The sequence below is a fragment of the Herbidospora galbida genome (genome assembly GCF_005233835.1).
Taxonomy (GTDB): Bacteria; Actinomycetota; Actinomycetes; order Streptosporangiales; family Streptosporangiaceae; genus Herbidospora; species Herbidospora galbida.
The window spans coordinates 1-56257 of the sequence record NZ_SZQA01000004.1; the positions used below are offsets into that span (position 1 = coordinate 1).

A 56257-nucleotide genomic window follows, 5' to 3' on the forward strand; every position below is an offset into this window, starting at 1 on the left:
CCCGCGCGCCAGCACGACCTCTCCCCCGTGTTCGACCACGCCGTCGGCCAGCGGCCGGCGTCCGCGCGGCGCCGGCCCGGACAGCAGCCGGTCGACGGTACGCCACGTCGCGTCGAAGGAGTGGGCGATCGTGCGCCCGGCCTCGGCCAGGCGGCGCATCAGCGCCTCGGCGTCGAGCAGCCCGAGCGTGCCCGCCACGGCGTCCTGCTCCTGGAGCACCAGGCGGTCGGTGCCGCGCGCGGTCACCAGGTGCAGCCCGTGGCGGATGTCGAGCAGCAGTTCGTGGGCCTCCCGGACGCGGGGGCCGGGCGCGGAGGCGACCCAGGCGGCGGCCACGGCCTGCATCGCCTGGACGTCGCGGATCCCGCCGCGGGCGTCCTTGAGGTCGGGTTCGAGCAGGAAGGCCAGCTCGCCGGAGGAGTCGGCGCGCTTGTCGGCCGCCTCCCGCAGCTCGCCCAGCCGGCGCCGGGAGTCGGACCGCCATTCGGCCAGCACCGCCTCGCGCGCGGCGCGTGTCAGCTCGGGGTCGCCCGCGACGTGGCGGGCCTGGATCAGGCCGAGCACGGCCTTGAGGTCCTCGCGCGAGACCTTCACGGCCTCGTCGACGGTCCGGACCGAGTGGTCGAGGCCGACCCCGGAGTCCCAGATGGGATACCAGATCCGGTCGGCGATCTGGGCGACGTCGTCGCGCCCGTTGTGCAGCAGAACCAGGTCGAGATCGCTGCCGGGCGCCAGCTCCCCGCGCCCCAGGCTCCCGACCGCGACGAGCGCGACCCCGGTGAGGGGGCCGCGCTCTGCACCCCGCGCATCGGGGCCGCGTGTCTCAGGGTCGAGGAGCCCGCCCTTTCCGTTCCGCTGACTGACGGCGGTCCGGAGCAGGTCCGTGAGCCACCGGTCGATGTCCGCCGCCCGCTCTTTGCGGGCGGCGGCGAACGAGCGAGCTTCCCCTCTCATCATCCGGTTACAGCGCCTCCGGGCCGCGTTCCCCGGTACGGACTCTGACGACCGTGTCCACGGGGACCGACCAGACCTTGCCGTCGCCGATCTTGCCGGTCTGGGCGGCCTTGACGATGACGTCGATGACGTCTTCGGCGTCGTCCTCCTCGGTCAGCACCTCGACGCGCACCTTGGGTACCAGGTCGACCTGGTATTCGGCGCCGCGGTAGACCTCGGTGTGGCCCTTCTGGCGGCCGTAGCCGCTGGCCTCACTGATCGTGATGCCCTTGACGCCGAACTGCTCCAGCGCCGCCTTGACGTCGTCGAGCTTGAACGGCTTGATGATGGCCGTGATCAGCTTCATGCGTCCACCTTCTTAGCCTCGGCCGGAACGGCCGGCCCGTTGAGCGAGGACACGCCCGAGGAGTGGATGGTGCCGAGGTCGTAACCGGTCTCGGCGTGAGTGGTGATGTCGATGCCGGTGACCTCGTCTTCCTGAGCGATCCGGAAGCCCATGGTCTTGTCGATGATCTTACCGATGACGTACGTCACGATGAAGGAGTAACCACCGACCGCGACCGGGCCGAGCACCTGGAGGCCCAGCTGCGACCAGCCGCCGCCGTAGAACAGACCGACCTTCTGGCCGTCGAGGAAGGGGTAGGCGGCGACGAAGCCCAGCGCCACCGCGCCGATGACACCGCCGACCAGGTGCACGCCGACCACGTCGAGGGAGTCGTCGAAGCCGAGCTTGTACTTGAGACCGACGGCGTAGGCGCAGATCGCACCGGCCAGCAGACCGATGAGGGCGGCGGCCCAGACGTCGACGAAACCACACGCGGGGGTGATCGCGACGAGACCGGCCACGGCGCCGGAGGCGACACCGAGGGTGGTCGCGTGACCGTCGCGGAGCTTCTCCACCACGAGCCAGGCGCCGGCCGCGATGGCCGTGGCGACCTGGGTGTTCATGAAGGCGAGACCGGCGGTGGCGTCGGCGGCGAGCTCGGAGCCCGCGTTGAAGCCGAACCAGCCGAACCACAGGAGACCGGTGCCGAGGAGGACGAGCGTCAGGTTGTGCGGACGCATCGGCTCCTTACGCCAGCCGGAGCGCTTGCCGAGGACCAGCGCCAGGGCCAGGGCGGCCGCACCGGCGTTGATGTGGACGACCGTGCCGCCCGCGAAGTCCTCGATGCCGAGCTCGGTCAGCCAGCCGCCACCCCACACCCAGTGGGCCACGGGGAAGTAGACGATGGTGGCCCAGACCACGGTGAAGACCACCCACGCGCCGAACTTGGCGCGGTCGGCGATCGCACCGCTGATCAGGGCGACCGTGATGATCGCGAAGGTCAGCTGGAAGGCGGAGAACACCATCATGGGGAAGGTGTCGTTGTAGGCAGCCTCGTTGACGCCCATCAGCCCGATGTTGTCGAGCCCGCCGACGAACTTGTTCAAGAAGCCATCAGTAGGGTCGAACGCGAGGGAGTAGCCGTAGGCCACCCACGCGATCGTCACCGTGATGATGGCCACGAACGACATCATCATCATGTTCAGGACGCTCTTGGCCCTGGTCATGCCCCCGTAGAAGAACGCGAGTCCCGGAGTCATGAGCAGCACGAGCGCCGTGCTCACGAGCATCCAGGCAGTGGAGCCGCTATCGATCTTCATTCGATGCGACCCTCCTTCCAATTGGCGTGTGGCCGGTTATCACTTGCGCAGTGGGCTTCACCAAGGGCGTCATCGACCGGCTCGCGCACTGACACGTAGTCGTAGGGGGAGAGGTGAGCTTCCTCTCCCGTGCACGCCAGGGTGTTCTTCCGCCGTTTCAGGTCGCGACCCTGCATGTTTCACATCTGTGAAACTCGCCACAAGCGTGTTTCGGGCGTGTTTCGGATGCTACGTACACGAAAAAAGCGCCCGCCGGTAAACCGGCAGGCGCTTCATGAGCTGGTAAAACTATGCGGCCACGTGGGCCATCTTGCGCAGGCGGGCCAGCGCGTCGCGTTCCAGGCGGCGGGCCCGGTCGCGGCCGATGCCGTATCTTTCGCCCACTTCCGTCAGCGTGTGTTCACGTCCGTCGACCAGGCCGTAACGCCAGCGCAGCATCTCGCTGGCCTGGCCCTCCAGGCCGGTCAGCCAGTGCTCCAGGCGTTCGCGGTCGAGGGTGGCCAGGGCCTGCTCCTCGGGGTTGGCCCACGACTCGTCGGCGATCATGTCGCCCAGCTCGGTCTCGTCTTCGTCGCCCACGCCCAGCTGCAGCGAGACCGGGTCGGAGGCCCAGCGGCGCAGCTCGCGCACCCGCTCGATCGGCAGGTCGAGCACGTTCGCGAGGTCGTCGTCGGTCGGCTCGGCGTCGAATTCGGCCAGCATGTCGCGGCGCACCCGCATCAGGCGGGTCATCTGCTCGCCGGCGTGGGTGGGCAGGCGCACCGGGCGGGCCTGCTCGTGGATGGCCCGGCCCACGGACTGGCGAATCCACCAGGTCGCATAGGTCGAAAACTTGTAACCCCGGCGGTAATCGAATTTCTCGACCGCCCTCACCAGGCCCAGGTTCCCCTCTTGCACCAAATCGATGAGCGGCATTCCGCGCCCGGAGTATTTCCGGGCCACCGCCACCACCAGGCGCAGGTTCGCCTGGATGAACTCGTCTTTGGCGCGGCGCCCCGAGACCGCGATCCGTTCGAGTTCCTCGTCGAGCGCGTCGGAGACCTTCGGCTCCGGGTCGCCCGTGTCGAGCAGCTGCTCGGCGAACAGCCCCGCCTCGATCCGCTTGGCGAGCTCGACCTCTTGCTCTGCGCTCAGGAGCGGAACGCGCCCGATCTCCGCCAGGTAGGTTCCCAGCAGATCACGATCCGCGACTTCCTGCGTCCTGTTCCCCGTCGCCATTCAAGGCACCTCGTTCCGCAGCGCGAACACCCTCGTCCTGAACGTGCCAACGGCTGGATCAGGGCAAAGATTCCCTCAAGAGATACGCCAGCAGAATGGTTTTCGATTCCTCCTATAGGAGGATGCGCATCTCTTTATCGCGAAATCTCACACTACCCGCCGCCCGGACTGCCACACCTGTGTGACCAACGGGACACCGGGGCGGTAGGCCAGGTGCACATAAGAGGCCGCTTCGAGGATGACCAGATCGGCCCGCGCGCCCGGCCTGATCACCCCTACGTCGGCGCGGCGCAGCGCCGCCGCCCCGCCCGCCGTCGCGGCCCTGACCGCCTCGGCCGGGGTCATGCCCATCTCGCGTACGGCCAGCGCCACGCAGAACGGCATCGACGAGGTGAACGAGGAGCCGGGGTTGCAGTCGGTCGCCAGCGCCACCGTCACCCCGGCGTCGAGCAGCCGCCGGGCCTCGGGATAGGGCGAGCGGGTGGAGAACTCGGCCCCGGGGAGAAGGGTGGCCACCACCCCGGCGTCGGCCAGCATGCCGACGTCCTCGCGGGTGAGATGGGTGCAGTGGTCGGCCGAGGCCGCGCCGAGCTCGCAGGCCAGCCGGACGCCGGGGCCCTCGCCGAGCTGGTTGGCGTGCACCCGGACGCCCAGCCCGGCCGCCTTCCCGGCGCTCAGGATCTCGCGGCTCTGGGCCTCGTCGAAGGCCCCGCGCTCGCAGAAGACGTCGATCCACTTGGCGTAGGGGGCGCAGGCGGCGAGCATCGGCCCGGCGACCAGGCGGGTGTACTCGTCGGCGTCGGTCCCGGGCGGCACGACGTGGGCGCCCAGGAAGGTCGACTCCTCGGTGAACGCCCGCGCCACCTCCAGGGAGCGCTTCTCGTCGCCGGTCGTCAGGCCGTAGCCGCTCTTGATCTCGACGGTGGTGGTGCCCTGGCCGGTCATCTCGTGAACCAGCCCGGCGGTCCGGGCGGCCAGCTCCGGGGTGGTCGCCGCCCTCGTCGCGGCGACCGTGGTCCGGATGCCCCCGGCGGTGTAGCGCTCCCCGGCCATCCGGGCGGCGAACTCGGCCGTCCGGTCGCCCGCGAAGACCAGGTGGGCGTGGCTGTCGACGAAGCCGGGGATCACGGCCCGGCCCCGGGCGTCGATGCGGTGGTCGGCGGCCGGGGCGCGGGCGGCCTCGCCCACCCAGGCGATCTCGGCGCCCTCGACCACCACCGCCGCCTTGGCGATCTCCTCACGGTCCCGGTCGGACGTGAAGAGCAGCCCGATGTCATAGAAGAGCGTCGCGCTCATTCAGCACTCGCAATCACGTCAGCCGCGGACCGCGCCGATGGCGTCCCGCAGCAGGTGGCCCACCTCACCGATCACGTGGCGTCCGGAGCCGACGATCCGCCGTCCACCCGACACGACGGACACGACGTCGGCACCCGTCGCCGCGAACACCACCGATTCCACTGCCGAACGCGCCGTCGCGCCAGCCGTACGGACGGAGTCGAGCCTTACTGTGACCAGATCGGTCCAGGCTCCCGGGCAGAGCTGCCCGCCGTCGGGGAAGCCGAGGGAGGTGTGACCGGCCACGGTGGCGGCGGTGAGCAGTTCGTCGGCCCGCCAGTGGCCGCGTTCGCCGGTGACGACGCGCTCGCCGAGTTCGACGGCGCGGGCCTCCTCGAAGAGGTCGATCACGGCGTGGCTGTCGGAGCCGAGCGTGATGGGGCTCCCGGCGGCGTGGAGGCGGCGGGTGGCGCAGATGCCGTCGGCCAGGTCGCGTTCGGTGGTCGGGCAGACGCAGACATGGGTGCCGGAGCCGCCCAGCAGGGCGACGTCCTCGTCGGAGACGTGGGTGGCGTGCACCGCCGTCGACCTCGGGCCGAGCGCGCCGGCCTCATGCAGGACGCGGACCGGGGAGGCGGCGTAGGCGGCCACGCACTGCTCGTTCTCGGCGGGCTGCTCGGAGACGTGGGCGTGCAGCGGCCCGGCGTGGCGGTGGGTGAACTCGACCACGGTCGGCATCTGCTCGGGCCGCATGGCCCGCACCGAGTGGATGGCGGCGCCGATCTCGACGTCGTCGGCCCCGGCGTACGCCCCGGCGAGCCGGTCGGCGCGGTCGGCCCACTCGTGGACGTCGCCGTCGCCGAACCTAGTCTGCACCCCTTCCAGCGGGGCGCCGAAGCCGCCGCTCAGATAGCAGGTGTCGAGCAGGGACAGCCGCACCCCGGCGTCGCGGGCGGCCCGGACCAGGGCGTGGCCCATCTCGTTGGGGTCGCCGTAGGGGACGCCGCCGGGGCCGTGGTGGAGGTAGTGGAACTCACCGACCGCCGTGATCCCGGTCAGGGCCATCTCGGCGTAGACGGCGAGGGCCAGGCGGTAATAGGTGTCGGGGTCGAGGCGGCCGGCGACGGCGTACATCTGCTCGCGCCAGGTCCAGAAGCTGCCCTTGCCGACCTGGGTGTGGCCGCGCAGGGCGCGGTGGAAGGCGTGGGAGTGGGCGTTGGCCAGGCCGGGGATGGTCAGGCCGGCGAGGATCTCGCCGGTCGGCGGGACGCCCTGCCGCACCTCGGAGATCCGGCGGCCCTCGACGTCGATCCGCACCCCTTCGGCGACCGCGCCGCCGACCAGGGCCAGCTCGCACCAGTACGTCTCGGTCACGCCCCGCCCCCGGACAGGTCGGCCAGCACGGCGGCCAGCGCGATCACCCCGGCGACGCAGTCGCGCGGCTCGGCGAACTCGCCGGGCGAGTGGGAGACCCCGGTGGGGTTGCGGACGAACAGCATCGCGGTCGGCACCCCGGCGGAGGCCAGGATCCCGGCGTCGTGCCCGGCGGCGGTCGGCAGGATCGGCGCGGGATGGCCGCCGATCCCGGCCGCGCAGGCGACGCGCAGGCGCAGCACCTCGTCGAAGGTGACCTCGGGCGTCCACGACTCCTCGGTGACCTCGGCGCCGGCGGCGAGCCGGGCGACCAGGCTCCGGACCGCGTCGGTCTCCGGGCCCCGGGCGTCGAGCCAGGCGGTGACCAGCGACGGGATCGCGTTGGCGTTGTTGGGCTCGACCCGGACCTTGCCGAAGGTGGCGCGTACGCCGTGGGCCTCGGCCTGGGTGCGGGCGGCGAGCACGGCGTTGGCGTAGGCGAGCATCGGGTCGTCGCGGTCTTCGAAGGCGGTGGTGCCGGCGTGATCGGCCGTGCCGCGGAAGTCGAAGCGCCAGCGCCCGTGGGGCCAGATGGCGCTGGCCACCCCGACCGGGACCTCCAGGGCGCGGCCCTGCTCGACGTGGAGCTCCACGAAGACCCCGACGTGGGCGAGAGTCTCGTCGTCGCGGCCGAGGCGGCCCGGCTCGCGGCCCCGGGCAGTGAGCACCTCGTCGAGGCTGTGGCCCTGGTCGTCGCGCAGGCCCCGGGCCCGGTCGGGGTCGAGGACGCCGGTCAGCAGCCGCGACCCGATGCAGGGCACCCCGAACCGGGCGCCCTCCTCGTCGGTGAAGCAGGCGACCCCGATGGGACGGTCGGGCTGGAACCCGTCACCCCGGAGCAGATCGATCGCCTCGAACGCGGACGCCACGCCGAGCGGCCCGTCGAACGCGCCGCCTTCGCGGACCGAGTCGAGATGACTCCCCGTGACCAGCCCCGGCCCCTGCCTGGACGGGTCGCCCCACCAGGCCCACAGGTTGCCGTTGCGGTCTTCGTGGCTGGTCAGGCCCCGTTTCACGGCTTGGTGGGTGAACCACTCGCGCAACTCCATGTCGGCGGACGACCAGGCGTCACGCCGATAGCCCCCGGTGCGCGGGTTTCTGCCGATCTGCTCGATGTCCGCCAGCATCCCTCCACCCTACTGAATGGCTCCATTCAGTCCAGGGAGGGCTACCCTGACCCGGTGAGTTTCGATGTCAGCGTGGTCGTTCGTTACCGCAAGGCGGTCACCTACGGCATGCACGCCCTGCTGGCGGCACTGGAAGCCGCGCCTCCGGCGGTGAACTTCGAGGTCCGCTACGCCACCAGCGCCGAAGAGACGGCGATCCAGATCGGCCAGGCCGACGCCGACCGGATTCTGGTGCTCTGGTCCTTCTACTCGCCCGATTTCCCGTTAATGACGGCCGAACTGGCCGAAGTCAGGGCGCTCAGCCACCGAGACGACGTCGTCCACGTCGCGGGCGGCGTACACGCCACCGCGGAACCCCAGCAGGTGATCGACGCCGGCTGGGACGTCGCCGCGATCGGCGAGGGCGAGACCACGATCATCTCCCTGGTCGCCGAACCCGACCTGCGCAAGGTGCCGGGCCTGGCGATCCGCGACCACGACGGGATCGCGCTCCGCACTCCGGGCGCCCCGCAGCTGCCGCTCGACGCCTTCCCCTCGTTCCCGGCCGGCCGGGCCGGGCCCGTCGAGATCACCCGCGGCTGCCGCTACACCTGCAAGTTCTGCCAGACCCCGTTCATGTTCGGGGCCCAGTTCCGGCACCGCTCGGTCGAGAGCGTGCGCGACCACGTGCGGCGGATGGCCGCCAGGGGCCTGCGCGACGTCCGGTTCATCACCCCGACCTCGCTCAGCTACGGCAGCCAGACCGCCGATCCCGACCTCGACAAGGTCGAGGAGCTGCTGGTGGCCTGCAAGGAAGAGGCGCCGGCGAACGGCCGGGTGTTCTTCGGCAGCTTCCCGTCGGAGATCCGCCCCGAGCACGTGACGCCCGAGGCGATGCGCATGCTCCGCGGATACGTCGCCAACGACAACATCATCATCGGCGCCCAGTCGGGCTCCGACCGCATCCTGACCGCCTCGGGCCGGGGCCACGGCGCCGCGCCGGTCCTCGACGCGGCCAGGATCGCGATCGACTTCGGGTTCCGCCCCAACGTCGACTTCATCTTCGGCATGCCGGGCGAGACCGAAGACGACCAGAAGGCGTCCCTGAAACTGGCCTCCGACCTGGCCGACCTCGGCGCCCGCATCCACACCCACACGTTCATGCCGCTGCCCGGCACCCCGTGGCGCGACGCCGAACCGGCGCTGATCCCGCTGACCACCTCGACCGAGCTCGACCGGCTGGCCCAGCGCGGCGACGCCTACGGCCACTGGCGCAAGCAGGCCGAACACGCCCAGGTGCTGGCCGAGACCGCCAAGCAGTATCCGCGCCGGACCCCGCGCCGCCGCGTCTAGCGCGGCCTGACGACGACCTCGGTCAGATGGGCGTCGGCGGGCGCGGTCACCGCCGCGACCACGGCCCCGGCGACCGACTCGGCCGTCAGATAGCGGTGCGGCTCGTACTCGCCGCCCTCCTGCCGCCGGACACCGCGCTGCATGTCGGTGTCGATGCGTCCCGGATAGACGGTGGTGACCCGCAGCTCCGGCTCCTCCTGACGCAGCACGTCGGCGTAGGCGCGCAGCGCCCACTTGCTGGCGGCGTAGGAGCCCCAGTCGGGATGGGCGTTGCGCCCGGCGCCCGAGTTGACCAGCACGACCTGCCCCTTCGCCGCGCGGAGCGAGGGCAGCAGCAGCCGGGTCAGCTCGGCGACGGCGAAGACGTTGACCTCGAAGGTCTCCCGCCAGACGCGGATCGGCGTCTCCCCCACCGGCCCCAGCGTGACGACCCCGGCGCTGTGCACGAGCAGGTCGATCCGCCCGAGCCCCTCGACGTCGCGCGCGGTGATCTCGGTGAGCTCGACCGGGAAGGGCCGGGCGTCGAGCTCCTTGCAGATCTCGTCGAGCTTCCCACCGCCCCGGCCACCGAGGATCAGGCCGTAGGTGGGCGAGAGGGCACGCGCGACGGCGGCACCGAGGCCGCGAGAACCGCCCGTGATCAGGGCGACAGGTCGATCACTCATGCCGATCACCTTAGTTCGCCGCGAATTGTCGTTGCGGCCGATACTCAAACTTGTATATAAATTTGAGCATGTCCTCCACACGGGTTCTCATCCTGGGCACTCTGCTCGACGGGCCGCTGCACGGCTATGAGGTGCGGCGGCGCCTGGAACTGTGGGGGGCCGCCCATTGGGCCAACGTGGCCTACGGGTCGATCTACCACGGGCTGGCCAAGATGGCCGACGAGGGGCTGCTGGCCGTGGTCGAGCACGGCAAGGGCGGCAAGACCGTCTACGAGGTCACCGACGAGGGGCGCGAGGAGTTCCGGCGGCAGCTGCTCACCTACTGGTGGGAGATCAAGCCGATCGTCGACCCGTTCCAGGTCGCCCTCACGTTCATGGACCGGCTGGGTCCGGCCGACCTGGTCAACGTCATGGAGGCCCGCCTGGCGCAGCTCCGGGCGGCGGTCTCCTCCACCGAGCGGGCGCTGCAGGCCAAGCTGGCCTTCGACGCGCCCCGGCACGTCGACGAGTGCATCCGGCTCGCCAACGCCCAGCTCCGGTCGCAGCTCGACTGGATCGAGGGCGCGATCGGTCGGGTCGAGAGCGGCGAGCTGCCGTAAATCGGTTGACCCTGACCCGGCGTCATCCCCGAGGCTGGGTCCTTCCCCCTGAGCGAGAAACGGGTTTCCGAATGATCATTGAAGCGCACGGGTTGCGCAAGACCTTCCACGCCAAACGTGGCCGAGGGAAGACCGAGGAGGTCGAGGCCGTACGGGGCATCGACCTGGAGGTCCAGAAGGGTGAGATCTTCGCGGCGCTCGGCCCCAACGGCGCCGGCAAGACCACCACCGTACGCATGCTCGCCACCTTCATCGCCCCCACCGCCGGCACCGCCCGGGTCGCCGGGTTCGACGTGGTGAAGGAGGCCGCCAAGGTCCGCGAGAACATCGGCTACGTCAGCCAGGCCGGCGGCGTCGACGAGAACAACCCCGGCATCGACCAGCTCCTGCTCGCCGGCCGGATCGCCGGGCTGTCGAAGAAGGCGGCCCAGGCCCGCGCCGACGAGCTGCTGGCCGCGTTCAGCCTGACCGAGATCGCCCGTCGGCCCGCGCGCACCCTGTCGGGCGGCCAGAAGCGCCGGTTCTCGATCGCGCTCGGGCTCGTCACGGCTCCCCCGCTGGTGTTCCTCGACGAGCCGACGACCGGGCTCGACCCGCAGAACCGGGCCAACCTGTGGGACGAGGTGCGGGGCCTGCGCGACCGCGGCACCAGCGTCCTGCTGACCACCCACTACCTCGACGAGGCCGACGCGCTCTGCGACCGGCTCGTCATCATCGACAACGGGACCGTCGTCGCCGAGGGCACCCCCGCCTCGCTGAAGAAGGAGGTCGCGGGCGACGTCGTCACGCTGCGGCTGAAGGGCGTCGACGACGCGGCCGAGGTGCTGCGCGCGCAGTCCTACGTCAAGGAGGTGCGCACCGAGGAGGGCCTGCTGCGGGCCTACCTCGACGACGGCGAGCACGGGCTGCCCCACCTGCTGCGCGTGCTCGAAGAGCGCGACCTCACCCTCGAGTCGATCTCGCTCGACCGGGCCACCCTCGACGACGTCTTCCTCCGCCACACGGGCCGATCCCTGAGAGATGCCGCATGATCCGCCAGACCTCCCTCTTCCTCGGCTACGAGCTCCGCTTCCTGCTGCGCAACCCGGTGTGGCCACTGTTCGGCATCATGCAGCCGGTCCTCTACCTCGTCTTCTTCGCGCCGCTGCTCGGCAAGACCACCTCCAGCGGCTCGATGCCCGAGGTGCTGGCCATGTTCACGCCCGGTTCGATGATGATGATCGCGCTGTTCGGCTCGTTGTTCGCCGGCTTCGGCATGATCAACGAGACCCGGAACGGGGTGCTCGAACGCCTGGCCGTCTCCCCCGCCTGGCCGCCCGCGATCATCCTGGGCCGGGTCGCCAAAGACATGCTGGTCCTGGTCGTCCAGGCGATCCTGGTGATGGGCGTGGCCATCCTGATGGGCCTGCGCATCGGCCTGCCGGAGTTCCTCATCATGCTGCTGCTGATGGCGGTGACCGGCCTGTTCGCGGCCAGCCTCTCCTACGGCCTCGCCCTGGCCATCAAGGACGAGAACGGCGTCTCGCAGCTCGTGCAGTTCTTCGCGATGCCGCTGACCCTGATCGCGGGCCTGTTCCTGCCGGTCTCGCTCGGCCCCGACTGGCTGCAGACCCTCGCCCGGTTCAACCCGCTCTACTACGGCGTGGAGGCCGGCCGCTCGCTGTTCCGCGGCGACCTCGGCGACTCGACCATCCCGATCGCGTTCGCCCTGCTCATCGGCCTGGCGCTGATCACGCTGGTCTGGTCGATGCGCTCCCTGCGCCGGCTCGCCGCCTAGAGGAAGACGCCGCCGCGTTCGGTCATGCGTTCGTGGTCGTCGAGGCGGGCTCTGGTTCGCAGGGGCGCCGCGTCGGCCATGGCCTCCACCAGGAGCATCGCCAGGGCCAGCGGCGCCACGTGGGAGTCGAACACCAGCCGTTCCCCGACCGGCGCGTCCAAGACGACGTCGGCGGGGAAGGGCACGTCGGGGCGGTCGGTGAGCACGGCGATCGACAGGCCCAGCTCTCGGGCCTCGGTCAGGGCCGCCGCCGCCTCGGCCGGGTAGCGCGGGAGCACCACCGCCAGCAGCCAGCCCGCCCCGGCCCGGCGGGCGGCGTGGAGGCCGTCGGCCAGCTCCGAGCCGCCGTGGGTGAACAGCCGCACGTCGGGATGGATGCGGCGGGCGAAGTAGGCGAAGGTCGTGGCCAGGCCGCTGGAGACGCGCAGGCCCAGGATGGGCAGCGGCTCGCTGGCGGCCAGGGCCGCGCCGACCTCGCCGACCGTCGTCGTCAGCGGGCCGATGCGGTCGCGCAGGGAGCGCAGGTTGCCGATCTCGGCGTCGAGCGCGTCGGGGCCCGCCTCCACCCTGGGCGGCGGGCCGCCCAGGACGAGCGGGCGCAGCGCGTGGCGCAGCTCCGGATATCCGGCGAAGCCGAGCGCCGCGGCGAAACGGGTCACCGACGGCTGGCTCACCCCGGCCCGGTCGGCCAGCTCCACGCTCGACAGGAAGATCGCTTCGTGGAGGTGTTCGCTTAGGTAGTGGGCGATGCGGCGCTGCGCCGGGGAGAGCCGGCGACCGTCGAGGAGGCGTTCGAGACCGTCGACCACGCGTCAATTCTCCCGCATCGGCACCCGGACCCCCGTGTCGGCCGCCACTTCGGCCGCCTCGGCGTAGCCGGCGTCGACATGGCGGATGACGCCCATGCCGGGGTCGTTGGTGAGCACCCGGTTCAGTTTCTCGGCCGCCAGCGGGGTGCCGTCGGCGACGGTGACCTGCCCGGCGTGGATGGAACGGCCGATGCCGACGCCGCCGCCGTGGTGGATCGACACCCACGACGCGCCGGAGGCGACGTTCACCATGGCGTTGAGCAGGGGCCAGTCGGCGATGGCGTCCGAGCCGTCGAGCATGCCCTCGGTCTCGCGGTAGGGGGAGGCCACGCTCCCGCAGTCGAGGTGGTCGCGGCCGATGACGACCGGGGCCTGGAGCACGCCGTCGGCGACCATCTGGTTGAAGCGCTCGCCGGCCTTGTCGCGCTCGCCGTAGCCGAGCCAGCAGATGCGCGCCGGCAGGCCCTGGAAGTGGACCTTCTCCCCGGCCAGCCGGATCCACCGGGCCAGCGGCTCGTTGTCGGGGAACAGGTCGAGGATCGCCTTGTCGGTGGCGGCGATGTCGCGGGGGTCGCCGCTGAGCGCGGCCCACCGGAACGGGCCCTTGCCCTCGCAGAACAGGGGGCGGATGTACGCCGGCACGAAGCCCGGGAAGGCGAACGCGCGGTCGTACCCGGCCAGCTGGGCCTCGCCGCGGATCGAGTTGCCGTAGTCGAAGACCTCGGCGCCGCCGTCGAGGAAGCCGACCATGGCCTCGACGTGGCGGGCCATCGACTCGCGGGCCCTGACGGTGAAGCCCGCCGGGTCCTTCTCGCGCTCGGCGGCCATGTCGGCGAAGGCGACGCCGCGCGGCAGGTACATGAGCGGGTCGTGGGCGGAGGTCTGGTCGGTGACGACGTCGATCTCGGCGCCCATGGCCAGCAGTTCGGGCAGGGCGTCGGCGGCGTTCGCCTCGACCCCGATGCTCAGCGGGCGGCGCTGGTCGCGGGCCTCGTAGGCCATCCGCAGCGCGTCGGCCAGCGAGTCGGCCCGGACGTCGAGGTAGCGGTGTTCGATGCGGCGCTCGATCGAGCGGGGGTCGCAGTCGACGCAGATGGCCACGCCGCCGTTCATCGTGACGGCCAGCGGCTGGGCGCCGCCCATGCCGCCGAGCCCGGCGGTCAGGGTGACGGTCCCGGCCAGCGTGCCGCCGAACCGCTTGGCGGCGACGGCGGCGAAGGTCTCGTAGGTGCCCTGGAGGATGCCCTGCGTGCCGATGTAGATCCAGGAGCCGGCGGTCATCTGGCCGTACATGGTGAGGCCGGCGGCCTCCAGGCGGCGGAACTCCTCCCAGTTCGCCCAGTCGGGCACCAGGTTGGAGTTGGCGATGAGGACGCGGGGCGCCCACTCGTGGGTGCGCATGACGCCGACCGGGCGGCCCGACTGCACGAGCAGGGTCTCGTCGGCGTCGAGGGTGGTGAGGGTCCGGGTGATCGCCTGGAACGAGGGCCAGTCGCGGGCCGCCTTGCCCGAGCCGCCGTAGACGACGAGCTGTTCGGGGTGTTCGGCCACCTCGGGGTCGAGGTTGTTCTGGATCATCCGGAGCGCGGCCTCCTGGGGCCAGCCCTTGGCGGTCAAGGTCGTGCCGCGGGGGCTCCGCACGGTAGGCATGAGGCACTCTCCTGAATGAAAATATTCACATCCGTCTCCCGCAGGATACGGCGGCGAGAGTCGGAGGGGCACCCCGGCGTCCCGGGGCACCCCTCCCGGACGCGACCGCACGTACGCGTTGACCCGGGTCCGGCTCTGTGGCGAAGGAGAGGCTCCGCTCATTGCGGGGTGCCCCCGATCCGCTCGGGTCACCTCCCCCGCAGGGGAAAGCTCCGGCTAGGAGTTGACCAGGAACTGGGTTGCCGCCAGCTCCCGGTAGAGGTCGTCTTCGGCGATCAGCTCGTCGTGGGTGCCGCTGGCCCTGACGCGACCGGCCTCCATGACGATGATCCGGTCGGCGCCGGTGACCGTCGACAGGCGGTGGGCGATGACCAGCACGGTCGTCTCGCGGGCCACCTCGGCGATGACCTCGCGCAGCCGCAGCTCGTTGACGGCGTCGAGCTGTGAGGTGGCCTCGTCGAGGAGGAGCAGCCTCGGGCGGCGGAGCAGGGCGCGGGCGATGGCGACGCGCTGGCGTTCGCCGCCCGACAGCAGGATGCCGCGGTGGCCGACCTCGGTCTCCAGTCCCTCGGGCAGCCGGTCGACCAGGTCGTCGAGTCGCGTACGGGCCAGCGCGCGCCGGATCTCCTCCTCGGTCACGTCGGGGGCGGCGAAGGTGAGGTTCTCCCTGAGGGTGCCGTCGAGCACGGGGGCGTCCTGTTCGACGTAGCCGACGGCGGCCCGCAGGTCGGGCAGGTGCCAGTCGGCGATGTCGGTCCCGCCGACGCTGATGCGCCCGGAACCCGGCTCGTAGAACCGCTCCACCAGGCCGAACACCGTCGACTTGCCCGCGCCCGACGGGCCGACCAGGGCCGACAGGCGGCCGGCGGGGGCCTCGAAGCTCACTCCGTGGTGGACGGTCGGCCGGTCGTCGCCGTAGCGGAAGACGACGTCGTCGAAGACCACCCCGACCGGGACGCCGGTGGTCTGGCCCTGGGTCGCGGCCGGTTCGACCGGCAGCGCGTCGATCTCCCTGATCCGGGTCAGCGCGGCCAGGCCGTTCTGCAGCTGGGTGGCCGCCTGCACCATCTGGCCGAGCGGCGCCACCAGGAAGAACAGGTAGAGCAGGAATGCGATCAAGGTGGCGATGGTCATCGCGCCGCTCGCCACCCGGGCGCCGCCGACCGCCAGCACGACCAGGAACGCGAGCTGGACCGACAGCCAGGCGGTGGTGCCGGCGATCGACTGGTAGGCCGAGGAGCGCACGCCCCGGTCGCGGGCCTTCGTGGCGGCGGCCTCGATCACGGCGATCTCGCGGGCCTCGGCGCCGGAGGCCTTGACCGTACGGAAGGCCTGGAGAGCCCGGTCGAGCGCCGAGCCCATGTCGCCCAGCGCCTCCTGGGCACGGAGGGAGGCCGCGCGGATGCGCGGGAGCAGCAGCGACCCGAGCCCGCCGACGCCGGCCACCACCCCGAGGGTGACCACCAGCAGCACCCAGTCCATCACCCCCATCAGCACGGCCGCCCCGACGAACAGCACCGCCGAGCCGACCGCGCCGACCAGGCCGTCGGTGATGACGGTACGCAGCAGCGTCGTGTCGGAGGTGACGCGCGAGAGCAGGTCACCGGGCTTGAGCCGGTCGACCTCGGGCACCCGCAGCCGCAGCACCCGGTCGACCAGCCGCACCCGCGCCGACAGCACGATGCCCTCGCCCATCCGCTCCAGCACGAACTGCCCGAGAGCCGAGATCGACGCGCCGAGGAGCACCACGACGGAGAGCAGTAACACGGGCCCGAGGACGCTCTCCCCGGCCCCGAAGCGGTCGATCACCGACCGCACGAACAACGGCATCGCGAGCCCGCCGGCCGAACCGGCGAGCGTGAGCAGACCGGCGAACACGAGCGTGCGCCGGTGAGGTTTGACGAGATCTCCGAGCATCTGCCAGGACGACGTCACGGTTTGCCCCCTTGGGACGTCAATGAAAGTTGACGACGTCAATGTAGGTTGACGACAAAGGGAGTGTCAACCTGATTTGACGCTGCTATCGGGACGGATGCATGGCGCAAGCCACGGCCGTCCGCGTCTCGCTTGAAGCTTTCATCCATCCTCACCGGTCACCTTGGGCTTCAGCTCATCCCGGAGGTGGATTCCTGTACACCTGCCGCGCCTCCCCCGACTCTGGGGTGCACGCTCCTTAACCGGTTCATGGAAAGGTCCACACAATGAGACGACAATGCGCGCTGGCATGCGCGGCCGTCCTCACTCTGATCGCGTCACTTCTGGTCGCCGCATCCCCCGCCCAGGCCGCCGTGGGCCTGCGGGTCAGCGGCCGCAACATCGTGGAGGCCAACGGCAGCGTCTTCGTCATCCGCGGCACCAGCCACGCGCACACCTGGTACACGACCCAGACGAGCTCGATCGCCAACATCAAGGCCAAGGGCGCCAACGCGGTCCGCATCGTGCTCAGCGGCGGGCGCTGGCCCGCCAACGGCGTCTCCGACGTCGCCAACGTGATCTCCCTGTGCAAGGCCAGCAAGCTGATCTGCATCCTGGAGAACCACGACACCACCGGCTTCGGCGAGCAGAGCGGCTCGGTCAGCCTCGACGCGGCGGTCGACTACTGGATCTCCCTCCAGAGCGTGCTGACCGGCGAGGAGAACAACGTCATCATCAACATCGGCAACGAGCCGATCGGCAACAACGCGGTGACGCCCGGCTGGACCCAGGCGACCTCGGCCGCCATCCAGCGCATGCGCACCGCCGGCTTCCAGCACCTGCTCATGGTGGACGCGCCCAACTGGGGCCAGGACTGGTCGTTCACGATGCGCGACAACGCCGCGACCGTCGCCGCCGCCGACCCGCAGCGCAACACGGTCTTCTCGGTGCACATGTACGGCGTCTACGACACCGCCGCCGAGATCACCTCCTACCTGAACGCCTTCCAGACCGCCGGGCTGCCCCTGGTCATCGGCGAGTTCGGCTTCGATCACTCGGACGGCAACCCCGACGAGGACACGATCATGGCCGAGGCCGAGTCGCGCGGGATCGGCTACCTGGGCTGGTCGTGGTCGGGCAACGGCGGCGGCGTCGAGTACCTCGACCAGGTGACCAACTTCAACCCCAACCAGCTCACCTCGTGGGGCACCCGCCTGTTCAACGGGGCCAACGGCATCGCGTCCACGGCCGAGGAGTGCACGATGTGCGGCGGCGGCACCCAGCCGACCGACACCACCCCGCCGACCACACCGGGCACCCCGACGGCGTCGTCGGTCACCTCGACCGGCGCCTCGCTGTCGTGGCCGGCCTCCACCGACTCGGGCGGCTCCGGCCTGGCGGGGTACAACGTCTACCGCTCCAACGGCACCCAGCTCGGCACGTCCACGACCAACTCCCTGGCGCTCACCGGGCTGACGCCGTCGACCGCTTACACGGTTTATGTCCGGGCCCGGGACGGGGCCGGGAACCTGTCGGGCAACTCGTCGTCGGTCACGTTCACGACGAGCGCCGCGCCGTCCGACACCACCGCGCCCACCACTCCGGGCACCCCGACCGTGTCCGGTGTGACGTCGTCGGGCGCGTCGCTGAGCTGGACCGCCTCGACCGACTCCGGCGGGTCGGGCCTGGCCGGGTACAACGTCTACCGCTCCAACGGCACCCAGCTCGGCACGTCCACGACCAACTCGCTGACGCTGACCGGGCTCTCGTCGAACACCGCTTACACGGTTTATGTCCGGGCCCGGGACGGGGCCGGGAACCTGTCGGCCAACTCGTCGTCGGTCACGTTCACCACCACCGGCGGCACGTCGGGCGGCTGCACCGCGACCGGGACCGTACAGAGCCAGTGGGGCAACGGCTACGTCGTCCAGCCGGTGACCGTGACGAACGGGACGTCGCCGCGGACGTCGTGGACGGTCACCTTCACGCTGCCCTCCGGGCACACCGTCTCGGGCTCGTGGAACGCGAACGTCACGGTCTCCGGGCAGACGGTGACGGCGACGAGCATGGGCTACAACGGCACCCTCGGCTCGGGCGCGAGCACGTCGTTCGGGTTCCAGGTCACGCGGCCCAACGGGAACACCGCGACGGTGACGTCGTACACCTGCGCGTAGTTCTCCTGACGGCCCCCTCCGGCGGAGGGGGCCGTTTCTTTTTGGCAATCGGCACCAATCCGATCGCCGCGATGGGGCGAATAGGCGGTCGAGGACTCCGGCCGGACCCTCCAGAAACCGTCCCATCGTCCCGAGAGGACTTCATCGTCATGGAGCTCCGGATCACCCCGCGATCGCTGGTCGCCGTGGGTGTGGCGGGCGCCCTCGCCGCCGCGTCCTTCGTCATTCTCCGGCCGGAGGCCCCGAGCGCCTCCTCCCACCGTGAGGCCCCGCTGATCGCGGGCGACCCGCGCAACGACAACACCGACGTGTACGCCTTCACCAGCCCCGACAAGCAGGACACGGTCACGCTGCTGGCCAACTGGATCCCGTTCGAGGAGCCCAACGGCGGACCGAACTTCTACTTCTTCGACGTCAACTCCCGCTACAACATCAAGATCGACAACGACGGCGACGCCAAGCCCGACGTCGTCTACCAGTGGACGTTCAAGAACGTCGACAAGCGGGGGAACAGCACGTTCCTCTACAACAACGGCCCCATCACCTCGCTGAACGACCCGAACCTGCTGTTCAAGCAGAAGTACACGCTGACGAAGATCACCCATCGCGGCGCGACGGTCATCGGCACCGGGACGGTGGCGCCCAGCAACGTGGGCCGCGCCTCGATGCCCGACTACTCCGTGCTCCGCAACCAGGCCGTCGACGGCGTCAAGGGCGGCGGCAGGCAGTTCGCCGGCCAGTCGGACGAGGCGTTCTTCCTCGACCTGCGCGTCTTCGACCTGCTCTACGGCGGCGACCTGTCGGAGGTCGGCCAGGACACCACCCGCGGCTACAACGTGCACACGCTCGCGCTGCAGGTGCCGAAGAAGGAGATCGCGCTGCGGGGGAACGTCTCGCGCAACCCGGTCGTCGGTGTCTGGGCCACCACCGACAAGTGGTCGCCGAAGGGCTACGTACAGGTGTCGCGTCTGGGCCAGCCGCTGGTCAACGAGGTCGTCGTGCCGGCGGGCCTCAAGGACGCCTTCAACTCGATCAGCCCCGACAAGGACGCCTCGATCCCCGAGGTGGTCAAGCGGGTCACCGACCCCGAGCTGCCCAAGCTGCTGGAGGGCATCTACGGCCTGAAGGCGCCCAGGACCCCGCGCAACGACCTGGTCGAGATCTTCCTGACCGGCATCGCGAAGGGCAACGGCCCGATCAACGCCGACCTCAACTCGCAGACGCTCAACAAGGACGCCGGGAAGCTGCGCCCCGCCGAGATGCTGCGGCTGAACATGGCCGTGCCGGTGACGGCCAACCCGAACCGCCTCGGCGTGCTCGGCGGCGACCTGCAGGGCTTCCCGAACGGGCGGCGGCTCGGCGACGACGTGGTCGACATCGCGATCCAGGCCATGGCGGGCGCGGCGCAGACCGGTCAGCTGGTGCCCGCGCTGGCGGCCGGTGACAAGGTCGACGCCAACGACCAGCCCGCGCTGTCGACGTTCCCGTACATCCCCGGCCCGAGCAACGTGGCCGTGAACCGGGCCTTCTCCGGGTCCTGATCCCGTCCGACCGCCGCCGCGCCCCCTCTCCGCGGCGGCGCCCCCCTTTCTCTCTCTGGAGTCCTTGCCATGCGCTTCCTCAAGCGCGGCGGCGTGGCGCTGGCCGGGATCCTGGCCGGGACCATCGCCATCACGGCCGCCGCCATGCTCTCCCCGCGTCCCTCCGCCGACGTGATCGCGGTCTCGTCGGACCCGTTGCAAGAGCGGCTGCGCCGGCTGCCCGGCGACTACGTCGGCTGGGCCACGCTCGGCTCGGTCTACGTCGACAAGGCCCGGCTGACCGGCGACCCGAGCTGGTACGGCAAGGCCGAACAGGCCGTGGCCAGGTCGCTGGAGGTCCGCCCCGGCAACCCGGCGGGCCTGACCGGCCGGGCCGCCCTGGAGGCCGGCCGCCACGAGTTCACCCAGGCCGCCGCGACCGCGCGGCAGGCCATCGCGGTCAACCCCTACGGCGCCCCGGCCTACGGGGTGCTCGCCGACTCCTACCACCAGCTGGGCCGCTACCCCGAAGCCACCGAGGCGATCGACGACATGATCTCCCTGGCGCCCGGGGTGTCGTCCTTCACCCGCGCCTCCTACGACGCCGAACTGCGCGGCGACCTGAAGACGGCGCGGCAGATGCTCGAATACGCCCGCCGCGACGCCTACCAGCCCGCCGACGTCGCCTTCTGCGAGCACTACCTGGGCGAACTGGCCCTCCGCCGGGGCCGCTACGACGAGGCCCGCGCCCACTACGCCAAGGCGCTGACCGCCGACCCTTCCTTCGACCCCGCCCACGCGGGCCTGGCCCGGGTCACCGCTCTGTCGGGCGACCTGGAAAGAGCCGCTTCCCTGTACGCCGCCGTCACCGCCCGCCTCCCGCTCACCCAGACCCTGGTCGAGCAGGGGGAGGTCCTGAAGGCCCTGGGCCGCGACCCCGGCTGGACGACCCTGAAGGCGCAACGCGAGCTCATGCGCGTCAACGGCGTGCGGGACGACATCACCTGGGCCGAGTTCGAAGCCGACCACGGCTCCCCGGCCGAGGCCGTGACCTTCGCCCGAGCCGAATACGCGCGCAACCCCAACGTCGTGGCCGCCGACGCCCTGGCCTGGGCCCTGCACCGCGCGGGCCGCTCCGCCGAGGCGCTCCGGTACGCGGAGGAGGCCACCGCGACCGGCTGGCGCAACGCCCTGGTCATGCACCACCGCGCCGAGATCGAGAAGGCGCTGGGCCGGAAGACCCGGTCGGCGTCGCTGGTCCGCGCCTACAACCCCCGGTTCACCCCTGCTCTCCCCGCCCTCCAGAGGTCATCATGAAGATCGTGCCCGCCGTCCTCGCCGGCCTGGCGGCCTTCGTGGCCCTCGGCCCGGCGGCCCTGGCCCACCCGCTGGGCAACTTCACCGTGAACCACTACAACGGCCTGCGCCTGTACGCCTCCCACGTGGAGAACACCGCCGTCGTCGACGTGGCCGAACTCCCGACGTTGCAGGGCGACCGCCCGACCTGCGAGGCGGTCGCCGCCGCTCAGACCCTGGAGGTGAACGGCCGCCGCACCCCGTGGCAGGTGGCCGAGAGCGACCTGACCCACCTCGACGGCCAGGGCGGCCTGAAGACCACCCGCCTCGTGTGCGAACTCCGCGCCGACGCGCCCCCGGCCGGAACCATCACCTTCACCGACGCCCACGCCCCCGACCGGATCGGCTGGCGCGAGATCACCGTCTCCTCCCACGAGGTACGGCTCACGCCCCCGGAGGTCCCCGCCACGAGCGTCAGCGACGAACTGCGCACCTACCCCGACGACCTGCTGGCCTCCCCCCTCGACCAGCGGACGGTGACCCTGACGGTGAACCCGTCGGGCCTCCTCCCCCTCCCCTCGGCCGCCACGGCCGCCGGCCCGCTCGGCGACTGGCTCGACACCCTGGACCGGACCTTCACCGACCTGGTCGGGACCGAGAACCTGACCGTGGGAGTGGGGCTGCTGGGCGTGGCCCTGGCCCTGATCCTGGGGGCGGGACACGCCCTGATCCCGGGCCACGGGAAGACCATCATGGCCGCCTACCTGGCCGGCCGCCGCGGCCGCCCCCGCGACGCCCTGGTGGTGGGCTTCACGGTGACGGCCACCCACACGGCGGGGGTGCTGGTCGTCGGGCTGACCCTGACGGCGGTGTCGTCACTGTCGGGGGATCGCGTGCTGACCTGGCTGGGCGTGGCCAGCGGCCTGCTGGTCACCGCGATCGGCCTCCGCCTGCTGCAGACCGCTCTGAAAGGCGGCTCCCCAGCCCACGGACATGGACACGGCCACGGACATGGGCACGGGCACGGCCACGGACATGGACACGAGGTGGCAGGTGCCGAAATTTCGGGACATGCGGTGGCGGTCCTCGACCGCGTCGCCGAGCCCTCCGCCCCGGCCGCCAAGCCCTCACGTGCAGGCCTGGTCGGCATGGGCATCGCCGGTGGCCTCGTCCCCAGCCCGTCGGCGCTGATCGTTCTCCTGGGCGCCATCGCCCTGGGCCGTACCTGGTTCGGTGTGGCGCTGGTCCTCGCCTACGGCGCCGGGATGGCCGCCACCCTCACGGCCACCGGTCTCCTCCTGGTCAGGCTCGCCGACCGCGCGGAGTCCCTGCTCGAACTCGGCCGCCTCACCACGGCGGCGACCCGGCTGGCCCCGATCGGGACCGCTCTGGTCGTCATCGTCCTGGGGCTGGGACTGGCCCTCCGTTCCCTCGGCTGACCGGCACGGGGTGGTTGGCGTGGATCAGGTCGCCGGGGTCGTAGGCCGCCTTGACCGCCCGCAGCCGCGCCTCCACCTCCGGTGCGTCGAACCGCCCCCGTGAGCGCTCCGCGAAGTTCCGGTAGCCCGTCGCCGCCTCCCACGGCGACATCGCCATCCGCAGTTCGTCCAGAGCCGCGTGGGTGGCCACCGCGCTCGGCGCGTCGGGCGTGATCCCGGCCGCGAACAGCGCGAACTCGGCGTCGAAGCCGTCGACCGCCCCGCCGGAGGCGGCGCCCGGTCGCAGCGCTCCGCCCAGGTGCCGCAGTTCGACCGACAACAGCGGCAGGTCGCGCCCGGCCCCGGTCATGCCGAGGAAGGCGGCCAGCGCGCCGGAGGGCAGGCCCGACAGGAGCATCCCGTCGCCGGCGGCGGGGACGGGGTAGGGCGGGTCCATGTGCAGGAGGTGCAGGTCGCTGACGGCGGTCGTACCGAAGGTGTCGAGTTCCGGGGCGAGCGCCCGCAGGGGGGCGAGCAGGGCCTCGGCCTGGGGAACGGGCAGATCGCAGACCGCCTCGATCGCCACCAGCGAGCGGCCCCGCAGCGGTTCGGGCAGGTCGGGCAGGGGCGGCAGGCGGAGCATGCGGCCCACCGAGGTCACCTGGTCGGGGACGTCGTCGACCCAGCGCCGCCAGGACGAGAGCACCGCCGGGGCCCGCTCGATCGGCCAGGCGAGCAGCCCGGCCTGGACCTCCGTCATCGGGAAGAGGCGGAACTCCAGCGCGGTGACGATGCCCGCGATCCCGCCGCCGCCGCGCAGCGCCCAGAACAGGTCGGGGTGGTTGTCGGCGTCGGCCCTGACCAGGGTCCCGTCGGCCAAGACCACTTCGGCGGCCACCACGTGGTTGGAGGCCAGGCCGTGGGAGCGGGCGAACCACGACACGCCGCCGCCGAGCGTGTAGCCGACCACGCCGACGTCGGCGGCGCTCCCCGCCAGGGCCATCAGGCCGTATTTGGAGGCGGCGTCGGTGAGCTGGATCCAGCGGACTCCGGCGCCGACGCGGGCGATCCCGGTCAGCGGGTTGACGGAGATCTCGCCGAGGCGGTCGGTGCGCAGCAGGATGGTCCGGTTCAGCGGGCCCAGCGGCGCCGCGTTGTGGCCGGTGCCCTGAGGGGCGACCCGCAGGCCCATTTGGAGGGCGGCCAGGACGGTCGCGGAGACGTCCTGGGCCGAGGCGGCGTAGACGACGGCCGCCGGCTGCTGGTCGACGGCGAGTTGCCAGGCCATCCGGGCGGTGTGCCAGTCGGGGTCGTGCGGGAGCACCAGGCGTCCGTGCAGTTCGCCGGTGAAGTCCATGAAGAGCCAACTCCTTAGGGAAGGTGATCGGCTCAGACCATAGAAATCCGGCTATGTCTCCATCTGCGGCTAATTACGGACAGTGCAGCTTGCCACTCACCAGTCGGTGTCGCCCTCTTCGGGGCGCCGCAGGCGGATGTCCTCCGCCCAGGCCAGGGCCCAGGCGCGGATCTCGCGGGGCAGCGACATCATCTCGGCCGCGTCGAGGCGGTCGGCCAGCTCCTCGGCCGCGAAGTCGTCGAGGTGGGCGCGGCCCAGGGTCTCCAGCTCCCGGTACGAATAGAGCCCCCGCACCGAGGCCACGTTCACCACGTCGTCGGCGGTGCCGCGTTCGTGCAGGTCACGCATGGCCAGCCCGGCGGCGTCGAGCAGGGCGACCACCGGGGTGCCGTCGATCTCCTCGGCGGGGTCGGCCAGGTCTTCGCGGAGCAGGTCGACGGCGCAGGTCTGCTCGGTGACCGGGTCGTGCACGATCAGCCGGGTCGCCCGCGCCGAGATCTCCTCGACCGCGACGTCGAAACCGGCCCGGTGCAGCGACTCGGTCGCGTGCCAGGCCGGTTCGACGAGCTTCACGGTGGTGGCGAACCGCAACTCGGCCGTGTGCGCCGCGCGCATGCCGTGCAGGCGGAGCGCCGGCCCTCCGATGAGGGCCAGGTCGAGGCGCGCGGGGCGGATGGCGGCCAGGATGCGGTCGGGAAAGACGCCCAGGAAGGTCACCCGCCCAAGTATCACCGGTACCTGCGGCGGATCTCGTTGGCGACGGTCCGGATGCGGTCCTTGGTGCGGAGCAGTTTCGCCTCGGCCTGCTCGGTGCGGCCCTCGGCCACCAGCGTGCGGTTGCCCGTACGGTGGCCGATCTGCTGCTTGGCCCTGGCCTTCATCTCACGGAGTTTCGCGAAGAGTTCCATGGCGTTCCCGACTGCCCGAAACGGGCCCCGGCTAACCCATGTGCCGCCCCGACACGAACTCCTGGACGGCGATCTTGGCCTTGATGACCGGCCGCCGCCAGCGCTCCTCCCGGTGCAGCGCCTTGGCCAGCTTCACCGGCCTGTCCCCGTAGAACCAGCGGGCCCACGGCGATCCCGGACGGGCGAGGCGGACCGCGCCGACGTACCCGAAGAGCGGTACGAAGACCCCGAGCAGACCCGACCAGATCTTCCCCTTGAGCAGCGTGACGACGGCGAAGACGAGGTTGACGGCGAGGAGCAGGACCGCGGCCCAGAAGTCACCGGTGACGTCGTCCCACCCCAGCGGCCTGGCGCCCAGGAGCAGCAGGCCCGTGACGGCGATGGCGACGAAGACGGCGTCCACCGAGGTGCGCCCGGCTTCGGCCCAGTAGACGTCGCGCAGGTGCAGCAGCAGCGCGAACTCGTCGAGGACGAGGCCGGAGCCCACCCCGAACAGCGCCGCCGTGAGGGCGAGCCAGCCCTCGGCGGCCGGGCCGAGCAGCAGCGCGGCCACGCCGCTGGCCATCATCAGGATCACGCCGAACACGACGTGGTGGACGTGCGTCTCACCCACGCTGACGTTCCTGAACCACCACCGGACCTCGGCCCGGATCAGCCGCACGTTGATGCGCGTGAACACGAACGTCACGATCAACGCCACGAAGAAGCAGAACAGCGGCAGCCGGTGGGTGTCGACCACGGCCCGCTGGAAAAGCTCACCCATCGGCACGCCCCCTGCGCCGACTCTACCCAGGTGATCTCGTCAGGCCAGGAACCCGCGCAGAAGCGCGGCCGTGCCTTCGAGGTGTTCGGCCACCGCCCGCGAGGCGCCGTCGGGGTCGCCCGCGAGGATCGCCGACACGATCGCCTGGTGCTGCGCGGCCGCGTGGGCGATGTTCGGTCCGAGCACCGGAATGGCGTTGAGCAGGTCGGTGACCCGCAGCCGCGCATCGGCGCACGCCGCGGCGAGCAGCGGCGAGCCGGTCAGTTCGGCGATCGACAGGTGGAAGGCCGTGTCGAGCCGGCGGTAGTCGGCCGGCGCGGCCCCGTTCACGTCGGCCAGGCGCCGCAGCAGCATCGCGCGCTGCGCCGAATCGAGGGTCAGGGTGGCCAGGATCTGCGCGGCGCCGCACTCGACGGCCATCCGGAACGTCAGCGCGTCGGCCAGGTCGCCCGCGCCCATCTGGTTGACCGCCTCGGCGAGGTCGGCGTGCCCCGGCTCGGGCGGCAGGTAGACGACGAACGCGCCCCCGTAGCGTCCGCGCCGCACGTCGAGGTAGCCGGCCTCCTGGAGGGAGCGGATGGCCTCGCGCAGGGTGACCCGGCTGATGCCCAGGTGGACGGCGAGATCACGCTCCGACGGCAGCCGCTCGCCATGGGGGACGACGCCGAGCTTGATGGCCTGGAGCAGCCGCTCGACGGTCTCCTCGAACGCGTTCCCGGCCCGGACCGGACGCAGCAGAGATCCGAGTTGTGTTTCTTTCACCCCACCCTCCCCAGTTGGGCTTCTCATTGGTATTTTTTCATACCGTAGAAGGTGAGGCGGGCGTGCTGACGGTCGACGAACTACGGGCAGAGGTGCAGGCGGGCCGGATCGACACCGTCCTGCTCGCCGTGACGGACATGCAAGGCCGGCTCCAGGGCAAACGCCTGTCGGCCCGGCACTTCCTCGACGAGGTCCTGCACCACGCCGCCGAGGGGTGCAACTACCTGCTGGCCGTCGACGTGGAGATGAACACGGTCGGCGGATACGCGATGTCGTCGTGGGAGCACGGCTACGGCGACTTCGTCATGAAACCCGACCTGGCCACGCTGAGACGGGTCCCGTGGCAGGAGGGCACCGCCCTGCTGCTGGCCGACCTGGTCTGGGAGGACGGCTCCGACGTCGTCCCGAGCCCCCGCCAGATCCTCAAGCGGCAGACCGCCAGGCTGGCCGAACGCGGCTGGACCGCCTTCGTCGGCACCGAACTGGAGTTCTGCGTCTACCGCACCAGCTACGAGGACGCCTGGCGGAGCGGCTACCGCGATCTCGTCCCCGGGAACCTCTACAACGTCGACTACTCCCTGCTCGGCACCGCCCGGGTGGAACCGCTGCTGCGCCGCATCCGTCTCAGCATGGAGGGCGCCGGCCTGTACGTGGAGTCGGCCAAGGGCGAATGCAACCTTGGTCAACACGAGATCGCTTTCAAGTACGCCGACGCCCTCACCACCTGCGACAACCACTCCGTCTACAAGAACGGGGCCAAGGAGATCGCGGCCGAGGAGGGCATGTCCCTCACGTTCATGGCCAAGCCGAACCAGCGCGAGGGCAACTCCTGCCACGTCCACATCTCGCTGCGCGACGCCGACGGCGCCCCGGTGATGGCCGGCGACGGCCCCCACGGCCTGTCGAAGACCGGCGAGCACTTCATCGCCGGCCAGCTCAGGGCGATGCGCGAGCTCACCCTCCTGTACGCCCCCAACATCAACTCCTACAAGCGCTTCGTGGCCGGGTCCTTCGCCCCCACGGCCGTGAAGTGGGGCGTCGACAACCGCACCTGCTCGCTGCGCCTGGTCGGCCACGGCGGCTCGCTCCGCATCGAGAACCGGGTCCCGGGCGGCGACGTCAACCCCTACCTGGCCGTCTCGGCCCTCATCGCGGCGGGCCTGTCGGGCATCGACGACGAACTGCCGCTGGAGGACGCCTTCACCGGCAACGCGTACGCCTCGGGCGCCGACACGGTCCCCTCGACGCTGCGTGACGCGCTGGCGGTCTTCGAGGGCTCTACGCTCGCCAGGGACGCCTTCGGCGACGAGGTCGTCGACCACTACGCGAACAACGCCCGGGTCGAGCTGGCCGCCTTCGACGCGGCGGTCACCGACTGGGAGCTCTATCGGGGGTTCGAACGGCTGTGAAGATCATCAACCCGGCCACGGAGCAGGTCCTGGCCGACGTCGAACTCGCCGACCCCGCCGAGGTCGACCGGGCCGTCGAGAAGGCGCGCAGGGCGTACCCGACCTGGAAGAACGTCGCCCCCGGCGAACGCGCGCGGCTGCTGCGGCGCTTCGCCGCGCTGGTCGAGGAGCACGCGGAGGAGCTCGCGGGGCTGGAGATCGCGAACGCCGGGCACACCGTGGGCAACGCCCGCTGGGAGGCCGGCAACGTCCGCGACGTGCTGAACTTCTACGCCGGGGCGCCCGAGCGCAACCACGGCAAGCAGATCCCGGTGCCCGGCGGCGTCGACCTCACCTTCCACGAGCCGCTGGGCGTGGTCGGGATCATCGTGCCGTGGAACTTCCCGATGGTGATCATGATGTGGGGCGCCGCGCCGGCGCTCGCGGCGGGCAACGCCGTCATCGTGAAGCCCGCCGAGTGGACCCCGCTGTCCGCGCTGCGACTGGCCGAGCTGGCTCTCGCGGCCGGCCTCCCCGAAGGGGTGCTCCAGGTCGTGCCCGGCGAGGGGGAGGTCGCGGGCGCCCGGCTGGTCGAGCACCCCGGCGTCGCCAAGATCGTCTTCACGGGCTCGACCGAGGTCGGCAGGCTGATCGCCTCGCAGGCGGGCCGGCAGGTCAAGCGGGTGACGCTGGAGCTGGGCGGCAAGTCCGCGAACATCGTCTTCGCCGACTCCGACCTCGACAAGGCGGCCCAGAGCGCGCCGATGGCCGTCTTCGACAACAGCGGCCAGGACTGCTGCGCCCGATCGCGCATCCTGGTGGAGCGTTCCGTCCACGACGAGTTCCTCGACCGGCTGACCCGGGCCGTCGCGGCCGTGCGAACCGGCGACCCCACGGCCGAAGACACGCAGATGGGTCCGCTGATCAGCGCCGAACACCTCGCCCGCGTCAGCTCCTACGTGTCGGACCCCTACTTCCAGGGCAGTTGCCCCGAAGGCCCCGGCTACTGGTTACCGCCGACGATCCTCACGGGCGACGACGACCCGGCGTACCGCGAAGAGGTCTTCGGCCCGGTGGTGTCGGTGGTCCCGTTCGACGACGAGCACGACGCGGTCCGCATGGCCAACGACACCCCCTACGGCCTGTCGGGCTCCATCTGGACCCGCGACGTCGGCCGGGCGTTCCGGGTGGCGCGCGGGGTCGAGGCCGGCAACCTCAGCGTCAACTCCCACTCGTCGGTCCGCTACTGGACGCCCTTCGGCGGCTTCAAGCAGTCGGGCCTGGGCCGTGAACTGGGCCCCGACGCGCTGGCCGCCTTCACCGAGACCAAGAACGTCTTCATCGCAACGGAGTAGGAAGCACATGCAACGCTTGCAGGACCGGGTCGCCGTCATCACCGGCGCCGCCGGGGGAATCGGGCTGGCGACCGCCAAGCGGTTCGCCGAAGAGGGCGCCAAGCTCGTCCTGGCCGACCTCGACGAGGCGGCCGGGCGGCGCGCGGCCGAGGAGGTCGGCGGCCTGTTCGTCCAGGCCGACGTGGCCCGGGAGGACGACGTCGTCCGGATGTTCGCCACGGCCTTCGACGAGTTCGGCAGCGTCGACATCGCGTTCAACAACGCCGGCATCTCCCCCGCCGACGACGACTCGATCCTGACCACCGGCCTCGACGCCTGGCGGCGCGTGCAGGAGGTCAACCTCACCAGCGTCTACCTGTGCTGCAAGCACGCGATCCCCTACATGCAGCGGCAGGGCAAGGGGTCGATCATCAACACCGCCTCGTTCGTGGCGGTCATGGGGTCGGCGACCTCCCAGATCTCCTACACCGCGTCCAAGGGCGGGGTGCTGGCGATGACGCGGGAGCTGGGCGTGCAGTTCGCCCGCGAGGGCATCAGGGTCAACGCCCTGTGCCCCGGCCCGGTCGACACCCCGCTGCTGCGGGAGCTGTTCGCCAAGGACCCCGAGCGGGCCCAGCGCCGCCTGGTGCACGTGCCGCTCGGCCGGTTCGCGCGGGCCGAGGAGATCGCCGCCGCCGTGGCGTTCCTGGCCTCCGACGACGCGTCGTTCGTCACCGCCGCCGAGTTCCTGGTCGACGGCGGCATCTCCGGGGCGTACGTGACCCCCCTGTGAGACCTCTGATCGGCATCACGTGTTACGCCGAGCCCGCGCGTTTCACGGTCTGGGACACCCCCGCGGCCCTGCTGCCGTGGGACTACGTCAGGCACGTCGAACGGGCCGGCGGGCAGCCGGTGATCCTGCCGCCCGCCGGCGACCCGGGCGAGGTCGTCGGCCGGCTCGACGGCCTGATCGTGGCCGGGGGCGGCGACATCGACCCCGGCCGCTACGGCGCCTCCCCGCACCCGCGAACCACGTACATCAGGGACTTCCGCGACGACGCCGAGTTCTCGCTGGTCAAGGCCGCCCTGGCCGGCAAGCTCCCGATCCTGGGCATCTGCCGGGGCCTCCAGGTCCTCAACGTGGCGCTGGGCGGCACGCTGGTCCAGCACCTGCCCGACGTGTGCGGCACCGAGCGCCACTCCCCCGCCCCGGGGGTCTACGGCCGGGTCCCGGTAGGTCTCGACGAGCCGCTGAGAAGGCTCTACGGCACCGGCGAGATCACCCCCGCCCACTACCACCACCAGGCCGTCGACCGGCTCGCACCGGGGCTCAAGGCGATCGCGCGCGCCGACGACGGCACGATCGAGGCGGTCATGCTCGACGACTCGGTGTGGGCGGTCCAGTGGCATCCGGAGGCCGACGAGGAGGCGCCGGTGTTCGGGTCGTTCGTCACCCGCGCCGGGTTTCCCCGGCCATACGGGGCAGATAGGCTGACCGCACACCATTGATCCCGCGCGGGAGAGCGCCCTGGCACCCGGTCAGGGCCCCTGAAGGAGCAAGCCCTCCCCGCGAACCTCTCAAGGCAAAGGACCGTGCGGGCGAGGTGTCCTCTGGAAAGCAGGCCGATGGCCTCGCCGAAGGTGAAAGTCCGGCAAAACTCGGGCGAAGCTCTCAGGCACCCATGACAGAGGGGGAGGATGCTGACATCCGACCTTATTCGAGGTGCGCTTCATGTCCCGACCGACCCCGCTGCACGAGGTGCACAAGAGCCTCGGCGCGACCCTGACCGACTTCGCCGGCTGGCTGATGCCGCTGCGCTACGGCAGTGAGTCGGCCGAGCACACCGCCGTCCGCACCGCCGCGGGGCTGTTCGACCTGTCCCACATGGGCGAGATCCACGTGACCGGCGCGGACGCCGCCGCCGCGCTCGACTACGCGCTGGTCGGCAACCTGGGCGCCCTGGAGCCGGGGCGGGCCCGCTACACGATGATGTGCGAACCCGGCGGCGGCATCGTCGACGACCTGATCGTCTACCGGCTCGCGCCGGAGGAGTTCATGGTCTGCGCCAACGCGTCCAACTACCTGCGGGTGGCCCGGGAGCTCACCGACCGCGCGGCCGAGTTCGACGCCGTGGTCGACGACCGCTCCGACTCCTACGCGCTGCTGGCCGTCCAGGGCCCGCGCTCCCAGGAGATCGTGGCCGCGCTCACCGACGCCGACCTGGCGAACCTCAAGTACTACACCGGCCTGCCCGGCACGGTCGCGGGCGTCGACGCGCTGATCGCCCGCACCGGCTACACCGGCGAAGACGGCTTCGAGCTGTTCATCGCGGCCGACGACGCGGTGAAGCTCTGGGGCGCGCTGATGGAGGCCGGCGCCGCCGAGGGCCTGGTGCCCGCCGGGCTGAGCGCCCGCGACACCCTGCGGCTGGAGGCCGGCATGCCGCTGTACGGCAACGAGCTCACCTCCGCCACCACCCCCATGGACGCCGGTCTCGGCAGAGTCGTGCGCTTCGACAAGCAGGGCGACTTCGTCGGCCGCGCCGCCCTCGACGGGGCGGAGCCGGCGAAGCGCCTGGTCGGCCTGGTGATGAAGGGCCGCCGCGTGCCCCGCCACGGCTTCGCCGTCGTCGACGCCGACGGCGCCGTGATCGGAGAGGTCACCAGCGGCGCGCCGTCGCCGTCGATCGGCCGGCCCATCGCGATGGCCTACGTGACCGCACCTGTATCCGCACCCCAGGCCGCCGCCGTGGACATCCGCGGCTCCCACGAACCGGTCGACGTCGTTGACCTGCCTTTCTACAGGAGGAAGAAGTGAGCAGCATTCCCGACGAGCTCAGCTACACCAAGGAGCACGAGTGGGTCGCCGGGCTCGATGACGGGCTGACCGTCACCGTGGGAATCACCGCCTACGCGGCCGAGCAGCTCGGCGACGTCGTGTACGTCCAGCCGCCGGAGGTCGGGTCGAGCGTCGAGGTCGGCGACGCCGTCGGCGAGGTCGAGTCGACCAAGTCGGTCAGCGACATCTACGCCCCGGTGAGCGGCGAGGTCACCGCGGTCAACTCGGCCGTCGTCGACGACCCCTCCCTGGTGAACGGCGACCCCTACGGCGACGGCTGGTTGTTCCAGGTGCGCATCACCGGCACCCCTGACGACCTGCTCTCCGCCGAGGAGTACACCGCGCTGATCTCCGGCGACAGCTGATCGTCCGCCCATGGCGATCAGCGTCTTCGACCTGTTCAAGGTGGGCATCGGGCCGTCCAGTTCACACACGGGCGGCCCGATGGCGGCCGCGCACAAGTTCGCGCGCGGCCTGCTCCACGACGGTCTCCTGGAGAAGACCGTGAAGGTGCAGGTCATCCTGTACGGCTCCCTCGGCCTGACCGGCAAGGGCCACGGCAGCGACAAGGCCGTGCTGCTCGGGCTGTCGGGGGAGAAACCCGAGCTCGTCGACGTCGACGCGGTCGACGGCAAGCTGGCCGCGATGCGGACGGCGGGCACGGTGTCGCTGATGGGGCAGCGGACGGTCCCGTTCGTGGTCGGCGACGACCTGGTGTTCGAGCGCAAGATCTCGCTCCCGCACCACCCCAACGGCATGCGCTTCACCGCCTGGGGCGACAGCGGCGACGTCCTGCGGGAGAAGGTCTACTACTCGGTCGGCGGCGGGTTCGTCGTCGACGAGAACGCCACGGGCGCCGACCGCATCAAGCCCGACGACACGCCGCTCCCCCATCCGTTCACGACGGCCGGTGAGCTGCTCGCGCAGTGCGCCGAGACGGGGCTGTCGATCTCGGGGCTGATGATGGCCAACGAGCGGGCCTTCGGGCGTACCGACGACCAGATCAAGTCGGAGCTGCTGCACCTGTGGCGGGTCATGGACGAGTGCGTCCGGCGCGGGTCCTCGCGTGAGGGCGTGCTGCCGGGCGGGCTGAAGGTGAAGCGGCGGGCCCACCAGCTGCAGCGCCGCCTCCAGAGCGAACCGGCCGACGGCGACCCGCTCCAGGCGATGGACTGGGTGACGCTGTTCGCGCTGGCCGTGAACGAGGAGAACGCGGCGGGCGGGCGGATCGTGACCGCGCCGACGAACGGCGCGGCCGGGATCGTCCCGGCGGTGCTGTCCTACTACACCCGGTTCATCCCGGGCGCCGACGACGACGCGGTGGTGCGGTTCCTGCTCACGGCGGGCGCGGTCGGCGTGCTGTTCAAGGAGAACGCCTCCATCTCGGGCGCGGAGGTCGGCTGCCAGGGCGAGGTCGGTTCGGCCTGCTCGATGGCCGCGGCCGGGCTGACCGAGGTGCTGGGCGGCACGCCGGAACAGGTGGAGAACGCGGCCGAGATCGGCATCGAGCACAACCTGGGGCTGACCTGCGATCCGATCGGCGGCCTGGTGCAGATCCCGTGCATCGAGCGGAACGCGGTCGCGTCGGTGAAGGCCATCGCGGCGGCGCGGATCGCGCTGCGCGGCGACGGGAAGCACTTCGTGTCGCTCGACAAGGCGATCAAGACGATGCGCGACACCGGCCGTGACATGCACGCGAAGTACAAGGAGACCAGTCGCGGCGGGCTCGCCGTGAACGTCATCGAGTGCTGAGAAGAGTGCTGGGAAAGTTCTGGGTGTTCCCTGTGGGACTGGCGGTGAAACCCCGACAGTGCTGAAATGTCCACCGGAAAGGCGGTGGACATCATTTCCGCAGGCAAGTTCATCCGGACGCACTGGCTCTTCGTCGCCCTCCTGGTGTCGGGGATCGTGATCCGGGTCATCACCAGCCTCGGTTACTGTCCTGCGCTGTGGTTCTGGGCCGACTCGTTCTCCTATCTGAGCTCGGCCCTGGACCTGCGCCCGCTGGAGTCGCGGCCCTCCGGCTACTCGCTGTTCCTCGCGCCGTTCCGCTCGGTCGTCGCCCTCGTCACCGTGCAGCACCTGCTCGGGCTGGGCATCGCCGCCTGCCTGTACGCCGTCCTGCGCCGCCGCACCTTCCTGCCGGCCTGGGCCGCCGCGCTGGCGACGGCGCCGGTCCTGCTGGACGCGTACCAGATCCAGCTCGAACACCTCGTGATGGCCGACCTGCTGTTCACGTTCCTCGTGGTGGGGGGCGTGACGCTGCTGCTGCTGAACCCGCGCAGCTGGACCATGGTGATCACCGCCTTCCTGCTGCTGGCCTTCTCGGCGATGACCCGCACGCTCGGCCTGCCGCTGATCGGGGTGGCGGCGGTGTGGCTGCTGATCGCGCGGGCGGGCTGGCGGCGGGTGCTGGCCGGGGCCGGCGCGGCGGGGGTGGCGGTGGCCGGATACGCCTTCTGGTACAACGCGGCCTACGGCAGCTACGGCCTGGGCAGCAGCAGCGTGTGGCTCTGGTCGCGCACGATGACCTTCGCCGACTGCGGCCGGATGGACCCGCCGGAGAACCTGAAGGTCCTGTGCCCGGACATCGGTCCCCGGCTGGCCGCCCCGGCCTACATCTGGGACCCGCAATCGCCGATCATGAAGACCGGCAAGCAGCGCGACGAGATGGCCTCGGAGTTCTCGATGCTGGCCCTGCGCAGCCAGCCGCTCGACTTCCTGACGACGGGCCTCGGCGACGCGATGTGGGCCTTCCGCTGGGATCGGGTGGTCTATCCGTCGCCCGGCACCCAGAGCGCCTACCAGTTCCCCGAGTCCGTGAAGCCGCTCACCGACAAGCTCGCCTCGGCCGGGCGGTCGGCGCCGGAACTGATGATCCAATACCAGGGCAGCCGGGCCGACACGCAGGTCGTCGAGCCGTTCGCGTCGTGGACGCGCGCCTACCAGCGCCACGTCTACCTGCGCGGCCCCCTGCTCGGGGCGATCTTCGTGTGCACGTTCCTGGTGATGATCATCAGGTTCCGGGCGGCGACCCTGCTGCCGCTCGGGTTCGCGCTCACCCTCCTGCTGCTGCCCCCGCTGGTGGCCGCCTTCGACCACCGGTACGTCGTCCCGGTCGTCCCCTTCGCCTGCCTGGCGGCGGCCTGCGCGGTGGGGTGGCGGTCACCCGCGTCGAACGTGCAGCGTGACCAGGACAGGAAAGAGCGGGTCCCGGCCCGCCGCGCCGCGCACGCGTGACACCGCCTCGGTGTCGACCCGGGAGACGACCTCGTCCAGGGGGGCGCCGGGGAGGCAGCGTACCGAGATGCGGAGCTTCTCCTCGCCCACGGCCCGGACGCTGATCTTGTCGACCCCGGGCAGGTCCTTGAGCGCGATGGCCAGCGTCGCGGTGCCGTAGCCGTGCCGCACGCCGTCCTTGCCGAGCCCGAGCGAGCACACCAGCCAGCGGGCGGTGACGAACACCAGCAGCACGACCAGCGCGGCGGCGATCGAGCGGGCCCACGGGTGCGCGGTGAACGCGGCCAGTTCGCCGATCTTGTAGTCGGCCCGCGCGTCGGACGCGAACAGGACGTAGTTCCCGCCGGTCACCAGCACGACGCCCACGGCCGCCAGCCCGAGGCGGTCGCCGTAGGGGGTGCGCATCTTCTCCGGGACCTGCATTGCGACACTCCTCATGAGCTCTTCCGGCGGAGCCGGACGACAACCTCGTGACGACCGTGGACGCCCAGGCCCTCCAGCCGGTCGCCGACGGCGGCGCCGACCTCCTTGAGCAACCCGCCGGTCCGGTTCCCCCTGGTCAGCACGGTCACCTCGATCTGCCCCCGGCGCAGCCGCACGAAGGCCAGGTCGACCCCCGAGACGGTCATCGCCACGGCGACCAGCGTGCGCTTCAGCCCCGCCCGGGTCAGCCCCATGACGAGCCCGTCGTCGGACACCTCCAGGGGGATCAGCCGGGGACGGCCCGGGATCATCGCCAGCAGCACCAGCACGGTCCCGGTCACCACCATCAGCGACCCCGTCAGCGCGACCAGCGGCTCGCCCCAGGCCAGGTCGAGCACGCCGGGCAGCCCCGACCAGCCCGTCGGCCATCCGGCGAACGCGCACACCATCTCGCCCACCAGCGCCGTGCCCAGCACCACCAGGGCGCCCGCGACGCCCGCACCCGCCGGGGTCCGTCCCGGCCGCAGGGCGCGCATGGCCGTGCGGCGGCGGGCCCGGCGGCGGTCCTTGGTCGTCCGGATCTCGTCTACCGCGCTCATGGTCACCCAGGGATACACGCCCGGACGGCCTCGATCAGCGCGCCGGGCCCGGATGACTCGATCTTGTGACAGGTTTTGCCGGGCAAATATGAAACATGCTCACAAAAGGTTAGAGTGCTGCCCATGAGCGACCGGCAGCGATACGACCGGGCCACGGCCCATCTCGACCCCCCGCTGGCCGTCGTCGACCTCGACGCGATGGCCGCCAACGCCCGGTCGATGACCGAACGGGCCGCCGGCACCCCGATCAGGGTCGCGTCGAAGTCGATCCGCTCCCGCGAGGTGCTCCGCCGCGTCCTCGACCTGCCCGGCTACCGGGGGATCATGGCGTTCACCCTGCCCGAGGCCCTCTGGCTGGCGTCGTGCGGATTCCGCGACATCCTGGTCGCCTACCCGACCACCGACCGCGCCGCCGTCGCCGCCCTCGCCGCCGACGAGCACCTGAGCCGCGAGATCACCCTCATGGTCGACTCCCCCGAGCAGTTCCCCCTGCTGACCGGCCGATATCCGATCAGGGTCTGCCTGGACCTCGACGCGGGCTACGTCATCGGCCGCTTCCGCGCCGGTGCGCTGCGCTCGCCCGTGCGAACCCCCGAACAGGCGGCGGAGACGGCCCGGCTCATCGGCGAGAACCCGTCGCTGCGGCTGGTCGGCCTGATGGCCTACGAAGCGCAGATCGCCGGCCTCGGCGACCGCATCCCGGGACCCTACGGGGTGGCGGTGAGGCTGATCCAGCGGCGGTCGCGCCGGGAACTGGCCGTCCGGCGGGCGAAGATCGTCGAGGCGGTGCGCGAGGTGACCGACCTGGAGTTCGTCAACGGCGGCGGCACCGGAAGCATCGAGACGACCGCGCGCGAGCCCGCGATCACCGAGGTCGCCGCCGGATCGGGCTTCTACCACCCGACCCTGTTCGACCGATACAGCAACTTCACCGGCCGCCCCGCGGCCCTGTTCGCCCTCCCGGTCGTCCGCCGCCCCGCCCCCGGCGTCGTGACCGTCCTGGGCGGCGGCTACCCCGCCTCGGGCGCGGGCTCCGGCCGGGCCGCGACCCCCTACCTGCCGGAGGGCCTGCGCCACAACGGCGACGAGGGCGGCGGCGAGGTGCAGACCCCGCTCCACGGCCGCGCCGCCGACGAACTCAAGATCGGCGACCGGGTGTGGTTCCGCCACGCGAAGGCGGGCGAACTGTGCGAACGCTTCGACACCCTGCACCTGATCGAGGGAGACCGGGTGACGGCCACCACCCCGACCTACCGGGGCGAGGGCCGGACCTTCCTCTGACTTCCGCTCCGTCACGGCTCCGCCCACCCGGCCCCGACCGGCTCGCCCGCTAACGCCTCCGGCGCCGCCGCATGATCACGATGACCGCTCCGAGGGCGACCGCCACGCCGAGCCCGATCAGGACCGGCGCGATGGGAGAGGCCGGATAGTCGTCGTCCCAGGGCTCATCGGCCGCCGGACGGTGACCGTTGGGGCTCTGCGGCTGCCCCACCATGTCTCCTATGGTCGCCACGACCTGCTCGGTCTGCGCCTTGACCTGGGACTTCACCTTGGCCACACTGCGACCGGCGACCTTCTTGGGGCTGACCCGGTCGGCGATCGCGTCGACCGTCTTGGCCAGTTCGGCGCGAGTGCGCTCTATGCGCCGCTCGAGCGTGTCCGGATCTGGCTCGGCCATTGGGGTCGCCTCCTGTCACAGGGTGTGTTCGATCAAGTCTGCCAGGTGCGGGCCGCGCATCCCGCAGCGGCCGAACCGGTAGTTTGTTCGGGTCGAGACACACCCGCAACGGAGGCGACATGACCCAGCGACTCGAACCCGGCGACGCCGCCCCCGGCTTCACCCTGACCAGCGCCGACGGCGACGAAGTGTCGCTCGACTCGCTCCACGGCAAGCGAGTCGTCCTGTACTTCTACCCAGCGGCGATGACTCCAGGCTGCACCAAGCAGGCCTGCGACTTCCGCGACAACCTGGGCGCGCTCACCGGCAAGGGCATCACCGTCCTCGGCGTCTCGAAGGACAAACCGGCCAAGCTCCGCCAGTTCGCCGACCGCGACGCGCTGACCTTCCCGCTGCTGTCCGACGAAGACCTGGAAGTCCACAAGGCTTACGGGGTGTACGGCGAGAAGCAGAACTACGGGAAGACCATCATGGGCGTGATCAGGTCGACCTTCGTGATCGACCCCGACGGCAAGATCGAGAAGGCGTTCTACAACGTCCGCGCGACGGGCCACGTGGCGCGGCTGCTCAAGGAACTCGGGGTTTCCTGATGCCTGACGGCGGGAGGTAGGATCACTTCCGCCCATCGGGGTTGTAGCCCAATTGGCAGAGGCACATGACTTAGGATCATGCCAGCGCGGGTTCGAGTCCCGCCAACCCCACTCGCTCGGGACGGCTCATGGTCGACGCCCCTTCGGGGCGGCTTCCACGAGCCGTTCTCGTTCCTCCACACGGGGGGCGACCCCCCGAGCCCCCCGATACGAGAGGGCTTCGCCCCCTCGCGCTCCCCTTGGTGCGCATTCGCGCCCCCTGCGTCGCTGTCGCTCCTGGCGAAGGGCTCCGCCCCTCGCGCTCCCTGGAAAAGCCTCGCTTCGCCTGATCGCTTGGTCTTCGCATTTATGTCGATCGAGATTTATGTCGACTTCGAAACAGGGCCCTGGCCATATGTATTCGGGCCACCCCATTCAACAGATGCGGTGGTGCCATCCGCCTTCATGGTTCAGGTTCGGGTGGTTTCCACCTCGGTCACGCGGGCTGCTTCCGGGGCGGTGGCGGGGCGGACTTCGACGAAGTCGTTCTCGTTTCTGAGGATGGTGACGATGCCCGTCAGCAGGGTGGTCCGGCGGATCCGGTTCCGGGCTACGACCTGGCGGTCGACCGACAGGACCTCCTGATGGGCGTGCTCGTCGCGGGCCCACGTCCAGGCCCGGCCGCTGACGCCGGGGTCGGGGCCCAGCAGGGCGGTGCTGACGTCGGACGCGGGCAACTGGAGCGTCGGTGCGCCGTGGGGGTTCAGTTCCCTGCCGATGCGGCGGCTGACGTGCAGCTGGGCGGCATAGTCCTCCAGCATGTCCTGTGACCAGTCGCGCATGCCGCCGGGCAGGTTCCCCAGCATCGTGCGTCGCAGGTCGCCCAGCACCTCGTCCAGTCTCCGGCCGGAGGCCAAGGCGGCCTCCGCGTGGTAGCCGATGCGACCCGTGAACTCGTCGGTGGGAAGCCGTTCCATCTCGCGCGGTGGAGAGGTGGGCCTGATCAGTCTGGGCGGTTCCGGATGAGCGGGCGGGTGGAAGGCGGGCCACTCGTGCTGTCCCGGCACGACCGAGGTCAGGTCGGGCGGGGGCATCTCGCCCATCGTGGCCAGGACGTCGTCGTGGGCGGCGGAGGCGGCGTCGGCCAGCGGCCAGAAGCGCAGCAGCCACGGTTCCTCGACCGGTTCCAGGACCTCCTCGTCCCACTCGGCGGGTTCGGTTCTGACCGGTCCCACATAGGCGCGCAGACCGTAGGCGAAGAGTGGCGGGCCGAGGAGCAGCATCTGCCTCGACCGGTCGTGGCTCGGGCCGTGGGCGGAGACCGTCCCGCCGGGGCTCAGGTACACGGCCTGCCGGGCCGCCGTCCACGACCCGGCCGGCGCGGGAGGCGCACCGTCCCAGGCCTCCATCCGCACGAGCGCGCGGTAGGCCCTCGCCGGGCTGGTGAGGGTGGCCGTACCGAGCACCGGGAGTGAGCCGGTCTCGTCGCCGGTGAGATCCCAGAGGCCCGTCCCGTCGAGGAGTTCGAAGCGGCCGTAGGAGATGGGGACGTCGTCCTCCACGCGGCGGAGAAGTTCACTCACTGGCGTACTCCCACGTCTTCAGGTTGAGCCGCTTCTTCGACGTGCCGGGGTAGACCACGACCAGGTGTTCCTCGTCTTCGCGGATCCGCACGTAGACGCGCAGCCGGTAGCGGCCCTTCCCCTCGATCGCCAGGTTCGGGATCGGGGCGTACGCGCCCACGTCGCCGCCGTCCGCCTCCGGCACGGTGAGGTGGCCGGTGGGGGTGGTGATCGGCACCTCGGTGACCTGGTCCCAGCCGGCCAGCCGCAGTGGGGGTGCGGTGCGGAAGGCCTTCACGGTCAGGCACAGGTCGATGACGTCTTCGAGGTGCCCGACGAGCACCGAGCTGCCGGCCACGCCGATCTGCGACTTGTCGTCGTAGAGGCGCTCGATCGCCTGCTCCGCCCGCGTTTCACCGGCCTTGTCCTTGGGATCGTGGACGTAGTAGCCGTAGTCGCCGTCGGCGAACAGGGAGTAGTTGGCCGTGGCCTGGACGACGCCCTTGGTCCGGGGCCACGGGTCGCGGCACCTCGCGTTCATCTCGGCGATGTAGGCCTGGTCCGCCGCCTCCGCCTCTTCGGCCGAGTGCAGCAGCTCGGGCCGGATCGCGCGGACGACCTCGGGGCAGACGTAGACGAGATCCGACAGGTCCACCCCCCACGAGGCCCGCTCGCTCCCGGCCTGCTTCAGCAGCGCCTCCTGCTCCTCGCGGTCCTCCGCATGGCACAGCTCCCGCCCGTAGGCGATGATCTGCTGGTCGGACAGGGTGTCGGGGAACATGGGCGGGACTCCGCCCATCTGGTCGCGGGCCCGGCACACGAAGGCGTCGTCGCGTTCCTCGGGCTTCAGGTCGCCGAAGGCCTCCCACTCGTAGCAGCCCATCGACCAGCCGCTGAAGGTCGTGCGCGGGGCGTACTCCGGCTGGAGCGACACGACGACCGGCAGCACGGCCACGGACGCCACCGCGACGCGGACCAGCCGCTGCCGCGCGGGCGGGAGCGGCTCCCCGGGCAGGTCGTCGGAGGGCATCTCTCGGGCGGTCGCCGCGAGCCACACGGCGTGGACGAGCGCCGCCGCGTCCATGATGATCTGGGGGGCGAAGCTGGGGGCCGTGAAGATGTCGGCGTCGAACCGGTCGAAGATGAAGTCGAGCGGATACACCAGCACATACACGTTCAGCGACAGCCATCCGGCGATCAGCGTGCCGCGGCTCCACCGGCCGTCGCGATGCTGCCCGACGATCGTGAGAATCGTCCCGGCCGCTCCGCACGCCATCAGGATCAGAGCGACGACGAGGCCCGGTTCGAGCTCCAGGAGGTCGAGTTCGTCGAGCAGGTCGTTGGCGGTCGCGGCCAGCGTGACCGCGAACATCGCCCCGGCCGCCGCGCGCAGCGGGCGCGACCGCCAGCGGATGACGCGCAGGTAGAGGACGCTGATCGCGGTCCACAACACGAGGCCGAACACCAGGTCGACCTCGTCGGGAAGCCACCCCAGCGGGAACCACAGCACCAGGCTGTACGCCACCGCCAGATACAGCAGCCACCGCAGCGCCCTCTCCCCGCGGTTCACGGGTCCCGGGGCGGGCGGCCGCAGGATCAGCCACAGGAGTCCGGCCTTCACGAAGGCGGCCGCGACCAGCATCACCTTGGTCGCGACGTCGAACCCGTCCGGCCTGATGAACTGCAACTCCAGATCAGGCGCGGGCGTCCATTCGGCGGCCGTCCACAGCAGGGCGTCGTCGAACACCACACCCGCGACCGCCGCCGCCAGAACCAGACCCACGACGCCGATTCTGCAAATCCGCCATAAAAGCATAGGAAGCGATCTTAGCGGGGCACACACTACGAGCGGACATGGCGCAATTCACCGCCGATATCCGACAAATACCGACGGAAAGTCATTGGCCCGGCGAATGACTTCCATTCCGTAAATGGGGAAATCCGGCGAAGCTGGCCGCATGAAACCCTTGGCCAGGATCGCGGCCGCCCTCGGGCTCGCCGCCGCCGTCATAACGCCCTCTCCCGCTCTCGCCGCCGACCCGGTTCTGCACGACCATCCCCTCCCCGGCCTCCGCGCCGAAGCGGAGCTGACCGACCTGGCCGCCCCCGCGCAGAACCAGATCTGGATCGTCGGCTACCAGGCGCTCAAGCCGGGCTACCCGGGCAACCCGGTCGTCCACCGATGGAACGGCCGCCGCTGGGCCGGCTTCACCATCCCGGACTTCTCCAGCCGGGGCGTGCTGCGCAGCGTGAGCGCCACCGCCGACGGCGTCTGGATCGGCGGGACCAAAGACGGCGCCGCCTACATCGCGCAGTACGTCAACGGCGCGTTCACCCAGGTCGCCGCCCCGGCCGGGCTGAGGTCCGCGGCCCCCGAGCAGACCTCGGCGGGGGTGTGGCTGCCGGGCGACCCCCGCACGGGCGTCATCTGGCGGCGCGAGGGCACGGCGTGGGCCCCCTACGCCATGCCGATGCAGAAGGTGCTGGCGGTGAAGGCCCTGGGCGGCCAGGCGTGGGCCGTCGGCGGGGCGCCGGCCGAGGACGACTCCGTCCCCGGCGTCGCCCGTTTCACCGGTACGGCCTGGGAGAACGTCCCCTACCCCGCCCCCTTCAGCGAGGGCTCGATCCTGGAGGACGTGCTGCCGCGTACCGCAGACGACATCTGGGTCGCCGGCACCGACTACACGCGCGGCGAGCCGCGCCCGACCGAACCGCTGCTGCACCGCTACGACGGCGCGACGTGGACCCCGGTCCCGCTGCCGCCCGAGGTCATCGGGCTGAACTCCATCGCGCGCGACGACTCGGGCAAGGTCTGGATCTCCGGCCTGGCCCAGGCGCCGGGCTGGGACGCCCGTCCCCGGCCCGTGCTCATCGGCACCTCGCCCGACCCGATCGCCTGGACCGTCGTGGAGGTCCCCTTCGACGGCGAGAGCGGCGTCCATCACGAAGGGTGGGACACCCTCGGCGTCGAGGCCGGCACCTCCCGCATCTGGCTGCTGGCCGACACCCGGCCGAACGGTCCCGTGCTGTCGACCGGCTGAAGCCACCGCGATTTGCACCCGGTAAACAGATCGGTTTACGCTGCTGGAAACAGGTCTGTTTACCGGAGGTTCCCATGAAGATCCAAGACGCGACCGTGCTGATCACCGGTGCCAACCGGGGCATCGGAAAGTCCTTTGCCGAGGAGGCGCTGGCGCGCGGGGCGCGCAAGGTCTACGCCGCCGCGCGGGACCCCCGAACCGTCACCACGCCCGGCGTCGAGCCCGTCAGGCTCGACATCACCGACCCCGCCGCGATCGCCGAACTCGCGGAGCGGCTCACCGACGTCGACATCCTCGTCAACAACGCCGGGGTCGCGCTCAGCACCTCGATCATCGACGACGACCTCGAGACGATCCGCCGCGAGATGGAGGTCAACTACTACGGGCCGCTCCAGGTCAGCCGCGCCTTCGCGCCCACGCTGACCGCGCGCGAGGGTCACCTCTTGATCGTCAACTCGGCGCTCTCCTGGGCCGTCATCCCGGGCACCGCCCCCTACGCGGCCACCAAGGCCGCCTCATGGATGCTGGCCAACGCGCTGCGGCTCGAACTGGCGCCGAAGGTCGGCGTGACCAGCCTCCACGTCGGTTATGTCGACACCGACATGGCCGCCGGCGTGACCGGCGAGAAGGTGCCGCCGGCCGAGGTCGCCCGCGAGGCGTTCGACGGGATCGAGAAGGGGGCCATGGAGGTGCTCGTCGACGGCACGTCCCGGCAGGTCAAGGCCGCGCTCTCGCTCGACCCGAGCGCGCTCTACGGAAGCTGAGCGGCGAGCAGGGTCCGCACGGCGGTGAGCAGGCTCTCGGGCATGGGCTCCTTGCGGACCGACGCATAGGTCATCGCGCCGTCGAAGAGCATCATCAGCTGTTCGCCGAGCTGGCCGGGGTCGGCGGCCCCGGCCAGCCGGGCCTCCGCCTCGAAGTGGGCCTGCATCCGCTTCTTGTACGTCACCGCGGCCACCCGCACCGGATGCGCGGGATCGCGGATCTCGGCCGCCGTGTTGAGCACCGGGCAGCCCGGATAGTCGCCGACCTCCGACTGGCGGCGGGCCGTGGTGAACACCGCCATGATGCGCTCGACCGGCGACAGGCCCGCGTCGTCGGCGGGCAGCAGGTCGGCCAGGACGCACCGCATCTCCTCGGCCAGATAAGCCTCGATCAGGTCGTCTTTGGTGCGGAAACGCTGGTAGAGGCTGCGCTTGGAGACCCCGGCCGTCTCCGACAGCAGGTCGACGCCGGTCACGTTGACGCCCCGCCCGTTGAACAGCAGCCGGGCGCTGGCGAGCACGCGGTCGCGCACGTCGTCGGAGGGGATCGTCTCTGCCATGGCAACCAGTCTACTCGTGGGGAAACAGATGGGTTTACCCCGCGTCACACGCGTCGATGGCCTGGACGATGTCCTCGGAGCACTGCCGCAGCGAGTCCAGCCGGCTCTGGTCGAGGGCGTCGATCACCAGCTTCCGCACGTTCGCGACGTGGCCCGGCGCCAGCCGTACGAGGTGGGCGTGGCCCTCGTCGGTCAGGATCGCGTTGGTGAACCGGCCGTCGCACGGGTCGGGCTCGCGCCGGACGAAACCGCGCTTCTCCAGCCGCCGCATCAGGTGGGACAGCCGCGACAGCTCCGAGTTGACCAGCACGGCCAGCCCGCTCATGCGCATGGTCCGGTCAGGGGCGTCGGAGAGCCCGGCCAGCACGTGGTATTCGACGAAGTTGAGCCCGCCGTCGCGCTGGAGCTGCTCCTCCAGGGCGGCGGGCAGCCGGGCCAGCATGAGGCTGAACGACCGCCAGGCCGCCAGCTCGTCGCTGCTCAGCCAGCGCACCTCGTCTGTTGTGGTCATACTCACAGTCTAGGCTATGACTTGAACGTTCATGTCATCTGGGTCTAGTCTCATCTCGTTGAATCTTCAACTTCTGAGGAGTACGAGATGAGCAACCTGAAGATCGCAGTGATCCTCGGCAGCACCCGCCCCGGCCGCAACGGCAAGGCGGTGGCCGACTGGGTCATGACCCGGGCCAAGGAGCGCACCGGCGCCGACTACGAGCTCGTCGACCTGGCCGACCACCCGCTCCCCCACCTCGACGAGGCCTACCCGCCGAGCTTCGGCAACTACACCGGCGACCACACCAAGGCGTGGGCGGCCACCATCGACTCCTACGACGGGTTCGTCTTCGTCACGCCGGAGTACAACCACTCGACCTCGGGCGTGCTGAAGAACGCCATCGACTACCTCTACAAGGAGTGGAACAACAAGGCCGCCGGCTTCGTCTCCTACGGCTCCCTCGGCGGCGCCCGCGCCATCGAGCACCTGCGGGCGATGCTCAGCGAGCTCCAGGTCGCCCACGTGCGGCAGCAGGTGTCGTTCTCGCTGTTCCACGACTTCGAGAACTTCTCGCACTTCCAGCCGTCGCAGATCCACGACGCCTCGGCCGACACCCTGTTCGACCAGCTCGAGTCGTGGGCGGGGGCCCTGCGTCAGGTCCGCGCGGGCGTGGCCGCCTGAGCGGCTTACGAGCGGGGGAACTCGCAGCGGAAACCGGTGTCGGTCCGCTCGCAGAACCGGGGGACGTTCTGCCGCGGACCGGGCTGGTCGACGACCACCCCGAACCTGGGCCGCTCATCCCGCCAGGGCTGATCGACCGCGACCACGAGCAGGGCGCCGACGATGACGCCCACCAGGCCCGCGGCCAGCAGGGCGATCACACCGAACCGGCGGCGGGGGCCCGGTTCGGAAGCGGAGACGGTACGCCACCCAGGGGCGTCCCATCCGGCCCCGCCGGGTCCAAAGGCGTATCCGGCGGGCGCCTTCTTCGCAGCGGAAGGGCCGCGGAAGCGGTAACGCGGCGGCGGGGGCGAGGCGAAACTGCCCGTGCCGGGTGAGGCGGTACCGGCGGAACCGGTCGCCGATGAACCCGCACCAGAGATACCCGCACCGGCAGGGCCGGCTGCGGAAGAGTCCGTGCTTCGAGGGTCGGCGCCGAAGGCGCCCACGCGAGTGGGATCGGGGCCGGCTTCCGTGCCATGAGAGCTTGCGCCGAACGCGCCCGTGCCCGCTTGACCCGCACCAGGAGGCGGCGTCACGGCCGGGATCTCCCTGGTAGGGGAGTCGGCCGGGTCGCGCGGCGCGGTGTTCGTGTCCTCAGTGCCGCGCAACCCGGCGTCGTGATCCGTCATCGCGAATCTTTTCTCCCTTTAACACCCCAAGGATGCAGCTCCCGAGACTCATACTGCCCCACCGCCCGTAAGAGGCGCGTAAGCCGTCCGCCGGTCTGCGACCTGGGTCGTAGGGCCGAATCCGCCGCTAGGCGGACCGTGCCGGGAACTGCGCATACGTACTCTTGAGGCGTGCTCGGCAAGCTACGCGCCCTTCGGCGGCGACACCCCGCGTGGATCGACACGCTGCTGGTGATCCCGCTGGTGCTGTACTGCCTGCTGAGCGCGCCCGACATCGGCGCCGGCCTCGACATCACCGGCAGTCAGGGCATCGGGACCTGGGGGGTGCTCGGGCTCTCGACGCTGCTGGTCGGGCCGCTGTTCTGGCGGCGGCGGTTCCCGCTCGCGGTGATGGCGCTCGTCTCGGGCATCAGCTTCGTCCAGTGGCTCGGCGACGTCTCGGCGATCCCGGCCAACCTCGCGGTGCTGGTGGCGATGTTCACCGTCGCCGCGTCGCGCCCGCTGCCGTGGGCCGTCGCCGCGGCGGCCGTCGCCGAACTCGGGACCGGCCTGGTGCTGACCGACTGGGGTGAGCTCGACCTCGAGATCTTCCTGAACGCCTCCGTGTTCGTGGTCGCCGTCTGGATCGGCGGCATCTACGTCAACATGCGGCGGCGCTTCGTGGAGAACCTGGTCGAGCGAGCCGAACGCGCCGAAAAGGAGCGCGACCAGCAGGCGCTCATCGCCACCGCCGCCGAGCGCGCCCGCATCGCGCGGGAGCTCCACGACGTCGTCGCCCACAACGTCAGCGTCATCGTCGTCCAGGCCGACGGGGCCGGGTTCGCCATCGACAGCGACCCCGACCAGGCCAAACGGGCCGTCGAGGCGATCTCGGCGACCGGGCGGCAGGCGCTCGCCGAGATGCGGCGGCTGGTCGGGGTGCTGCGCGACGACGGGGCGCAGTCGGAGGAGTACGCGCCCCAGCCGGGGCTCGGGCAGCTCGACGATCTCGTACGTCAGGTGCGCGCGTCCGGGCTGCCGGTGGACATCCGGGTGGAGGGCACGCCCGATCATCTCGCGGAAGGACTACAGCTGGTGATCTACCGGATCGTTCAGGAGGCGCTCACCAACACCCTCAAACACGGAGGTCCCGGGGTGAGCGCCACGGTCCAGGTCGTCTACGGCCCCCGCGACGTGCTGCTGCGGATCGCCGACGACGGCCGGGGCGCCGCTTCCGCCACGGGCGAGGGCGGCCACGGCCTCATCGGCATGCGCGAACGGGTCTCCATGTACGGTGGCGACGTCCACGCCGCCCCCAAGCCCGGCGGCGGATTCCTTGTGGTGGCGCGCATCCCGGCGGGGGGCGCGCGATGATCCGGGTCATCCTGGTCGACGACCAGGAGCTGGTCAGGGCCGGATTCCGCATGGTGCTGGGCGCGCAGCCCGACATCGAGGTGGCCGGCGAGGCGGCCGACGGCGCCGCCGCCGTCGAGCTCGTCAAGGGCGGCCTGGCCGCCGACGTCGTGCTGATGGACGTCCGGATGCCGCGCATGGACGGGGTCGAGGCCACCCGGCTGATCACCTCGCTGCCGAACCCGCCCAAGGTCCTCATCCTCACCACGTTCGACCTCGACGAATACGCCTTCGCGGCGATCCGGTCGGGCGCGTCGGGGTTCCTGCTGAAAGACGTGCCGCCGGCCGACCTGCTGAGCGCGATCAGGTCGGTGCACGACGGCGACGCCGTGGTGGCCCCGTCCACCACGCGGCGGCTGCTCGACCTCGTCTCCGCCTACCTGCCCGAGGCGCCCACCGCCCCCGAACCCGACAGCCTGACGGCGCGGGAGCGGGAGGTCCTCGTCCATGTGGCGCGGGGGCTGTCCAACGCCGAGATCGCGACCCGGCTCACCCTCGCCGAGGCCACCGTGAAGACCCATCTGGGGCGGATCCTGGCCAAGCTGGAGCTGCGCGACCGGGCCCAGGTGGTGGTCTACGCGTACGAGACCGGCATGGTCGGCCGAAAGTCTGACCCCCGGCTACCTCCCCGGTAGCAACGGGGGCACCGGAGGCGACCGGAGAAGCACGCGAAGGCCGTCCCGGCGACCGAAGAAAAGTCAGGGGCGCGTCAATAGCGTTGCTGACCATGACGATGACTACCGACGTCCGCGCCGCCGTCGTGGCACGAGGGCTCAGCAAGACATACGGCCAGGGCGACGCCGCCGTCCACGCGCTGCGCGGCATCGACGTGAGCTTCGCGACCGGGGCGTTCACGGCGATCATGGGGCCGTCGGGGTCGGGCAAGTCCACCCTGATGCACTGCCTGGCCGGGCTCGACACGGTCAGCTCGGGGCACGTGCACATCGGTGACGCCGACATCACGACCCTCTCCGACAAGCAGCTCACACTGCTGCGCCGCGAGCGCATCGGGTTCGTGTTCCAGGCCTTCAACCTGTTGCCGACCCTGACCGCGGAGCAGAACATCCGCCTCCCGCTGGAGATCGCCGGGCGGCAGGCCGACCAGGTCCTGATGGACCGCGTGGTCGAGACCGTGGGGCTGCGCGACCGCCTCTCCCACAAGCCGAGCCAGCTCTCCGGCGGCCAGCAGCAGCGCGTGGCGGTGGCCCGCGCCCTGGTCAGCAAGCCCCAGGTGATCTTCGCCGACGAGCCCACCGGCAACCTCGACTCCCGCAGCGGCGCCGAGGTCCTGTCCTTCCTGCGGCGGTCGGTGCGCGAACTCGGCCAGACCATCGTGATGGTCACCCACGACCCGGTCGCCGCCTCCTACGCCGACCGCGTGGTGTTCCTCCGCGACGGGCTGCTGGTCAGCGAAGTGACCCAGCCGACCCCGCAGAGCGTCCACGACATGCTGCTGAAGCTGGAGGCCTGAGCCGTGCTGCGCACCACGCTGGCCGGGCTGGTGGCGCACCGGCTCCGGCTGCTGCTCACCTCGCTGGCCATCACCCTCGGCGTCGGCTTCATCTCGGGCACGTTCGTGCTGACCGACACCATCGAGCAGGGCTTCCGCCAGCTCTTCACCGCCGACGCCGACAAGGTCGCCGTCGCGGTCACCCCGAAGGACGAGGACATCCCGGGCGACGTACTGGCGAAGCTCAAGGCCCTGCCCGGCGTGGCCGGCGCGCAGGGGCTCGTGCGGGGCACCGCGCCGCTGCTCGACAAGTCGGGCCGGGCCGCCGGGTCGACGGCGACCAGCGGCATCTCCGTGGCGACCGGGCCGCTCGACCGGACCATCTACGTCAGCGGCAAGGCCCCGGGCGGGCCGGGCGAGGCGGTGCTCGACGAGAACACCGCCACGACGCGGCAGTTCGAGGTCGGCGACACCGTCACCGTCCTCGACGTCGCCGAGAAGCGCCGCCAGTTCACCCTGGTCGGCGTCATCGACGTGGGCGTCGACCAGAACCTCGCCTTCACCGGCGCGGTCGGGTTCGACACCGCCACCGCGCTGGAGATGACCGGCGCGAAGGGCTACCACGAGGTCGACCTGGCCGCCGCTGCCGGGGTCTCCCCCGAGACGCTCAAGAAGACGGTGTCGGAGGCGCTCGGGCGGACGTACACGATCAGGACCGGGGAGGAACTGGCCCAGAAGCTGGCCCTCGACAGCAACGTGCAGCTCGACTATCTGGTGCTCGTGCTGCTGCTGTTCGGGTGTGTGGCGATGTTCGTGGCGGCGCTGGTCATCTACAACACCTTCAACATCCTGGTCGCGCAGCGGACCCGGGAGATGGCGCTGCTGCGCTGCATCGGGGCGACGCGCGGGCAGGTGTTCCGGTCGATCCTGCTGGAGTCGGTGGTCGTCGGGCTCATCTCGTCGGCGCTGGGGCTGCTGGTCGGGCTCGGGCTGGGGGCGCTGGCCCTCAGCGCGCTGAGCCGCTTCGACGCGCCCGTCCCGAGCGACGCGACTATCGCGCTGACGCCGCGCACGATCGTGCTCGGGCTGGTCGTCGGGCTGCTGGTGACCGTGGTCGCGGCGGTGCTGCCGGCCCGCGGGGCGACCCGGGTGGCCCCGATCGCGGCGCTGCGCAGCCAGGTCGAGGAGCAGACGTTCCGCGCCGGGCTGGCCCGGTCGATCAGCGCCGGGCTGCTGCTGGCGGGCGGCCTCGGGCTGACCGCCGTGGCGATCTGGGTGCTCGACGGCGACATCGGGCTGCTGACCGCGATGGGCGGCGGCGCGGTCTTCTTCCTCGGCGTGATCGTGATCGGGCCGGTGCTGATCAGCCCGCTCAGCGCGTTCGCCGGATGGGTGCCGCGCAAGGTCTTCGGCGTGCCGGGGCGGCTGGCCGTCGACAACTCCCGCCGCAACCCGAAGCGCGCCGCCACCACGACGGTCGCGCTGACCATCGGCGTCACCCTGATGACCCTCATATCGGTGATCACCACCAGCACCCGCGAGACGGTCGTCGGCAGCCTCGACGAGCAGTTCCCCGTCGACTTCATGATCACCGCGCAGTACGGCCGCGAGGACGGCAGGCCCCTCCTGCCCTCCGAGGTGCCCGCGAAGCTGCGCGCGCTGCCCGAGGTCGGGCTGGTCGCCGAACTCCGGCAGGTCGACCACGGCGGCGTCACCGTCGGCAGCCTCCCCGACGGCGCGGCCTTCCGGCCGGAGGTCACCTCCGGCTCGCTCGCCGCGCTCGGGCCCGGCACCGTCGCCCTGGCCGACGACCAGGCGAAGAACCTGGGTGTACGGGTGGGCGACACCGTCCCCCTCGACACCACCGAGGCCGGGAGGGTCGACCTCAAGGTGGTGGCCGTGCTCGCCGACGGCGACTTCAACCAGGCCCTGCCCTACACGGTCACCCTGGCCGACTTCGAGAAGTACTACGGAGTCGTCGGCCCGGCCCGCGTCTACGTCAAGGCCAAGGACCCCGCAGCCGTCGACGCCTCACGCCGGGCCGTCGAGTCGGCCCTGGTCGCCTACCCGACCGCGCAGCTCAGCAGCGCCGCCGAGGTGCGCGGCGAGTTCGACGAGGCCTTCGACATGATGTTCACGATCTTCGCCGCGCTGCTCGGGCTGGCGATCCTGATCTCCCTGCTCGGCATCGCCAACACCCTGTCGCTGTCGGTGCACGAACGCACCCGCGAGTCGGCGCTGCTGCGCGCCCTCGGCCTCACCCGGCCGCAGCTGCGCGGCATGCTCTCGATCGAGGCGCTGGTGCTGGGCCTGGTCGGGGCCATGGTCGGCGTCGTCATCGGCGTCGCCTTCGGGTGGGCGGCGCTGCAGACGATCCCGAACGAGACCGTCTTCGTCGTGCCGGTCGGGCAGGTGCTGCTCTATCTGGTGCTGTCGGCGCTGGCCGGGGTGCTCGCGGCCGTGCTGCCCGCCCGCCGGGCGGCCAACGCCTCCATCGTGGGGTCGCTGGCCTCCAGTTAACGGGGCACGTGGTCGGGCCACTGCTCGGCCACGAACTCCGGCCCCAGCAGGGGGCGGACGGCCAGTTCGCCGGTACGCCGGTCGATGACGATGCAGCCGCCCCCCACGGTCGCCGGCAGGACGCTCGGGTCTTCCGGCTCGTCGTCTCTCGCCCAGGCCACGAACCCGTCGTCGAAGGCGTAGACGGCGACGTCGGCGGAGCGGGCCCGCCCTCCGTTGAACCACTCCTCGGCCAGCGCGCGGGCGGTCTCCGGGCTCACACCCGCTGACCCGCGCGGTCGAGGACCACGCAGAAGACCCCCGTCACGTTCTCGTACGGCGGCTCGATGGCCATGTGTCCCCGCTGTGCGTCGATCCACAGCACCTCCCCCAGTGAGTTCACCGCGTTCCACGCATGGCTGCCCCCCTGGGGCCAGCGCGTAATGAGCACGGTCGCGGCGCCGTGCCCGGCCGACCGCAACCGCCCGGCCACCACCCCGTAGGCGCGGCGGCCCTGCCCGACGTACTCGAAACGATGGCCGAGCCACTGCTCGGCCCTGGCCACCCCGCCCGCCTCCCCCGAGAGGACGGGTTTGCCGACCCGGTCGTATTCGGGCTGCCTGGCCGCCGCCACGACGGGTTCGCCGTGCCACGACGACATGACCGACAGGGCGCAGTCGATGGCGTTGGTCGACCGGAACGGGTCGTCGGTCGGTCCTTCGGCGTTGATCAGCCGGATCCAGGTCCCGCGCGGATCGGGGAACCTGCTGCTCAACGCCTCGGCGAGATCTCGTTGTGCCTCCGGGTCGGGTCTCGCCAGCCCGCCCGGCACCCCGTAGGGCCGCGACTCCTCCAGCGGGCGCGGCCGCGCCGCCCGGTCGAACCAGTCGTCGCCCGTCGGCGGCAACCGGGACGGCAGCTGGGACGGCCACGGATCGAGGGACGGCGCGGGGGTCTCGGCGGCCTTCTCATAGTCACGCCACCTGCGCCCGTCACCGGTGACGACGGGATTGTAGACGCCGGTCGGCAACCGCCACCGGGACTGACGCTCGGCCATCGACCCCTTCCCTTCGATGTGACCGATGGTAAGGGGACGACTCCGCTGAGCGACCGGCTTTCCCGAATCCTGCCGTCTACGTGGTCTCGATGAGAACCCGGTGATAACCGGTGGCGCCGCTCGGCTCCGGCGGGGCCCCGTTGCTGGTCTGCGTCTCGCCGGTCTCGTCGGTGGCCCGGCACGACAGCGTGTGCATCCCGGAGGCGAGGTCGACCTCGATCGACCACTGCCGCCAGGTGTCCGGCCCCGGCACCTCCGCCAGCTTCGCCACCTGCCACGGCCCGTCGTCGACCTTGACCTCGACCTTCGCGATGCCCTTGGTCTGCGCCCAGGCGACCCCGGCGATGACGTTGCGGCCCGGCTTGGTCTTGTTGCGGGGGGTGTCGATGCGCGACTGCGTCTTGATGGGGCCCTTGGCGTCCCAGCCCCGGTCGGTCCAGTACGCCGTCGCCTCGTCGAACCGGGTGACGTTGACGTCGACGACCCACTTGGTGGCCGAGACGTAGCCGTAGAGGCCCGGCACGACCTGCCTGACCGGGAAGCCGTGCGCGACCGGGAGCGGCTCGCCGTTCATGGCGAACGCGAACAGGGCGTTGCGGCCGTCCATGACGACCTCGACAGGGGTGCCCGCGGTCCAGCCGTCGGCGCTGGTCGACAGCAGCATGTCGGCGCCGGCCTTGATCCCGGCCTCGCGCAGCACCCCGGCCATGGCCACGCCGAGCCAGCGGGCGTTGCCGACGTACTGGCCGCCGACCGGGTTGGAGACGCACGCGAGCGTCAGGTCGGCCTCGACGATGGGGCGTTTCAGCAGCTCGGCGAAGCTGAGCTCGATGGGCCGGTCGACCATGCCGTGGATCTTCAGCGACCACGTGTTCGGGTCGACGTTGGGCAGGGCGAGCGCGGTGTCGACCCGGTAGAAGTCGTGGTTGGGGGTGACGAACGGCGACAGGTTCGGGATCTTGAAGTCGACCCCGGCGGGCAGCGGCGGCAGCGGCTCGACCGGTTTCGGCAGCTCGGCCGCGACCTGCGCCCGCTCGGCGGCGACGTTGTTGCGTCCGCCGAGCCAGACACCGGCGGCACCGGTGACCACGGCGACCCCGGCGCCGGTCGCGACGCCGGTGAACAGGCTGCGCCGGTCGATCGTGCGCAGCCGTTCCCCGGCCAGCATGACGGGCGGCTGCTCAAGCCGGGCGGGCGGCGCCTCCGAGGCGGCCTCTTCTCCGGCCACTTCTCCGGCCACTTCTCCGGCGTCGTCCGGCTCACCGACGGCCGGTTCCGCGTTCTCGACCGGTTCCAGCCGCCGGAAGATCCGGGACAGCGTGGCCGCTCCGGCCCAGGCGGCGAGCAGGGAGGGGAGCACGTCGAGCATGCCCGCGTCAGGCCGGGTCGCCGCCGCCCACGCGCCCAGAACGCCGAACGCCAGCAGGGCCAGCCGGCCGTAGCCGAGCCGGATCCTGGCCAGCACCCCGAAACCGGCTGCCAGCAAGGCGATCACGACGAAGATGCCGCCGATGAGAACGACCTTGTCGTTCTCGCCGAACGTCGCGATGGCCCAGTTCTTCAGCCACGACGGGGACAGGTCGACGGCCGCGTTGCCGACCGCCACGACGGGCGACGAGTCGCCGCCGATGACGCCGGCGGCGAGCTGGCCGACCCCGACCGCCACGGCGGCGGCGGTCAGGCCGGCGAGGGCCGCGGCCCAGGCGGGCGCGGTGGTGCGAGGTGTCACGACCTCGATCCTACGAACGCCCTCCTGTTAAGGGAGCCCCAAGTTCTTACGAAACCGAGAACACCTCGGCGAGCACCGGCACCATGGCCCGCATCGAGATCCCCCGGTGGGAGATCGCGTCCTTCTCGGCGGGCGGCATCTCGGCGGTCGTGCGGGTCTCGCCGTCGGGGACGAAGATCGGGTCGTAGCCGAAGCCCATCGTCCCCCGGGGCGCCCGGATCACGTGGCCGTGCATGACCCCCTCGACCACGCGCTCCTCGCCCGAGGGCAGCGCGAGGGCGGCCACGCAGGCGAAGTGGGCCTGGCGGCGGTCGTCGGGCACGTCGTTGATCTGGGCCAGCAGCAGGTCGAGGTTGGCCTTGTCGTCGCCGTGGCCGCCCGACCACCGGGCCGAGAAGATGCCCGGCATGCCGTTGAGGGCGTCGACGCACAGGCCCGAGTCGTCGGCGACGCAGGGCAGGCCGCTCTGCCGGGCCACGGTGTGGGCCTTGAGCAGGGCGTTCTCGGCGAAGGTCAGACCGGTCTCGGCGACGTCGCCGATCTCGGGGAAGGCCTCCAGGCCGACCAGCTCGATCGACAGCGCGGCCTCTTCGAGGATGCGCCGCAGTTCGACGATCTTGCCCTGGTTGCGGGTGGCGAGCAGCAGCTTGGTCATGCGAGCGCGGCCTTCTGGAGTTCGGTCAGCTCGGCGCAGCCGAGGGCGGCCAGGTCGAGCAGGTCGTTGAGGGTGCCCCGGTCGAACGGCGCCCCTTCGGCGGTGCCCTGCACCTCGACGAACGCGCCCTTGCCGGTCATCACGACGTTCATGTCGGTCTCGGCCTTGACGTCTTCGACGTAGCAGAGGTCGAGCAGCGGGGTGGTGCCGACGATGCCGACCGAGACGGCGGCGACCGAGTCGACCAGCGGGTCGCCGGGGCACATGCGCTTCTTGCGCATCCAGGCGATCGCGTCGGCCAGCGCGACGTAGGCACCGGTGATCGCGGCGGTGCGGGTGCCGCCGTCGGCCTGGAGCACGTCGCAGTCGAGCACGATCGAGTTCTCGCCGAGCGCCTTGTAGTCGACGCAGGCCCGCAGGGACCGGCCGATCAGCCGGGAGATCTCGTGGGTCCGGCCGCCGATCTTGCCGCGCACCGACTCGCGCTCGCCGCGGGTGTTGGTGGCGCGCGGGAGCATGGCGTACTCGGCGGTGACCCAGCCGAGGCCGCTGCCCTTGCGCCAGCGCGGCACCCCGCTCTCGACGGAGGCGGCGCACAGCACCTTCGTGCCGCCGAATTCGACCAGGACCGACCCCTCGGCGTGGGTCAGCCAGTTCCGCGTGATCGTCACCGGCCGGAGCTGGTCGGGCGAACGTCCATCAGTGCGAGCCATGGGCCTCACCCTAGGTCATAGACCGCACCTGATCGGGCCAACTCGATCTCGCCCGAATAGCCGCCCCGGTCGGCGTCGGCGCGGACGCGGGCGTCGTCGTGCCAGGGCACCAGGTGGGTGAGGACCAGCTTCCCGGCCCCGGCCTTGGCGGCGTGCTCGGCGGCCTGGCGGCCGGTCAGATGGAGGCCGGGCGGGTTGCCCGGCTCGTCGAGGAACGAGGCCTCGCAGAGCAGGAGGTCGGTGTCGCCGGCCAGGCCGATGAGGGCGTCGCACTCGCCGGTGTCGGCCGAGTAGGTGACCGAGCGGCCGCCGTGGGCGACGCGGAACCCGTAGGTCTCGACGGGG

55 protein-coding genes, 1 tRNA gene and 2 riboswitches (1 of these 58 cut by a window edge) are annotated in these 56257 nt (G+C 71.2%); of the genes, 26 read left to right on the forward strand and 30 right to left on the reverse strand.

Annotated features, from left to right (window positions below; genetic code table 11):
- The 7 genes from FDA94_RS06260 to FDA94_RS06290 form a co-directional block, all read right to left on the reverse strand.
- On the reverse strand, positions 1–954 hold a 954-nt coding region (locus FDA94_RS06260; protein ID WP_212735208.1), incomplete at its 3' end, for a [protein-PII] uridylyltransferase family protein.
- Between the two features lie 7 nt (positions 955–961).
- Entirely contained in the window at positions 962–1300 is a 339-nt protein-coding gene (locus FDA94_RS06265; RefSeq protein WP_030455639.1) for a P-II family nitrogen regulator, read from the reverse strand.
- Entirely contained in the window at positions 1297–2598 is a 1302-nt protein-coding gene (locus FDA94_RS06270) for an ammonium transporter (RefSeq protein ID WP_137246080.1), read from the reverse strand. The genes FDA94_RS06265 and FDA94_RS06270 overlap by 4 nt, the downstream gene beginning before the upstream one ends.
- Positions 2599–2886: 288 nt before the next feature.
- The gene (locus tag FDA94_RS06275) at positions 2887–3816 is read right to left on the reverse strand and encodes a sigma-70 family RNA polymerase sigma factor (protein ID WP_137246081.1); all 930 of its coding nucleotides are present in this window, start codon (positions 3814–3816) and stop codon (positions 2887–2889) included.
- 147 nt (positions 3817–3963) lie between these two features.
- Positions 3964–5112, reverse strand: a complete 1149-nt coding sequence (hutI, locus tag FDA94_RS06280) for an imidazolonepropionase (RefSeq protein WP_137246082.1) — start codon at positions 5110–5112, stop codon at positions 3964–3966.
- A gap of 18 nt (positions 5113–5130) precedes the next feature.
- Positions 5131–6465: a formimidoylglutamate deiminase gene (locus FDA94_RS06285; protein WP_137246083.1), complete on the reverse strand. Its 1335-nt coding sequence runs from the start codon at positions 6463–6465 to the stop codon at positions 5131–5133.
- Positions 6462–7631 (reverse strand): allantoate amidohydrolase, encoded by a 1170-nt coding sequence (locus tag FDA94_RS06290; protein WP_137246084.1) that lies wholly within the window; start codon positions 7629–7631, stop codon positions 6462–6464. The genes FDA94_RS06285 and FDA94_RS06290 overlap by 4 nt, the downstream gene beginning before the upstream one ends.
- A 54-nt stretch (positions 7632–7685) precedes the next feature.
- Here FDA94_RS06290 and FDA94_RS06295 point away from each other — a divergent pair, with 54 nt between their 5' ends.
- Positions 7686–8963 carry a TIGR04013 family B12-binding domain/radical SAM domain-containing protein gene (locus tag FDA94_RS06295; RefSeq protein WP_246059574.1) on the forward strand — a complete coding sequence of 426 codons (1278 nt, stop codon included), beginning with the start codon at positions 7686–7688 and terminating at the stop codon, positions 8961–8963.
- Here FDA94_RS06295 and FDA94_RS06300 read toward each other — a convergent pair.
- Positions 8960–9628 carry an SDR family oxidoreductase gene (locus FDA94_RS06300; protein ID WP_137246085.1) on the reverse strand — a complete coding sequence of 223 codons (669 nt, stop codon included), beginning with the start codon at positions 9626–9628 and terminating at the stop codon, positions 8960–8962. The genes FDA94_RS06295 and FDA94_RS06300 overlap by 4 nt on opposite strands.
- A 68-nt stretch (positions 9629–9696) precedes the next feature.
- Between FDA94_RS06300 and FDA94_RS06305 the strand changes: the two genes are divergently transcribed.
- The 3 genes from FDA94_RS06305 to FDA94_RS06315 all read left to right on the forward strand — a co-directional run bounded on the left by FDA94_RS06305 (position 9697) and on the right by FDA94_RS06315 (position 12004).
- On the forward strand, positions 9697–10227 hold the full coding sequence (locus tag FDA94_RS06305; protein ID WP_137246086.1) for a PadR family transcriptional regulator: 531 nt from the start codon (positions 9697–9699) through the stop codon (positions 10225–10227).
- 71 nt (positions 10228–10298) lie between these two features.
- Positions 10299–11258, forward strand: coding sequence for an ATP-binding cassette domain-containing protein (locus FDA94_RS06310; protein ID WP_170990806.1), 960 nt, complete (start codon positions 10299–10301; stop codon positions 11256–11258).
- Entirely contained in the window at positions 11255–12004 is a 750-nt protein-coding gene (locus tag FDA94_RS06315; protein ID WP_137246087.1) for an ABC transporter permease, read from the forward strand. The genes FDA94_RS06310 and FDA94_RS06315 overlap by 4 nt, the downstream gene beginning before the upstream one ends.
- On the opposite strand, the gene FDA94_RS06320 is transcribed toward FDA94_RS06315, so the two are convergent.
- The 3 genes from FDA94_RS06320 to FDA94_RS06330 form a co-directional block, all read right to left on the reverse strand.
- Entirely contained in the window at positions 12001–12813 is an 813-nt protein-coding gene (locus tag FDA94_RS06320) for a MurR/RpiR family transcriptional regulator (RefSeq protein ID WP_137246088.1), read from the reverse strand. The genes FDA94_RS06315 and FDA94_RS06320 overlap by 4 nt on opposite strands.
- Positions 12814–12816: 3 nt before the next feature.
- Complete coding sequence (gene hutU / locus FDA94_RS06325) at positions 12817–14463, reverse strand: urocanate hydratase (RefSeq protein ID WP_137246089.1); 1647 nt, start codon at positions 14461–14463, stop codon at positions 12817–12819.
- A gap of 216 nt (positions 14464–14679) precedes the next feature.
- The gene (locus tag FDA94_RS06330) at positions 14680–16398 is read right to left on the reverse strand and encodes an ABC transporter ATP-binding protein (protein ID WP_246059576.1); all 1719 of its coding nucleotides are present in this window, start codon (positions 16396–16398) and stop codon (positions 14680–14682) included.
- Between the two features lie 266 nt (positions 16399–16664).
- On the opposite strand from FDA94_RS06330, the gene FDA94_RS06335 reads away from it, so the two are divergent.
- The 4 genes from FDA94_RS06335 (at position 16665) to FDA94_RS06350 (ending at position 22806) form a co-directional block, all read left to right on the forward strand.
- Entirely contained in the window at positions 16665–18551 is a 1887-nt protein-coding gene (locus tag FDA94_RS06335) for a cellulase family glycosylhydrolase (RefSeq protein ID WP_137246090.1), read from the forward strand.
- Between the two features lie 149 nt (positions 18552–18700).
- Positions 18701–20092 (forward strand): DUF4331 domain-containing protein, encoded by a 1392-nt coding sequence (locus FDA94_RS06340; RefSeq protein ID WP_137246091.1) that lies wholly within the window; start codon positions 18701–18703, stop codon positions 20090–20092.
- A 69-nt stretch (positions 20093–20161) separates the two neighbouring features.
- Positions 20162–21388 carry a tetratricopeptide repeat protein gene (locus FDA94_RS06345; protein WP_137246092.1) on the forward strand — a complete coding sequence of 409 codons (1227 nt, stop codon included), beginning with the start codon at positions 20162–20164 and terminating at the stop codon, positions 21386–21388.
- On the forward strand, positions 21385–22806 hold the full coding sequence (locus FDA94_RS06350; protein ID WP_170990807.1) for a nickel/cobalt transporter: 1422 nt from the start codon (positions 21385–21387) through the stop codon (positions 22804–22806). Before FDA94_RS06345 ends, FDA94_RS06350 begins: the two co-directional genes overlap by 4 nt.
- On the opposite strand, the gene FDA94_RS06355 is transcribed toward FDA94_RS06350, so the two are convergent.
- The 5 genes from FDA94_RS06355 to FDA94_RS06375 all read right to left on the reverse strand — a co-directional run bounded on the left by FDA94_RS06355 (position 22763) and on the right by FDA94_RS06375 (position 26602).
- Positions 22763–24142: an FAD-binding oxidoreductase gene (locus FDA94_RS06355; RefSeq protein WP_137246093.1), complete on the reverse strand. Its 1380-nt coding sequence runs from the start codon at positions 24140–24142 to the stop codon at positions 22763–22765. The genes FDA94_RS06350 and FDA94_RS06355 overlap by 44 nt on opposite strands.
- Positions 24143–24238: 96 nt before the next feature.
- On the reverse strand, positions 24239–24859 hold the full coding sequence (locus tag FDA94_RS06360) for a hypothetical protein (protein WP_137246094.1): 621 nt from the start codon (positions 24857–24859) through the stop codon (positions 24239–24241).
- Between the two features lie 11 nt (positions 24860–24870).
- The gene (locus FDA94_RS06365; RefSeq protein ID WP_137246095.1) at positions 24871–25050 is read right to left on the reverse strand and encodes a CsbD family protein; all 180 of its coding nucleotides are present in this window, start codon (positions 25048–25050) and stop codon (positions 24871–24873) included.
- Between the two features lie 31 nt (positions 25051–25081).
- Positions 25082–25813 (reverse strand): hypothetical protein, encoded by a 732-nt coding sequence (locus FDA94_RS06370; RefSeq protein ID WP_137246096.1) that lies wholly within the window; start codon positions 25811–25813, stop codon positions 25082–25084.
- 39 nt (positions 25814–25852) lie between these two features.
- Entirely contained in the window at positions 25853–26602 is a 750-nt protein-coding gene (locus tag FDA94_RS06375; RefSeq protein ID WP_137246097.1) for a FadR/GntR family transcriptional regulator, read from the reverse strand.
- A 38-nt stretch (positions 26603–26640) separates the two neighbouring features.
- On the opposite strand from FDA94_RS06375, the gene FDA94_RS06380 reads away from it, so the two are divergent.
- From FDA94_RS06380 to FDA94_RS06415, 8 genes are all read left to right on the forward strand, one after another.
- A complete protein-coding gene (locus FDA94_RS06380; RefSeq protein ID WP_137246282.1) occupies positions 26641–27984 on the forward strand; it encodes a glutamine synthetase family protein in 1344 nt (447 codons plus the stop codon).
- A complete protein-coding gene (locus FDA94_RS06385; RefSeq protein ID WP_137246098.1) occupies positions 27981–29318 on the forward strand; it encodes an aldehyde dehydrogenase family protein in 1338 nt (445 codons plus the stop codon). Before FDA94_RS06380 ends, FDA94_RS06385 begins: the two co-directional genes overlap by 4 nt.
- Before the next feature lie 7 nt (positions 29319–29325).
- The gene (locus tag FDA94_RS06390) at positions 29326–30090 is read left to right on the forward strand and encodes a 3-oxoacyl-ACP reductase (protein WP_137246099.1); all 765 of its coding nucleotides are present in this window, start codon (positions 29326–29328) and stop codon (positions 30088–30090) included.
- Positions 30087–30806, forward strand: a complete 720-nt coding sequence (locus FDA94_RS06395; protein WP_246059579.1) for a gamma-glutamyl-gamma-aminobutyrate hydrolase family protein — start codon at positions 30087–30089, stop codon at positions 30804–30806. Before FDA94_RS06390 ends, FDA94_RS06395 begins: the two co-directional genes overlap by 4 nt.
- A riboswitch (glycine riboswitch) is annotated at positions 30804–30901 on the forward strand. Its footprint overlaps the gene before it by 3 nt.
- Positions 30902–30996: riboswitch (glycine riboswitch) on the forward strand.
- A gap of 33 nt (positions 30997–31029) precedes the next feature.
- Positions 31030–32115 (forward strand): glycine cleavage system aminomethyltransferase GcvT, encoded by a 1086-nt coding sequence (gene gcvT, locus FDA94_RS06400; protein WP_137246100.1) that lies wholly within the window; start codon positions 31030–31032, stop codon positions 32113–32115.
- Positions 32112–32501: a glycine cleavage system protein GcvH gene (gene gcvH, locus FDA94_RS06405; protein ID WP_137246101.1), complete on the forward strand. Its 390-nt coding sequence runs from the start codon at positions 32112–32114 to the stop codon at positions 32499–32501. Before gcvT ends, gcvH begins: the two co-directional genes overlap by 4 nt.
- A gap of 10 nt (positions 32502–32511) precedes the next feature.
- A complete protein-coding gene (locus tag FDA94_RS06410) occupies positions 32512–33888 on the forward strand; it encodes an L-serine ammonia-lyase (RefSeq protein WP_137246102.1) in 1377 nt (458 codons plus the stop codon).
- Between the two features lie 66 nt (positions 33889–33954).
- Positions 33955–35376, forward strand: a complete 1422-nt coding sequence (locus FDA94_RS06415) for a hypothetical protein (RefSeq protein ID WP_137246103.1) — start codon at positions 33955–33957, stop codon at positions 35374–35376.
- On the opposite strand, the gene FDA94_RS06420 is transcribed toward FDA94_RS06415, so the two are convergent.
- Complete coding sequence (locus FDA94_RS06420; protein WP_170990808.1) at positions 35302–35799, reverse strand: hypothetical protein; 498 nt, start codon at positions 35797–35799, stop codon at positions 35302–35304. The two genes, FDA94_RS06415 and FDA94_RS06420, sit on opposite strands and share 75 nt — an antisense overlap.
- Positions 35800–35810: 11 nt before the next feature.
- Entirely contained in the window at positions 35811–36398 is a 588-nt protein-coding gene (locus tag FDA94_RS06425) for a DUF6286 domain-containing protein (protein WP_137246105.1), read from the reverse strand.
- A 123-nt stretch (positions 36399–36521) separates the two neighbouring features.
- Between FDA94_RS06425 and FDA94_RS06430 the strand changes: the two genes are divergently transcribed.
- Positions 36522–37679, forward strand: coding sequence for an amino acid deaminase/aldolase (locus FDA94_RS06430; RefSeq protein WP_137246106.1), 1158 nt, complete (start codon positions 36522–36524; stop codon positions 37677–37679).
- Between the two features lie 49 nt (positions 37680–37728).
- On the opposite strand, the gene FDA94_RS06435 is transcribed toward FDA94_RS06430, so the two are convergent.
- On the reverse strand, positions 37729–38076 hold the full coding sequence (locus FDA94_RS06435; RefSeq protein WP_137246107.1) for a DUF3618 domain-containing protein: 348 nt from the start codon (positions 38074–38076) through the stop codon (positions 37729–37731).
- Between the two features lie 119 nt (positions 38077–38195).
- Between FDA94_RS06435 and bcp the strand changes: the two genes are divergently transcribed.
- On the forward strand, positions 38196–38666 hold the full coding sequence (bcp, locus tag FDA94_RS06440) for a thioredoxin-dependent thiol peroxidase (RefSeq protein WP_137246108.1): 471 nt from the start codon (positions 38196–38198) through the stop codon (positions 38664–38666).
- A 37-nt stretch (positions 38667–38703) separates the two neighbouring features.
- Positions 38704–38777 (forward strand) — tRNA-Leu (locus FDA94_RS06445).
- A 338-nt stretch (positions 38778–39115) separates the two neighbouring features.
- Here FDA94_RS06445 and FDA94_RS06450 read toward each other — a convergent pair.
- Both FDA94_RS06450 and FDA94_RS06455 read right to left on the reverse strand, forming a co-directional pair.
- A complete protein-coding gene (locus tag FDA94_RS06450; RefSeq protein WP_137246109.1) occupies positions 39116–40228 on the reverse strand; it encodes a hypothetical protein in 1113 nt (370 codons plus the stop codon).
- On the reverse strand, positions 40221–41990 hold the full coding sequence (locus FDA94_RS06455; RefSeq protein WP_137246110.1) for a COX15/CtaA family protein: 1770 nt from the start codon (positions 41988–41990) through the stop codon (positions 40221–40223). Before FDA94_RS06455 ends, FDA94_RS06450 begins: the two co-directional genes overlap by 8 nt.
- A 175-nt stretch (positions 41991–42165) precedes the next feature.
- Here FDA94_RS06455 and FDA94_RS06460 point away from each other — a divergent pair, with 175 nt between their 5' ends.
- Both FDA94_RS06460 and FDA94_RS06465 read left to right on the forward strand, forming a co-directional pair.
- Complete coding sequence (locus FDA94_RS06460; protein WP_137246111.1) at positions 42166–43248, forward strand: hypothetical protein; 1083 nt, start codon at positions 42166–42168, stop codon at positions 43246–43248.
- A gap of 74 nt (positions 43249–43322) precedes the next feature.
- On the forward strand, positions 43323–44012 hold the full coding sequence (locus tag FDA94_RS06465; protein WP_137246112.1) for an SDR family oxidoreductase: 690 nt from the start codon (positions 43323–43325) through the stop codon (positions 44010–44012).
- Here FDA94_RS06465 and FDA94_RS06470 read toward each other — a convergent pair.
- On the reverse strand, positions 44000–44572 hold the full coding sequence (locus tag FDA94_RS06470; protein WP_137246113.1) for a TetR/AcrR family transcriptional regulator: 573 nt from the start codon (positions 44570–44572) through the stop codon (positions 44000–44002). The genes FDA94_RS06465 and FDA94_RS06470 overlap by 13 nt on opposite strands.
- Before the next feature lie 34 nt (positions 44573–44606).
- The gene (locus FDA94_RS06475; protein ID WP_137246114.1) at positions 44607–45083 is read right to left on the reverse strand and encodes a MarR family winged helix-turn-helix transcriptional regulator; all 477 of its coding nucleotides are present in this window, start codon (positions 45081–45083) and stop codon (positions 44607–44609) included.
- 87 nt (positions 45084–45170) lie between these two features.
- Here FDA94_RS06475 and FDA94_RS06480 point away from each other — a divergent pair, with 87 nt between their 5' ends.
- On the forward strand, positions 45171–45746 hold the full coding sequence (locus FDA94_RS06480) for an NADPH-dependent FMN reductase (protein ID WP_137246115.1): 576 nt from the start codon (positions 45171–45173) through the stop codon (positions 45744–45746).
- 5 nt (positions 45747–45751) lie between these two features.
- Here the strand turns inward: FDA94_RS06480 and FDA94_RS06485 are convergent, their stop codons facing one another.
- Positions 45752–45946 (reverse strand): hypothetical protein, encoded by a 195-nt coding sequence (locus FDA94_RS06485; protein WP_137246116.1) that lies wholly within the window; start codon positions 45944–45946, stop codon positions 45752–45754.
- Between the two features lie 642 nt (positions 45947–46588).
- Here FDA94_RS06485 and FDA94_RS06490 point away from each other — a divergent pair.
- The 4 genes from FDA94_RS06490 to FDA94_RS06505 all read left to right on the forward strand — a co-directional run bounded on the left by FDA94_RS06490 (position 46589) and on the right by FDA94_RS06505 (position 51779).
- A complete protein-coding gene (locus FDA94_RS06490) occupies positions 46589–47770 on the forward strand; it encodes a sensor histidine kinase (protein ID WP_246059582.1) in 1182 nt (393 codons plus the stop codon).
- Positions 47767–48444, forward strand: coding sequence for a response regulator transcription factor (locus tag FDA94_RS06495; RefSeq protein WP_137246117.1), 678 nt, complete (start codon positions 47767–47769; stop codon positions 48442–48444). The genes FDA94_RS06490 and FDA94_RS06495 overlap by 4 nt, the downstream gene beginning before the upstream one ends.
- Before the next feature lie 92 nt (positions 48445–48536).
- Complete coding sequence (locus tag FDA94_RS06500; protein ID WP_137246118.1) at positions 48537–49280, forward strand: ABC transporter ATP-binding protein; 744 nt, start codon at positions 48537–48539, stop codon at positions 49278–49280.
- Positions 49281–49283: 3 nt separating this feature from the next.
- On the forward strand, positions 49284–51779 hold the full coding sequence (locus FDA94_RS06505) for an ABC transporter permease (RefSeq protein WP_137246119.1): 2496 nt from the start codon (positions 49284–49286) through the stop codon (positions 51777–51779).
- On the opposite strand, the gene FDA94_RS06510 is transcribed toward FDA94_RS06505, so the two are convergent.
- The 6 genes from FDA94_RS06510 to FDA94_RS06535 form a co-directional block, all read right to left on the reverse strand.
- The gene (locus FDA94_RS06510) at positions 51776–52039 is read right to left on the reverse strand and encodes a hypothetical protein (protein ID WP_137246120.1); all 264 of its coding nucleotides are present in this window, start codon (positions 52037–52039) and stop codon (positions 51776–51778) included. The two genes, FDA94_RS06505 and FDA94_RS06510, sit on opposite strands and share 4 nt — an antisense overlap.
- Positions 52036–52815 carry a toxin glutamine deamidase domain-containing protein gene (locus FDA94_RS06515; protein WP_137246121.1) on the reverse strand — a complete coding sequence of 260 codons (780 nt, stop codon included), beginning with the start codon at positions 52813–52815 and terminating at the stop codon, positions 52036–52038. Before FDA94_RS06515 ends, FDA94_RS06510 begins: the two co-directional genes overlap by 4 nt.
- A gap of 76 nt (positions 52816–52891) precedes the next feature.
- On the reverse strand, positions 52892–54544 hold the full coding sequence (locus FDA94_RS06520) for a molybdopterin-dependent oxidoreductase (RefSeq protein WP_246059584.1): 1653 nt from the start codon (positions 54542–54544) through the stop codon (positions 52892–52894).
- A gap of 46 nt (positions 54545–54590) precedes the next feature.
- A complete protein-coding gene (rdgB, locus tag FDA94_RS06525) occupies positions 54591–55199 on the reverse strand; it encodes an RdgB/HAM1 family non-canonical purine NTP pyrophosphatase (protein WP_137246122.1) in 609 nt (202 codons plus the stop codon).
- Entirely contained in the window at positions 55196–55912 is a 717-nt protein-coding gene (gene rph / locus FDA94_RS06530) for a ribonuclease PH (protein WP_137246123.1), read from the reverse strand. Before rph ends, rdgB begins: the two co-directional genes overlap by 4 nt.
- Positions 55913–55917: 5 nt before the next feature.
- Positions 55918–56257: the end of an MBL fold metallo-hydrolase gene (locus FDA94_RS06535; RefSeq protein ID WP_137246124.1), read on the reverse strand. 413 nt of this gene lie beyond the right edge of the window; 340 of the gene's 753 nt are visible here — the last part of the coding sequence; the start codon falls outside the window, past its right edge — the gene reads right to left on this strand; it ends in the stop codon at positions 55918–55920.

Bases quoted from the DNA above. Each gene is read 5' to 3' on its own strand.
- FDA94_RS06265 (WP_030455639.1), bottom strand. From the start codon at position 1,300: ATGAAGCTGATCACGGCCATCATCAAGCCGTTCAAGCTCGACGACGTC.
- FDA94_RS06270 (WP_137246080.1), bottom strand. From the start codon at position 2,598: ATGAAGATCGATAGCGGCTCCACTGCCTGGATGCTCGTGAGCACGGCG.
- FDA94_RS06275 (WP_137246081.1), bottom strand. From the start codon at position 3,816: ATGGCGACGGGGAACAGGACGCAGGAAGTCGCGGATCGTGATCTGCTG.
- hutI (WP_137246082.1), bottom strand. From the start codon at position 5,112: ATGAGCGCGACGCTCTTCTATGACATCGGGCTGCTCTTCACGTCCGAC.
- FDA94_RS06290 (WP_137246084.1), bottom strand. From the start codon at position 7,631: ATGCTGGCGGACATCGAGCAGATCGGCAGAAACCCGCGCACCGGGGGC.
- FDA94_RS06300 (WP_137246085.1), bottom strand. From the start codon at position 9,628: ATGAGTGATCGACCTGTCGCCCTGATCACGGGCGGTTCTCGCGGCCTC.
- FDA94_RS06305 (WP_137246086.1), top strand. From the start codon at position 9,697: ATGTCCTCCACACGGGTTCTCATCCTGGGCACTCTGCTCGACGGGCCG.
- FDA94_RS06310 (WP_170990806.1), top strand. From the start codon at position 10,299: ATGATCATTGAAGCGCACGGGTTGCGCAAGACCTTCCACGCCAAACGT.
- FDA94_RS06315 (WP_137246087.1), top strand. From the start codon at position 11,255: ATGATCCGCCAGACCTCCCTCTTCCTCGGCTACGAGCTCCGCTTCCTG.
- hutU (WP_137246089.1), bottom strand. From the start codon at position 14,463: ATGCCTACCGTGCGGAGCCCCCGCGGCACGACCTTGACCGCCAAGGGC.
- FDA94_RS06335 (WP_137246090.1), top strand. From the start codon at position 16,665: ATGAGACGACAATGCGCGCTGGCATGCGCGGCCGTCCTCACTCTGATC.
- FDA94_RS06340 (WP_137246091.1), top strand. From the start codon at position 18,701: ATGGAGCTCCGGATCACCCCGCGATCGCTGGTCGCCGTGGGTGTGGCG.
- FDA94_RS06345 (WP_137246092.1), top strand. From the start codon at position 20,162: ATGCGCTTCCTCAAGCGCGGCGGCGTGGCGCTGGCCGGGATCCTGGCC.
- FDA94_RS06350 (WP_170990807.1), top strand. From the start codon at position 21,385: ATGAAGATCGTGCCCGCCGTCCTCGCCGGCCTGGCGGCCTTCGTGGCC.
- FDA94_RS06355 (WP_137246093.1), bottom strand. From the start codon at position 24,142: ATGGACTTCACCGGCGAACTGCACGGACGCCTGGTGCTCCCGCACGAC.
- FDA94_RS06365 (WP_137246095.1), bottom strand. From the start codon at position 25,050: ATGGAACTCTTCGCGAAACTCCGTGAGATGAAGGCCAGGGCCAAGCAG.
- FDA94_RS06370 (WP_137246096.1), bottom strand. From the start codon at position 25,813: ATGGGTGAGCTTTTCCAGCGGGCCGTGGTCGACACCCACCGGCTGCCG.
- FDA94_RS06375 (WP_137246097.1), bottom strand. From the start codon at position 26,602: ATGAGAAGCCCAACTGGGGAGGGTGGGGTGAAAGAAACACAACTCGGA.
- FDA94_RS06390 (WP_137246099.1), top strand. From the start codon at position 29,326: ATGCAACGCTTGCAGGACCGGGTCGCCGTCATCACCGGCGCCGCCGGG.
- gcvT (WP_137246100.1), top strand. From the start codon at position 31,030: ATGTCCCGACCGACCCCGCTGCACGAGGTGCACAAGAGCCTCGGCGCG.
- FDA94_RS06410 (WP_137246102.1), top strand. From the start codon at position 32,512: ATGGCGATCAGCGTCTTCGACCTGTTCAAGGTGGGCATCGGGCCGTCC.
- FDA94_RS06415 (WP_137246103.1), top strand. From the start codon at position 33,955: ATGTCCACCGGAAAGGCGGTGGACATCATTTCCGCAGGCAAGTTCATC.
- FDA94_RS06420 (WP_170990808.1), bottom strand. From the start codon at position 35,799: ATGCAGGTCCCGGAGAAGATGCGCACCCCCTACGGCGACCGCCTCGGG.
- FDA94_RS06425 (WP_137246105.1), bottom strand. From the start codon at position 36,398: ATGAGCGCGGTAGACGAGATCCGGACGACCAAGGACCGCCGCCGGGCC.
- FDA94_RS06430 (WP_137246106.1), top strand. From the start codon at position 36,522: ATGAGCGACCGGCAGCGATACGACCGGGCCACGGCCCATCTCGACCCC.
- FDA94_RS06435 (WP_137246107.1), bottom strand. From the start codon at position 38,076: ATGGCCGAGCCAGATCCGGACACGCTCGAGCGGCGCATAGAGCGCACT.
- bcp (WP_137246108.1), top strand. From the start codon at position 38,196: ATGACCCAGCGACTCGAACCCGGCGACGCCGCCCCCGGCTTCACCCTG.
- FDA94_RS06460 (WP_137246111.1), top strand. From the start codon at position 42,166: ATGAAACCCTTGGCCAGGATCGCGGCCGCCCTCGGGCTCGCCGCCGCC.
- FDA94_RS06465 (WP_137246112.1), top strand. From the start codon at position 43,323: ATGAAGATCCAAGACGCGACCGTGCTGATCACCGGTGCCAACCGGGGC.
- FDA94_RS06470 (WP_137246113.1), bottom strand. From the start codon at position 44,572: ATGGCAGAGACGATCCCCTCCGACGACGTGCGCGACCGCGTGCTCGCC.
- FDA94_RS06475 (WP_137246114.1), bottom strand. From the start codon at position 45,083: ATGACCACAACAGACGAGGTGCGCTGGCTGAGCAGCGACGAGCTGGCG.
- FDA94_RS06480 (WP_137246115.1), top strand. From the start codon at position 45,171: ATGAGCAACCTGAAGATCGCAGTGATCCTCGGCAGCACCCGCCCCGGC.
- FDA94_RS06495 (WP_137246117.1), top strand. From the start codon at position 47,767: ATGATCCGGGTCATCCTGGTCGACGACCAGGAGCTGGTCAGGGCCGGA.
- FDA94_RS06500 (WP_137246118.1), top strand. From the start codon at position 48,537: ATGACGATGACTACCGACGTCCGCGCCGCCGTCGTGGCACGAGGGCTC.
- FDA94_RS06515 (WP_137246121.1), bottom strand. From the start codon at position 52,815: ATGGCCGAGCGTCAGTCCCGGTGGCGGTTGCCGACCGGCGTCTACAAT.
- rdgB (WP_137246122.1), bottom strand. From the start codon at position 55,199: ATGACCAAGCTGCTGCTCGCCACCCGCAACCAGGGCAAGATCGTCGAA.
- rph (WP_137246123.1), bottom strand. From the start codon at position 55,912: ATGGCTCGCACTGATGGACGTTCGCCCGACCAGCTCCGGCCGGTGACG.